53 protein-coding genes (2 of these 53 only partly in view) are annotated in these 57671 nt (G+C 40.4%); 51 read left to right on the top strand and 2 right to left on the bottom strand.

Annotated features, from left to right (window positions below; all coding sequences use genetic code 11):
• From GT641_RS05060 to GT641_RS05040, 5 genes are all read left to right on the top strand, one after another.
• On the top strand, positions 1 to 332 hold the end of the coding sequence (locus tag GT641_RS05060; protein ID WP_161116963.1) for a serine/threonine-protein kinase. It extends 862 nt beyond the left edge of the window; only the last 332 of its 1194 coding nucleotides appear in the window; its start codon lies off the left edge, out of view; it ends in the stop codon at positions 330 to 332.
• A gap of 157 nt (positions 333 to 489) precedes the next feature.
• Positions 490 to 870 (top strand): hypothetical protein, encoded by a 381-nt coding sequence (locus GT641_RS05055; RefSeq protein WP_008401935.1) that lies wholly within the window; start codon positions 490 to 492, stop codon positions 868 to 870.
• 390 nt (positions 871 to 1260) lie between these two features.
• A complete protein-coding gene (locus GT641_RS05050; RefSeq protein ID WP_161116962.1) occupies positions 1261 to 1986 on the top strand; it encodes an ATP-binding cassette domain-containing protein in 726 nt (241 codons plus the stop codon).
• An 18-nt stretch (positions 1987 to 2004) separates the two neighbouring features.
• Positions 2005 to 2922, top strand: a complete 918-nt coding sequence (locus tag GT641_RS05045) for a SufD family Fe-S cluster assembly protein (RefSeq protein WP_008401933.1) — start codon at positions 2005 to 2007, stop codon at positions 2920 to 2922.
• 105 nt (positions 2923 to 3027) lie between these two features.
• Positions 3028 to 3900, top strand: coding sequence for a phosphoribosylaminoimidazolesuccinocarboxamide synthase (locus GT641_RS05040; RefSeq protein WP_008401932.1), 873 nt, complete (start codon positions 3028 to 3030; stop codon positions 3898 to 3900).
• A 363-nt stretch (positions 3901 to 4263) separates the two neighbouring features.
• Here GT641_RS05040 and GT641_RS05035 read toward each other — a convergent pair whose 3' ends face one another.
• Positions 4264 to 5826, bottom strand: a complete 1563-nt coding sequence (locus tag GT641_RS05035; RefSeq protein WP_119963439.1) for a polysaccharide deacetylase family protein — start codon at positions 5824 to 5826, stop codon at positions 4264 to 4266.
• A 304-nt stretch (positions 5827 to 6130) separates the two neighbouring features.
• On the opposite strand from GT641_RS05035, the gene GT641_RS05030 reads away from it, so the two are divergent.
• The 23 genes from GT641_RS05030 (at position 6131) to GT641_RS04920 (ending at position 34025) form a co-directional block, all read left to right on the top strand.
• Positions 6131 to 7519, top strand: a complete 1389-nt coding sequence (locus GT641_RS05030) for an MATE family efflux transporter (protein WP_044945646.1) — start codon at positions 6131 to 6133, stop codon at positions 7517 to 7519.
• A 190-nt stretch (positions 7520 to 7709) separates the two neighbouring features.
• Positions 7710 to 9107: a sodium-dependent transporter gene (locus GT641_RS05025; protein ID WP_161116961.1), complete on the top strand. Its 1398-nt coding sequence runs from the start codon at positions 7710 to 7712 to the stop codon at positions 9105 to 9107.
• A 290-nt stretch (positions 9108 to 9397) separates the two neighbouring features.
• Positions 9398 to 10180, top strand: coding sequence for a ZIP family metal transporter (locus GT641_RS05020; protein ID WP_161116960.1), 783 nt, complete (start codon positions 9398 to 9400; stop codon positions 10178 to 10180).
• A 266-nt stretch (positions 10181 to 10446) separates the two neighbouring features.
• The gene (hydG, locus tag GT641_RS05015) at positions 10447 to 11868 is read left to right on the top strand and encodes a [FeFe] hydrogenase H-cluster radical SAM maturase HydG (RefSeq protein ID WP_161116959.1); all 1422 of its coding nucleotides are present in this window, start codon (positions 10447 to 10449) and stop codon (positions 11866 to 11868) included.
• Positions 11869 to 11958: 90 nt separating this feature from the next.
• On the top strand, positions 11959 to 13161 hold the full coding sequence (hydF, locus tag GT641_RS05010) for a [FeFe] hydrogenase H-cluster maturation GTPase HydF (RefSeq protein ID WP_161116958.1): 1203 nt from the start codon (positions 11959 to 11961) through the stop codon (positions 13159 to 13161).
• A 71-nt stretch (positions 13162 to 13232) separates the two neighbouring features.
• Positions 13233 to 15212, top strand: a complete 1980-nt coding sequence (locus tag GT641_RS05005) for an NAD(+) synthase (protein WP_165853058.1) — start codon at positions 13233 to 13235, stop codon at positions 15210 to 15212.
• A 163-nt stretch (positions 15213 to 15375) separates the two neighbouring features.
• The gene (locus GT641_RS05000; protein WP_161116957.1) at positions 15376 to 16386 is read left to right on the top strand and encodes an ATP-binding cassette domain-containing protein; all 1011 of its coding nucleotides are present in this window, start codon (positions 15376 to 15378) and stop codon (positions 16384 to 16386) included.
• A gap of 5 nt (positions 16387 to 16391) precedes the next feature.
• Positions 16392 to 17642 carry an ABC transporter permease gene (locus tag GT641_RS04995; RefSeq protein ID WP_161116956.1) on the top strand — a complete coding sequence of 417 codons (1251 nt, stop codon included), beginning with the start codon at positions 16392 to 16394 and terminating at the stop codon, positions 17640 to 17642.
• A 298-nt stretch (positions 17643 to 17940) separates the two neighbouring features.
• Complete coding sequence (locus GT641_RS04990; protein ID WP_161116955.1) at positions 17941 to 18666, top strand: CpsB/CapC family capsule biosynthesis tyrosine phosphatase; 726 nt, start codon at positions 17941 to 17943, stop codon at positions 18664 to 18666.
• A 183-nt stretch (positions 18667 to 18849) separates the two neighbouring features.
• Positions 18850 to 19863 (top strand): LCP family protein, encoded by a 1014-nt coding sequence (locus tag GT641_RS04985; protein WP_008401918.1) that lies wholly within the window; start codon positions 18850 to 18852, stop codon positions 19861 to 19863.
• A gap of 30 nt (positions 19864 to 19893) precedes the next feature.
• Complete coding sequence (locus tag GT641_RS04980) at positions 19894 to 20715, top strand: Wzz/FepE/Etk N-terminal domain-containing protein (RefSeq protein ID WP_008401917.1); 822 nt, start codon at positions 19894 to 19896, stop codon at positions 20713 to 20715.
• The gene (locus GT641_RS04975) at positions 20712 to 21443 is read left to right on the top strand and encodes a CpsD/CapB family tyrosine-protein kinase (RefSeq protein ID WP_008401916.1); all 732 of its coding nucleotides are present in this window, start codon (positions 20712 to 20714) and stop codon (positions 21441 to 21443) included. Before GT641_RS04980 ends, GT641_RS04975 begins: the two co-directional genes overlap by 4 nt.
• A 143-nt stretch (positions 21444 to 21586) precedes the next feature.
• Positions 21587 to 22210 carry a hypothetical protein gene (locus tag GT641_RS04970; protein WP_008401915.1) on the top strand — a complete coding sequence of 208 codons (624 nt, stop codon included), beginning with the start codon at positions 21587 to 21589 and terminating at the stop codon, positions 22208 to 22210.
• 150 nt (positions 22211 to 22360) lie between these two features.
• Positions 22361 to 23176: an HAD family hydrolase gene (locus GT641_RS04965; RefSeq protein ID WP_161116954.1), complete on the top strand. Its 816-nt coding sequence runs from the start codon at positions 22361 to 22363 to the stop codon at positions 23174 to 23176.
• Between the two features lie 20 nt (positions 23177 to 23196).
• The gene (gene feoB, locus GT641_RS04960; RefSeq protein WP_161116953.1) at positions 23197 to 25545 is read left to right on the top strand and encodes a ferrous iron transport protein B; all 2349 of its coding nucleotides are present in this window, start codon (positions 23197 to 23199) and stop codon (positions 25543 to 25545) included.
• Positions 25546 to 25730: 185 nt separating this feature from the next.
• On the top strand, positions 25731 to 27335 hold the full coding sequence (pckA, locus tag GT641_RS04955; protein WP_008401912.1) for a phosphoenolpyruvate carboxykinase (ATP): 1605 nt from the start codon (positions 25731 to 25733) through the stop codon (positions 27333 to 27335).
• Between the two features lie 191 nt (positions 27336 to 27526).
• A complete protein-coding gene (locus tag GT641_RS04950; RefSeq protein WP_192919800.1) occupies positions 27527 to 28288 on the top strand; it encodes a YoaK family protein in 762 nt (253 codons plus the stop codon).
• A 145-nt stretch (positions 28289 to 28433) separates the two neighbouring features.
• Positions 28434 to 28853, top strand: coding sequence for a hypothetical protein (locus GT641_RS04945; RefSeq protein ID WP_021944113.1), 420 nt, complete (start codon positions 28434 to 28436; stop codon positions 28851 to 28853).
• 36 nt (positions 28854 to 28889) lie between these two features.
• Positions 28890 to 29036, top strand: a complete 147-nt coding sequence (locus GT641_RS04940) for a hypothetical protein (RefSeq protein WP_008401909.1) — start codon at positions 28890 to 28892, stop codon at positions 29034 to 29036.
• A 274-nt stretch (positions 29037 to 29310) separates the two neighbouring features.
• Positions 29311 to 29484: a hypothetical protein gene (locus GT641_RS04935; protein ID WP_156782872.1), complete on the top strand. Its 174-nt coding sequence runs from the start codon at positions 29311 to 29313 to the stop codon at positions 29482 to 29484.
• A 119-nt stretch (positions 29485 to 29603) separates the two neighbouring features.
• A complete protein-coding gene (locus GT641_RS04930; RefSeq protein ID WP_008401907.1) occupies positions 29604 to 30335 on the top strand; it encodes an HAD family hydrolase in 732 nt (243 codons plus the stop codon).
• A 176-nt stretch (positions 30336 to 30511) separates the two neighbouring features.
• Positions 30512 to 32788 carry a formate C-acetyltransferase gene (pflB, locus tag GT641_RS04925; RefSeq protein ID WP_008401906.1) on the top strand — a complete coding sequence of 759 codons (2277 nt, stop codon included), beginning with the start codon at positions 30512 to 30514 and terminating at the stop codon, positions 32786 to 32788.
• A gap of 391 nt (positions 32789 to 33179) precedes the next feature.
• Entirely contained in the window at positions 33180 to 34025 is an 846-nt protein-coding gene (locus GT641_RS04920) for a radical SAM protein (protein WP_008401904.1), read from the top strand.
• A gap of 215 nt (positions 34026 to 34240) precedes the next feature.
• On the opposite strand, the gene GT641_RS04915 is transcribed toward GT641_RS04920, so the two are convergent.
• Positions 34241 to 34915: a Crp/Fnr family transcriptional regulator gene (locus GT641_RS04915; protein ID WP_119963428.1), complete on the bottom strand. Its 675-nt coding sequence runs from the start codon at positions 34913 to 34915 to the stop codon at positions 34241 to 34243.
• A gap of 210 nt (positions 34916 to 35125) precedes the next feature.
• Between GT641_RS04915 and GT641_RS04910 the strand changes: the two genes are divergently transcribed.
• From GT641_RS04910 to ychF, 23 genes are all read left to right on the top strand, one after another.
• A complete protein-coding gene (locus tag GT641_RS04910; RefSeq protein ID WP_161116952.1) occupies positions 35126 to 35920 on the top strand; it encodes a 4Fe-4S binding protein in 795 nt (264 codons plus the stop codon).
• Positions 35921 to 36121: 201 nt separating this feature from the next.
• A complete protein-coding gene (locus tag GT641_RS04905; RefSeq protein ID WP_008401900.1) occupies positions 36122 to 36718 on the top strand; it encodes a TetR/AcrR family transcriptional regulator in 597 nt (198 codons plus the stop codon).
• An 81-nt stretch (positions 36719 to 36799) separates the two neighbouring features.
• Positions 36800 to 37633 (top strand): class I SAM-dependent methyltransferase, encoded by an 834-nt coding sequence (locus GT641_RS04900; protein WP_243143694.1) that lies wholly within the window; start codon positions 36800 to 36802, stop codon positions 37631 to 37633.
• Between the two features lie 118 nt (positions 37634 to 37751).
• Positions 37752 to 40766: a diguanylate cyclase gene (locus GT641_RS04895; protein ID WP_161116951.1), complete on the top strand. Its 3015-nt coding sequence runs from the start codon at positions 37752 to 37754 to the stop codon at positions 40764 to 40766.
• Positions 40767 to 40839: 73 nt separating this feature from the next.
• The gene (locus GT641_RS04890; protein ID WP_161116950.1) at positions 40840 to 41214 is read left to right on the top strand and encodes a DUF4186 domain-containing protein; all 375 of its coding nucleotides are present in this window, start codon (positions 40840 to 40842) and stop codon (positions 41212 to 41214) included.
• 119 nt (positions 41215 to 41333) lie between these two features.
• Positions 41334 to 42380 (top strand): Fic family protein, encoded by a 1047-nt coding sequence (locus GT641_RS04885; protein ID WP_118484286.1) that lies wholly within the window; start codon positions 41334 to 41336, stop codon positions 42378 to 42380.
• A 450-nt stretch (positions 42381 to 42830) separates the two neighbouring features.
• Entirely contained in the window at positions 42831 to 43022 is a 192-nt protein-coding gene (locus tag GT641_RS12965) for a hypothetical protein (protein ID WP_192919804.1), read from the top strand.
• A gap of 207 nt (positions 43023 to 43229) precedes the next feature.
• Complete coding sequence (locus GT641_RS04880; protein ID WP_161116949.1) at positions 43230 to 44120, top strand: Fic family protein; 891 nt, start codon at positions 43230 to 43232, stop codon at positions 44118 to 44120.
• Between the two features lie 109 nt (positions 44121 to 44229).
• Positions 44230 to 45372, top strand: coding sequence for a DUF4366 domain-containing protein (locus GT641_RS04870; protein ID WP_347562844.1), 1143 nt, complete (start codon positions 44230 to 44232; stop codon positions 45370 to 45372).
• Positions 45372 to 45506: a hypothetical protein gene (locus GT641_RS13340; protein ID WP_347559490.1), complete on the top strand. Its 135-nt coding sequence runs from the start codon at positions 45372 to 45374 to the stop codon at positions 45504 to 45506. The genes GT641_RS04870 and GT641_RS13340 overlap by 1 nt, the downstream gene beginning before the upstream one ends.
• A 33-nt stretch (positions 45507 to 45539) precedes the next feature.
• Positions 45540 to 45866, top strand: coding sequence for a topoisomerase C-terminal repeat-containing protein (locus GT641_RS04865; RefSeq protein WP_347559489.1), 327 nt, complete (start codon positions 45540 to 45542; stop codon positions 45864 to 45866).
• Positions 45867 to 46002: 136 nt separating this feature from the next.
• A complete protein-coding gene (locus tag GT641_RS04860) occupies positions 46003 to 48537 on the top strand; it encodes a DEAD/DEAH box helicase (protein WP_161116948.1) in 2535 nt (844 codons plus the stop codon).
• 9 nt (positions 48538 to 48546) lie between these two features.
• Positions 48547 to 48762: an excisionase gene (locus GT641_RS04855; protein ID WP_118663383.1), complete on the top strand. Its 216-nt coding sequence runs from the start codon at positions 48547 to 48549 to the stop codon at positions 48760 to 48762.
• Positions 48762 to 50042 (top strand): site-specific integrase, encoded by a 1281-nt coding sequence (locus tag GT641_RS04850; RefSeq protein WP_161116947.1) that lies wholly within the window; start codon positions 48762 to 48764, stop codon positions 50040 to 50042. Before GT641_RS04855 ends, GT641_RS04850 begins: the two co-directional genes overlap by 1 nt.
• 109 nt (positions 50043 to 50151) lie before the next feature.
• Complete coding sequence (locus GT641_RS04845) at positions 50152 to 51069, top strand: hypothetical protein (RefSeq protein WP_118663379.1); 918 nt, start codon at positions 50152 to 50154, stop codon at positions 51067 to 51069.
• Between the two features lie 136 nt (positions 51070 to 51205).
• Positions 51206 to 51403 carry a hypothetical protein gene (locus GT641_RS04840; RefSeq protein ID WP_118663377.1) on the top strand — a complete coding sequence of 66 codons (198 nt, stop codon included), beginning with the start codon at positions 51206 to 51208 and terminating at the stop codon, positions 51401 to 51403.
• A gap of 60 nt (positions 51404 to 51463) precedes the next feature.
• Positions 51464 to 52138 (top strand): hypothetical protein, encoded by a 675-nt coding sequence (locus GT641_RS04835; RefSeq protein ID WP_161116946.1) that lies wholly within the window; start codon positions 51464 to 51466, stop codon positions 52136 to 52138.
• Between the two features lie 264 nt (positions 52139 to 52402).
• The gene (locus tag GT641_RS04830; RefSeq protein WP_161116945.1) at positions 52403 to 52885 is read left to right on the top strand and encodes a low molecular weight protein-tyrosine-phosphatase; all 483 of its coding nucleotides are present in this window, start codon (positions 52403 to 52405) and stop codon (positions 52883 to 52885) included.
• A 154-nt stretch (positions 52886 to 53039) separates the two neighbouring features.
• Entirely contained in the window at positions 53040 to 54719 is a 1680-nt protein-coding gene (locus GT641_RS04825; RefSeq protein WP_161116944.1) for a GGDEF domain-containing phosphodiesterase, read from the top strand.
• Positions 54691 to 55293, top strand: coding sequence for a prolyl-tRNA synthetase associated domain-containing protein (locus tag GT641_RS04820; protein WP_008401877.1), 603 nt, complete (start codon positions 54691 to 54693; stop codon positions 55291 to 55293). The genes GT641_RS04825 and GT641_RS04820 overlap by 29 nt, the downstream gene beginning before the upstream one ends.
• 107 nt (positions 55294 to 55400) lie before the next feature.
• Complete coding sequence (rlmD, locus tag GT641_RS04815) at positions 55401 to 56609, top strand: 23S rRNA (uracil(1939)-C(5))-methyltransferase RlmD (protein WP_161116943.1); 1209 nt, start codon at positions 55401 to 55403, stop codon at positions 56607 to 56609.
• A 19-nt stretch (positions 56610 to 56628) separates the two neighbouring features.
• Positions 56629 to 57330 carry a TraX family protein gene (locus tag GT641_RS04810; RefSeq protein WP_008401875.1) on the top strand — a complete coding sequence of 234 codons (702 nt, stop codon included), beginning with the start codon at positions 56629 to 56631 and terminating at the stop codon, positions 57328 to 57330.
• Positions 57331 to 57563: 233 nt separating this feature from the next.
• Positions 57564 to 57671 carry the 5' end (the start) of a redox-regulated ATPase YchF gene (gene ychF / locus GT641_RS04805; RefSeq protein WP_117807322.1) on the top strand. Its footprint extends 990 nt past the window's final position, so only the first 108 of its 1098 coding nucleotides appear in the window; it begins with the start codon at positions 57564 to 57566; its stop codon lies off the right edge, out of view.

Raw genomic sequence — 57671 nt, 5'->3', positions numbered from 1 at the left:
TGCCGCCGGGATTTCGGGAAGGGAAAGTCCTGAATATGGTTGTTGCAGCCATTTATTATATATTTTGGATATATTTCTGTCTGACAGTAGAAGTAAAAGATCATGGAGAACCGCTCTCCGGAACTTGGTTATATGTAAATCGCTTTGTATATTTTATGATGTTTATTATTACTCCGTTTTTTTGGAATAATTATCTGGATGTTTGGAATTATTTTCCGCTTGTACGTTCACCGAAGAAGATATGGAAGCTGGTTGGATTATTTTTATATACAGTGGCATGGTTTTTCTTAGTAATGTTTGTATTCGTTATAGTAGAAGATATATTCCGATAGTGTGCTGACAGCACACCAGCTCTTTCTGATAATTTTATAAGATAGAATATGCAGTGGTTGTAATTATATCAAAATACCCTGAATGATGACTGATGCCGGGGGATTTTAATATAATAGCAAGAACACTTATAACAGCAGAAAGAGGAGAGAATTTATTATGGAAAAGACAAAGCAACCTTTATCAACATTCAGACTTGTAGCAGGGATCATAACAATCGTGTTATCAGTCTTAGTAACATTTCAGTCCTGTGCGGCAGGATTATCAAATGCACTGGAAGAAAACGGGGAATCCGGAGGCTCTGCAGGTGTATTACTTGCAGTTTGTTTCCTTGTCGCAGGAATTGTTGGAATTGTAACCAGAAAGTCAACCGGAGCAGGCGGTGCATTCACAAGTGCAGGCTTCTACATAGTCGGCGGTCTGATCGGCCTTATATGTGCAGGTTCCTATGCCGATTTGGTAATCTGGGGCGTTATCTCCGTAGCATTCGGTGTTATATTCATAATCGCAGGCGTATTAACAAAGAAGAGAAATTCTTAATTTATATAAAACACCTATAAAAAATAAGTCCATCCGGTTGTGTGGGGGGTATGACTGTATTCACCCTATATGACTTACTGCGGTTTCTGTTCTCTGCACATGTCTGATCCGTAAATACTCCTGTGCCAACTCGCCTTCGGCTCAGACAGGCACTCGTATTTACTGACAATGTGCAGCTCACAACGAAATCCTCATAAATGTCATATAGGGTGAATACAGTCATACCCCCCACACAACCGGATGGACTTATTTTTAATTATAGGAAGAAAAACTACGCATACTTCCGCCGGAAACTGGAAAAAATACTAAAAGAATATTGGAATATAGGGGATTTTAGGATATACTATAAAACAGTGTGTTTAAAAAAATACAAACAGCGATGGAGGAACTATGTTAGAGTTAAAAAACATCTCATATATTGTAAATGAGGATGGAAAAGAGAAAGCAATATTAAAAGACATTAACCTTACAGTAGACGAACATTTCGTAGCAATTACCGGACCTAACGGTGGCGGTAAATCAACACTTGCAAAGATCATAGCAGGAATCATCAGACCGACGACAGGACAGATTCTTTTAGATGGCGAAGATATTTCAGAGCTGAATATAACAGAACGTGCAAAGAAAGGAATCAGCTATGCATTTCAGCAGCCGGTTCATTTTAAAGGGCTTACCGTAAAAGATCTGGTATCTATAGCATCCGGCAAAACGATGAATGTTTCACAGATCTGTGAGATCCTTTCCGAAGTCGGTTTATGTGCAAGAGATTATGTGAACCGTGAAGTAAATGCAAGTCTTTCCGGTGGTGAGTTAAAACGTATCGAGATCGCAATGATCATTGCAAGAGGTACGAAGCTGTCATTATTTGATGAGCCGGAGGCAGGCATCGATCTGTGGAGCTTCAACAGTCTGATCAAGGTATTTGAGAAGATGCGGGAGGAGATCAACGGAACGATCCTGATCATTTCCCACCAGGAGCGAATCCTTAATATAGCAGATAAGATTGTTGTGATCGCAAATGGTCATGTTGATGCAATCGGAAGCAGAGATGCGATCATGCCAAGACTGACCGGCGAATCAGCCACCTGCAAGGTGCTGGAAGAAAAACAGAAATAAGTTGTGAGGTAACAGAACATGGATTTAATTCAGAAGAGTTTATTGCAGCAGGTAGCAGGACTTCATGATGTACCGGAGGGCGCATTTAACATTCGTGTCAACGGACAGCTTGACAGTAGAAATACAACTGCAAATATAGATATTGTAACAAAAGAGGATAAACCGGGAATCGATATCATCATTAAACCGGGAACAAAAAATGAGAGTGTGCACATCCCTGTTCTTTTGAGTAAGAGCGGTCTGCAGGATATGGTATACAATGATTTCTATATCGGAGAGGACTGCGATGTTACGATCGTAGCCGGATGTGGTATTCATAATTGTGGTGTGGATACCTCCAAGCATGACGGTATCCATACATTTTATATCGGAAAAAATGCAAAGGTAAAATACATCGAACGTCACTATGGTGAGGGAGATGGAAATGGCGAGAATATCATGAATCCTGAAACCATCGTGCATTTAGAGGAAGGCGCATCGATGGAGATGGAGACAACCCAGATCAAGGGAATTGATTCGACCGTCAGAAAGACCAGCGGTGATCTGAAGGACAACGCATCCTTAGAGATCCGCGAGAAGATAATGACACATGGGAAGCAGTATGCAAAGACTGATTTTGATGTAGATTTAAACGGAAAAGGCTGCAGTGCAAATGTAGTATCCAGATCGGTTGCAAGAGATCAGTCCAGACAGGAATTCTATTCTACGATCAATGGCAATAATGAATGTAAGGGTCACAGTGAATGTGATGCGATCATTATGGATAGCGCAAGCGTATCGGCAAGTCCGAAGCTGACGGCAAATAACATTGATGCAAACCTGATCCATGAGGCAGCGATCGGCAAGATCGCAGGCGAGCAGCTGATCAAGCTGATGACACTTGGGCTGACAGAGGCAGAAGCGGAAGAGCAGATTATCAATGGATTTTTAAAATAAAAACGTTTACAATAAATCATATAACCTATTTGACATTAAAGGTAGATAGTGATAGTTTGTAAGAGTAAAAAATACAAATCATAAAATCATAGCGAGGTATCAAAAATGCAGGAAATGAAACCGATTAAAGAGGGTAAAGTACGTGAGATTTATGATAATGGTGACAGCCTTATCATGGTAGCAACAGACCGTATCAGTTGTTTTGATGTCATTTTAAAGAATATCGTTACAAAGAAGGGTACAGTCCTGACACAGATGTCCAAATTCTGGTTCGATATGACAGAAGATATTCTTCCAAACCATATGATCTCGGTTGACGTAAAGGATATGCCTGAATTTTTCCGGCAGGAGAAATTTGACGGAAACAGTATGATGTGCAAGAAGTTGGAAATGCTCCCTGTTGAGTGTATCGTTCGTGGTTATATCACAGGAAGTGGCTGGGCAAGCTACAAAGAAAACGGTACAGTATGTGGTATCAAGCTTCCGGAAGGATTAAAAGAATCCGATAAGCTTCCGGAACCGATCTACACACCTTCCACAAAGGCAGAGATCGGAGATCATGATGAGAATATCTCATACGAGCAGAGTGTTGAATATCTGGAAAAGAGATTTCCTGGCAAGGGCGAAGAATATGGCGCAAAGCTTCGTGACTATACAATCGCTTTATATAAGAAGTGTGCAGAATATGCATTATCAAGAGGTATCATCATAGCAGATACCAAGTTCGAGTTTGGTCTGGATGAGAATGGCAATATTGTTCTCGGTGATGAGATGCTCACACCGGACAGCTCCCGTTTCTGGCCTGCTGAAGGATATGAACCGGGACATGGTCAGCCATCCTTTGATAAGCAGTTTGCGCGTGACTGGTTAAAGGCAAATCCGGATAACAACTGGGAGCTTCCTGATGAGATCGTTCAGAAGACAATTGACAAATATCTTCAGGCATATGAGCTTCTCACAGGCAAGCCTTTAAAGTAATAAGCAATAGGAAAGTAATAGAATAGCACTTAATTTTATTAGGCGGTGTAGGTACGAAGTATTGTATTTATACCGCCTGAATTAATTTTCTGAATATTTGACAAAATGTCTGTAAAATCCGACAATTATGGGTTGACGCTTAAAAATTGGCATGCTATAGTCAGCTCATAAGAAATACGACAGATAAAAAATTACCAGGGGTTTTATGGTGATTATAATAAAAAGATGGAATCTTATTACAATGGGGTGGTAAGATTCCATCTTATTTTTTTGCGTTGTCAGGGAGATTCTCATTATAAGAAATCTCATTCTGTAAAGCGGAAATATGTCTGGGAGCTTGTTTCAGGACAAGGCTCATGTGTATTATCTGAATGAATTATATGTCTCTCCGGCTTTCATTGTTATACCGCGAAGCTCAGCCATTTCGCTGATGGTTACAAGCTGATAACCATTTTTGATCAGTCTCGGAATAAATGTCTTTGATGCAATAGCTGTTGATTCATGCAGATCATGAACTAAGATGACAGCACCGTCATAAGCCCCATCTACTACTCTTGTGATCGTTGTAGGAGTACTTCTTGTTTCCCAGTCTCTGGTATCGACCGACCACAGGATCATCGGAAGCCCAACATTCTTTCGTACAGTTTCGTTAATACAGCCACCGGGTGGACGCATCAGTGTAGGTGCTACACCGATCGCACGGACAATGGCGTCTGATCCTTTTTTGATCTCATCTTTGATGCCGGCTGCCGATAATTGGTTGAGCCATGCATGGTCATAAGTATGAGTACCGATCTCGCAGCCCAGGTTATATGCCCGTTTTACATAGGATGGATAAGCAGGAACACGGTTGCCGACCACGAAGAAGGTTGCAACGGCATCATATTTTTCCAGAGTATTCAGTACGATAGGAGTATAAGGAGATGGTCCATCGTCAAATGTCAGAGCTACCATTTTCTTATTTCCATCTACGGTACGGTAGATAGCACCATTTTTATCTGTGTAGTACAGACAGTTACCGATTCTGAATTTTCCGGTTTCAATCACTCCGGATGCATCGGCATAGTACCATTTGTTACCTGTCTTGAATTTTCCGGTTTGGATCACGCCTACTGCATTTGCATAGTAGGTAGAATTTCCAATCTTAAACAGTCCGGTTTTAAGGACACCTGAATTAGTTGCATAGTATGTGTTATGACCGATTTTGAATTTGCCGGTTCGTATTACGCCTTTATCAGTAGCATAGTATCGTTTGTTACCGACTTTGAATGCTCCGGTTTTGATCGCACCTTTTTCTGTTGCATAGTATAGTTTATTATTGATTTTGAACTTTCCGGTGTATACATGACCGTTTTTTTTGAAATAATACCAGTGCTTTTTTATCTTGTGTTTTCCGGTATAAGCAGCACCGCTTTTTCCGAAATACATACGGGAATTTTTCGGAGTGATCTTCCAACCGGTCTTGATAACACCGCTGGTTGTTCCGGTATAATATCGTTTGCCTGTTTTGTAATTCTTACAGAAGCCTTTCAGCATGCAGCCTTTATCTGAAAAGATATAAGTCTTTTTGTTTATTGTCTTTTTTCCGGTAACTGCGGTTCCGTTCTTTTTCAGATAATATTTATTACCTGCCTTTGTCGTGTACCAACCGTTTGTCACCATGACTCCGGTTGCAGGATTAAAGCAGTATGTATATTCCCCTATGTATTGTCTCCCCTTTAAGGATTTTCCATTTACATAATAGTGTGTACCGTCTGCTTCCTTCACAAATCCGTTTTTTACAACAGGAATTTCTTCTGCAGAATCCGGAGTGACAGGAGCTGCTTTGCTGACCGATGGATGACAGAAGAGAAGTGTAGCCGAGATAAGTAATAGCGACAGAATCAGAAATCTGAATCTGTGCCATTTTTGTAAATTGCATTTCATTCGTATTCCTCCTTTTTATTCAGATACGATAGGCCGTATCTGATGCGCAAGCAACATACTAACACAAATAATTTAGCGTTTCCATAGAAAAAGTCCTTAAATATCGGTAAAAAGTGCATAACATGTTTTTGTAATGTTCTTCTAACAGAATGGTAACAGAATATCAATAAAAAGCCTATTTTAGAAAACATAAGCAGATAAAGATAATGCTGATAAAGGCGCAAATACAGAAAAGATATAACTTGCATGTAAAATGTGAGATGAGTATAATGCATTATTGGATAAAAAAGAAAGCAGGAATATTGTGTTTAAACATAAGAAAAAACGGGATACAAGTACATATTTATTTTCAAATAAAGATCTGGTCAGATTATATGTGCCATTGATCATTGAACAGATGCTTGCGATGTTAGTCGGACTTGCGGATTCGATCATGGTATCTTCGGTAGGGGAATCGGCTGTTTCGGGTGTATCGCTGGTAGACAGTTGTTTTCAGTTGATCATCAACCTCTTTGCAGCACTTGCGACCGGGGGTGCGGTTACGGTCGGACAGTATCTGGGACAGAAGAATAAAGAAAAGGCGGGAGAGGCAGCTACACAGCTCATATGGTTTTCGTTGATCCTGTCGCTCGGAGTCATGACGCTAATGTATGCAGGCAAGGGACTGATCCTAAATCATGTGTTTGGTCAGATCGAAGCAGATGTATATGGTCATGCAGATACTTATATGATGATCGTAAACGCATCGATTCCGTTTCTGGCACTTTATAATGCCGGTGCGGCTATTTTCCGTTCCATCGGTAATTCTAATATATCCATGCGGGTATCTCTGATCATGAACGGGATCAATGTAGCGGGAAATGCCATTTTGATCTATGCATGCAAATGCGGAACGGAAGGCGTTGCGATTCCTACCCTGGTTTCCAGACTTGCGGCAGCGGTTATTATGATCATATTGCTGATTCCGAAGAAAAGTGCACAGGCGAAGCAGGACAGTACACGTATTTATATAAAGAAAAGTCTGCATTATCGGGCGAACTGGCATATGTTAAAAAGCATTCTGTTGGTAGGTATTCCAAACGGACTGGAAAACAGTATGTTCCAGCTTGGTAAGATCCTTGTGCTCAGCCTTGTCTCAACATTTGGCACATATGCGATCGCTGCAAATGCAGTCGGTAATGTAATTGCCGGATTCCAGTTGATGGCGGGTATGGCGGCATCCCTTGCCATGGTCACAGTAGTATCAAGATGCGTGGGAGCAGGAGATTACGAGCAGGCAAAATATTATACGATCAAAGTTCTGACCATGGCATATATATGTATCATAGTTACGGTATTGTTTACATTTGCGGTTCTTCCTCTGGTCATGAAAGCGTATGGACTATCTTACGAAGCGCAGTCTGCTGCCGAGAAGATCCTGATGCTTCATGGTATCGCGGCATCTACGATCTGGCCGGTAGCATTTACGCTTCCATGTACATTCCGTGCAGCCGGTGATGTTAAGTATAGTATGATCGTTTCCATTTGTACGATGTGGATCTGTCGTATCGTGTTCAGTTATGTGCTCGGCAAATATATGGGTATGGGTGTATTCGGTGTCTGGGTTGCTATGATCATGGATCAGTTCGTACGTGGCGTGCTGTTCATCCGGCGGTACCTGAGCGGCAGATGGATCGGCAAGAAGGTAATCTGACCGTATGCGGCATAATATGAGTAAGTTCGTAGAAAAAGTAGAATTTTTCAGATGACAGATGACTGCTTGGTATGCTATATTAGAAAAGTGTTTGTTCTATGAGAGAATTTGGAGAGGCTTCCATAGAATCTAAGAGGATAACAAATAAATTAGAAAGAGTCTGTGATATACAGACAGGGGTAAACAAAACATGGAAAAGAAACGTAATACTTTTTCCGGCTCGCTTGGATTTGTTCTGGCGGCCGCGGGAAGCGCAGTAGGACTTGGAAATATCTGGCGTTTCCCATATCTTGCAGCAAAGGATGGCGGTGGACTGTTCCTGGTTATATACTTGATCCTTGCACTGACATTTGGATATACACTTTTGGTGACAGAAGTATCAATCGGTCGGAAGACCAAGCAGAGTCCGCTTACCGCTTATAAGAAGCTGAATAAGAAATGGGGATTTCTGGGAATCATTGCCAGTCTGGTTCCGGTTATTATTTTCCCATATTACATAACGATCGGTGGCTGGGTTGTCAAATATTTCCTCGCATTTTTAACCGGTAAGGGTACAGAGGCAGCGCAGGACGGTTATTTTACAGGCTTTATTACATCAGATATCGAACCCGTCATTTTGATGTTGATATTTCTTGCTGTTACGGCATTTATCGTATTTCGTGGTGTTAATAAAGGAATTGAATCTTTTTCCAAGATCATCATGCCGTTACTGATCATTCTGGTTATAGGAATCGCAATCTTCTCCATAACGATCAAAAAGACCGGAGATGATGGGATTGTCAGAACCGGTGTAGAAGGTTTGAAATTATATCTGATTCCGAATCTGGACGGACTTACTGTGAAAAGCTTCTTTACGGTATTATTGGATGCAATGGGACAGTTATTCTTCAGTCTGTCTGTTGCCATGGGTATTATGATTGCTTATGGTTCTTATGTAAAAGATGATGCAGCTCTTAATAAATCAGTTGGACAGATTGAGATTTTTGATACGGTTGTAGCATTCCTTGCGGGTGTTATGATCATTCCTGCTGTATATGTATTCTCAGGAACAGAGGGAATGGCACAGGGTCCAAGTTTGATGTTCGTATCACTTCCGAAAGTATTTGCCCAGATGGGTAAGGTGGGAAATGTGATCGGTTGTCTGTTCTTCGCAATGGTATTATTTGCGGCATTTACCAGTGCAGTGTCTGTCATGGAAGCAATCGTGGCAAGTATCATGGATGAATTCCATACAAGCAGAACAAAGGCCGGTATTATTGAGTTGATCGTTGCGATCATTGTTGGAACGATCGTATGTCTTGGATATAACAAGCTGTACTTTGAAGTAAAGCTTCCAAACGGATCGATCGCACAGATCCTTGATATCATGGATTACATCAGTAATAACATTATGATGCCGATCGTAGCAATCGGAACCTGTATCCTGATCGGATGGATCTCCAAACCGCAGACGGTTATCGAAGAAGTGCAGAAGAACGGAGAAAAATTCAGCAGAAAAGGTATGTATGTGGTTATGGTGAAATTCATAACACCGATCCTGTTGTTTATCCTGTTCTTAAAGTCGATAGGTTTATTGACATTTATTTAAAGCTGTAAAATAAAATATAAATAATTTGTCAGCAATATTAAGTTTTCAAATGAATATTATCTAATATAGACCGATCGTCGGAAGCCGGATATTAAATCTTGCATCGACGGTCGGTTTTGCAATATGAAATATATTGAAGAATCTGTGGCAGACAGACCTCAAATGATAGAAAAATACAGATAAGAAAAAAACAGGTCATGGCATAAATAACAGTATTCCGCTATAATAAGGAAACAGAGGAGAGATGATTCATATAATAAATGGAAATAATTTATGGAGCGTGAATATATATGATATTAAGTTTAATTGTTGGTCTGGGACTGCCGCTTCTTGGAACGACGGCAGGAGCAGCCTGTGTATTTTTTATGAAGAAACAGATGAATCTGTTATTGCAGAAAGCATTGTCCGGATTTGCGGCGGGTGTTATGGTGGCTGCATCTATCTGGAGCCTGCTGATCCCGGCGATGGAGCAGTCGGAAGCAATGGGGAAGTTTGCATTTCTTCCGGCAACTATCGGTTTCTGGCTGGGAATTATATTTTTATTACTGATCGATACTCTGATGCCACATTTACATATTGACAGTAAGGAGGCAGAGGGGGTCAAGAGCAATTTCAAACGTACGACTATGATGGTATTTGCGATCATCATACATAATATTCCGGAAGGAATGGCAGTCGGTGTTGTCTATGCCGGATGGATCAGTGGCAACACGAACATTACGTTGACGGCGGCACTTGCATTATCCATCGGTATTGCGATCCAGAATCTTCCGGAGGGAGCGATCGTGTCAATGCCGCTTTGTTCGGAAGATTGCAGTAAACCGAAAGCATTTGGCTATGGATTCTTTTCCGGTATCGTAGAGCCGATCGCAGCGCTGCTTACGATCGCACTTTCTTCGATCATGGTGCCGGTGCTTCCGTATTTTCTGGGATTTGCGGCAGGAGCTATGCTATATGTTGTAGTTGAGGAATTGATACCGGAGATGGCAGAGGGTGAGCATACGAATCTTGGTACGATCATGTTTGCGGTAGGATTTTCATTGATGATGGTGCTTGATGTAGCACTTGGATAAGAGAACAGTCAGAACGTGAAAATGCAGGATATGGTTATTGTAAAAGGATAACTATATGCTGCATTTTTATGATTTGTATAACTATATAACTGCATTTTTATGGCAGTTGATATTTTCTGAGTGTTCCACTATACTATTATTAAGTATAGCTTGAAACATAACAAAGGTCTGCTCACGGATATATTGATTTTATAGAACGCACGAGGCAGACCGGATGATTGTACAGGAAGAAGAATTATATAGCAGAAGAAAAGAGGCAGATACAAGTGTATGATGTAAAATCATTAAAAGCAGAAGAATTTATTTCAGATGAAGAGATCAGAGAGACATTGACATATGCCGATGCGAATAAAGATAACGTACAGATCGTTGATGAGATCCTTGCAAAAGCCAGACTAAAAAAGGGCTTGACGCACAGAGAAGCGTCCGTGCTGCTGGCCTGTGAGATGCCGGATAAGATCTGGGAGATGTATGATCTGGCAAGGGAGATCAAGGAAGATTATTACGGGAATCGTATCGTGTTATTTGCGCCGCTGTATTTGTCCAATTATTGTGTGAATGGATGCGTTTACTGTCCATACCACAGCAAGAATAAACATATTGCAAGAAAGAAGCTGACACAGGAGGATATCGTAAGAGAGGTTACCGCACTTCAGGATATGGGACACAAGCGTCTGGCGATCGAAGCCGGTGAAGATCCTGTGAATAATCCGATCGAATATATTCTGGAATGTATTAATACAATCTACAGTATCAAACATAAGAACGGCGCAATCCGCCGTGTCAATGTCAATATAGCAGCGACAACAGTTGAGAATTATACGAAGTTAAAGGATGCAGGCATCGGAACCTATATCCTGTTTCAGGAGACTTATCATAAGGAAAGCTATCTGAAATTACATCCGACAGGTCCGAAGCATGATTACGATTACCACACCGAAGCCATGGATCGTGCCATGGAAGGCGGTATCGATGATGTAGGACTTGGTGTACTGTTCGGACTGGAAATGTACCGGTATGAATTTGCAGGTTTACTGATGCATGCAGAGCATCTGGAAGCGGTTCATGGGGTAGGTCCGCATACGATCAGTGTTCCGAGGATCAAACGTGCAGATGATATCGACCCGGATGTATTCGATAACGGAATCAGTGACGATACATTTGCAAAGATCTGCGCACTGATCCGTATCGCAGTACCATATACAGGAATGATCATATCTACCAGAGAGAGTCAGGCAGTTCGTGAGAAAGTGTTGCCGCTTGGTGTTTCACAGATCAGCGGAGGTTCAAGAACAAGTGTAGGTGGATATGATATCCCGGAGACATCAGAAGATATCACATCGGCACAGTTTGATGTCAGTGATACAAGAACGCTGGATCAGGTTGTGAATTGGCTGATGAAGATGGATTATATACCAAGTTTCTGTACAGCATGTTACAGAGCAGGAAGGACCGGAGACCGTTTTATGGCACTCTGTAAGAATATGCAGATCTTAAACTGCTGTCATCCAAATGCCCTTATGACGCTTAAGGAATATCTGGAAGACTATGCAAGTTCTGAGACGAAGCAGATCGGTCTGAAACTGATCGAACGTGAGCTTGCGCGGATTCCGAATGAGAAGGTCAGACAGATCACAGCGGATCATATACATGATATCGCAGAAGGTCAGAGAGACTTCCGTTTTTAACAGATGATCGAAATAAGAGCTCCATACAGATAAAAGAGATTGCAGATAAATGCTGAAGCAGACAGCGTATAACAACAGGGAGGGCAGCACATGGCAGGGTTAAATGAGACACCATCCGGAAATCGACTTCATATCGGAGTATTTGGAAAGACAAACAGTGGAAAATCATCCTTTATCAACCGGTTTTCCGGGCAGAATATATCAATTGTAGCAGATGTTGCAGGAACGACGACCGATCCTGTATATAAAGCGATGGAGGTCTATCCGCTCGGCCCTTGTACACTGATCGATACAGCAGGTTTTAATGATGAAACAGAACTGGGGGAGGAACGCTTAGAGAAGACAAAGCTTGCAGCGGAAAAAACAGATATAGCGATCATATTACTTACAGATACCGATATGGACGAGGAACTTCATTGGTATGAATATTTCAGAGAAAAGAAGACTTCTGTCATATGGGTAATCGGTAAGGCAGATATCCGGAATGATACAGAGAAGATAAATGAAAAGCTGTATCAACAGACGGGACAGCATGCAGTTATAGTCAGTGCCGCGACAGGAGCCGGTATGGATCAGGTAAGAAAAGAGCTTGTGCGGAACCTGCCGGAGCAATATGGTGCTTCTTCGATCCTCGGAGAGCTGGTAACAAAGAGAGATCTGGTTATGCTGGTTATGCCGCAGGATATTCAGGCACCGAAGGGCAGACTGATCCTGCCACAGGTGCAGACACTGAGAGAATTGTTAGATAAAAAATGTCTTGTTATGAGTGTGACAACAGATCAGTATGTTGAAGCTTTATCCCATCTGACGGAAGCACCGAAGCTTATCATAACGGATTCTCAGGTATTTGCCTATGTCTATGAGCATAAGCCGGAAAACTCCATGCTGACATCCTTTTCTGTGTTATTTGCCGCATATAAGGGAGATATCGAATATTATATAGAGGGGGCAAATGCGATAGGAAAGCTGAATGGGGAATCCCATGTGCTGATTGCAGAGTGCTGTACACATGCACCGTTAAAAGAAGATATCGGACGGAAAAAGATTCCTAAGATGCTGCGGAAACGGTATGGAGAAACCATGAAGATCGATATAGTCAGCGGAACGGACTTCCCGGATGATCTGACAGGATATGATCTTATCATACAGTGCGGAGGCTGTATGTTTAACCGCAAATATATTATGTCCAGAATCGACCATGCGAAGGAACAGCAGAAACCGATGACCAATTACGGAGTAACTATCGCATATCTGACGGGGATACTTGATAAGGTTGTCGTACCTCGATTCTAAAAGAGAAATAAAATAGCAAATAAAACAGATTAGTTATAAAAAATAAGATGATAAAATACAGGAGAATAACCATGAAGCATTTAGTAAGGATTGCGTCTGTATCACCAAGAGTTCACCTTGGCAATGTTACAAAGAATTGCGAGGAGATCGAAACAGTCTATAGAACATATGCAGAACAGGTCGATGTTATTGTTACACCGGAGTTGTCGCTGACCGGATATACCTGCGGTGATCTGTTTGTGAATCGTCGTCTGATCGACAGAGCAGAAGAAGGACTGTTACAACTGGCGGAAATGACTGCAGAATACGGTAAAAAGGGTGCAGCACTTGTTGTCGGTGTGCCATATGAAGTAGACGGAGAATTATTTAACTGTGGAGCTTTTTTATGGAACGGGACAGTACTTGCGCTTACACCGAAGGTATATCTGCCGAATTACGGCGAGTTTTACGAGAAGCGTTGGTTCAGTGGAAGACGTGTAGAGAACCGGACAGTTGAGATGGCTGACGGTTCGGAAACCTTATTTGGCAATTCCATTCTGCTCGAGATGACGGATCCGAATCAGCAGGAGGAACATGTTACATTTGGTATGGAGATCTGCGAGGATCTCTGGACACCGATCGCGCCGGGAAGACTGTTGGCACTTCAGGGAGCAGAGATCCTGCTCAATCTGTCGGCATCCAATGAAGTGATCGGAAAGGAACAGTACAGAAGAACACTGACAGGAAGTATGTCATCCTCCTGTATCTGTGGATATGTCTATACATCGGCTGGAGCCTATGAATCAACCTCAGATCTGGTATTTTCCGGCCACAATCTAATGTATGAAAACGGAAAATTATTAGGCGAGATCAAGCCGTTTGAAGATGGTATACTGATCCGTGATTTTAATATGACAAAGATTCGCCATGATCGTCTGGCAAACAAATCCTTTGCGGAGTGCAAACGGAATTTTGATGCTGGAGAATACATGACGGTAACCTGCGAAAAAGTATTTGCAGAGAAAAAAGAAGTATGCGCAAGGGTGTCTATGACCCCATTTGTTCCGTCAAAGAACAGACTTGAACGATGTCGGTCGATTTTTGCGATGCAGGTTGCCGGTCTGCAGAGAAGGATAGAAGCCACGCATGCGTCCTGTATCGTTGTGGGTGTGTCGGGTGGACTGGATTCTACGTTGGCACTTCTGGTATCGGCACAGGCAGTAAAGAACCTCGGACTGCCGCCGGAGACAGTAACCGGTATCACGATGCCGGGATTTGGAACAACGAAACGGACAAAGAGCAATTCAACTACGCTTATGGAGCTGCTTGGATGTGACATCCGGGAGATCAGTATCGTAGATTCTGTCCGTCAGCATTTTGCAGATATCGGACAGGATGAAGCAGTACATGATATTACATATGAGAACTGTCAGGCGAGAGAGCGGACACAGATCCTGATGGATGTAGCGAATAAAGAGGGCGGATTTGTGATCGGAACCGGTGATCTGTCAGAACTTGCACTTGGCTGGTGTACCTATAACGGAGACCACATGAGCATGTATGCGGTGAATACCAGCATCCCGAAGACTCTGGTCCGGACTCTGGTAGATGAAGTTGGACATGATATGGATCGAAATGGATTCCCGGGAATCAAGGATGTGATCGAGGATATCATTGATACGCCTGTAAGCCCTGAACTGCTTCCGCCGAATGCTGACGGAACGATCGCACAGAAGACAGAGGATACTGTCGGATCCTATATCCTGCATGATTTCTTCTTGTATTACACATTGCGTTATGGCATGGAGCCGGAAGAGGTCTATGACCTTTGTAAAGAAGCGGTAAGACAGAGTGTAGAAGCTTCGCAAGATGGGGAAACAGAAGCATATATATTTACAGATGAAGAGATAAAGAAATGGCAGAAGGTATTCTATACCAGATTCTTCCGTCAGCAGTTCAAGCGTAACTGTATGCCGGATGGCGTAAAGGTCGGTACGGTATCGGTAAGCCCAAGAGGGGATCTGAGACTGCCGTCCGAGATAGAATTTGAGGATTTCCTTACTTTTGAATAGAACCGGAATAGAGGCAAATATGAACCGTTACAAACGATAATTAAGATTATTAAAGATTGTTTCAGAGTTGAATTATGATATAGTAGATGGAAATTGCAACCTGAAACTGATCGTACATTCATAACAGGGATATGAATGTCGGTTCATAAAAAAGGAGAGAGATATGAAATTAGAATTACAGGGCATCAAAAAGAGCTTTGATGGCACAGAGATCCTGCATGGGATCAACTTCTCGGTAGAGGGTGGAAGCGCACTCGGACTGCTGGGAAGAAATGGTGCGGGCAAGACCACAACGATCCGGATCATCATGGATGTTTTCCATGCGGATGAGGGGCGGGTCTTATTAGATGGAGAACCCTTTGTCTATCAGCCGGAGCAGGTCGGATACCTGCCGGAGGAACGTGGCTTATACCCGAAACGTCTGATCAGTGAGCAGTTAGTATATCTGGCAAAGCTTCGTGGGATGAATAAGAAGCAGGCGGAAGAGAATATGAGGAAATGGCTGACCCGTCTGGATGTGATCCAGTACGAGAACCGGAAGCTGGATACGTTATCGAAAGGTAATCAGCAGAAGGTACAGCTTGCGGCAACATTGGTAGCAGATCCTGACATCGTGATCTTAGATGAGCCGTTTTCCGGTCTGGATCCCGTGAATTCACAGATCTTAAAGGATGTTATAAATGAACTGATCGCAGATGGAAAGATCGTTATCTTCTCCAGTCACCAGATGAGCTATGTGGAAGAATTCTGTGAAGATATCGTAGTGATCAATCATGGTGAAGTGGCACTGGCAGGGAACCTTGACAAGATTAAGGAAGAATACGGAGAAGGTCACAAAGCAGTTGCGGCTGTCGGAATGGAATCGGAAGAACTGGAACAAGTTCTTCGTGATAAGTTTGCAGATCAGGTACAGGTGATCAGTCATAACAAGCATCATGTTGTGATACAGATCCTGTCGGAACAGGATGAATGGCAGGTGCTCTCCCGTTTTAAAGAGCTGGGAATCAGGCTTAGAAGTTATGGTGTCTATGAGCCTTCCCTGAATGATATATTTGTATCGGCAGTCGGAGATGAGGAGACACCGGAAGAAATAAAAGAAAAAAATAATATCGGAACTTCTTTTTCTGAATTTGAACCAAAGCAGAAAAAGGGTCTGTTTGGAAAGAGAGGTTAAGATATATGAAAAAGATTGGTACAATATTAAAGTTTGAACTGGGTAATTATTTTGGCAGTAAATCCTATCTGATTTCAACGATCTTACTGGCACTTCTTTGTGTAGGCATCATGTTCGCACCGAGAATTAAGGAATCATTTACAAGTGGAAGCCCTTCATCTGATAAAGAGACAGATGCAGAGGACGAATCGGATCAGGAGAATGAATCCGTATATGCATATTATGATGCATCCGGTATTATGGATGAAGGTTTGCTGGCGCAGGTATATCCGGATGTTAAGCTGCAGAAATGTAAGGATGCAGCAGAAGTAGAGTCGCTGGTTAAAAGTGAAGATGCGGAACTTGGTTATGTAGTTTATAGTACGTCAGAATATACATATTATGTTTATAACAAAGGCGTGTTTGATGATTACACCGGTGCCTTTGACAGTTATCTGTCCATGCTTGCTAAGAAACAGTACAGTGAAGCACATGATCTGGATTTTGATGAACTTATGAGTCTTGATTATACAGATATCCAGGCAAAAGAAGTTATCCTCGGTAAGGACAGCACAAGCAATTACTGGTATTGTTATATTCTGGTTATCGTGATCTTCATGCTGATCGTTATGTATGGAATGTCGATTGCAACCGGTGTGGCAAATGAAAAGAGCAACCGCTCGATCGAGATTCTGGTAACGACAACGAACTCCAGAGATATCTTATTCGGAAAGGTATTTGCCGGAACAGTTGCTACGTTCTTTCAGGTAGGGCTTATCATGGCAGCCCTGCTGATCTCATATAACTTTAATAAGGAATACTGGGGCGGATTTATGGGGACCGTATTAAATATCCCATCTGATGTTCTGATCGCATTTGCGGTATTCGGCCTTGGTGGATTCCTGTTCTATGCATTTATGTATGGGGCACTGGGAGCACTGGTATCTAAGATCGAGGATCTGAACAAATCAGCCGGTACGGCACAGATGATCGTAATGATCGTATATTTCGTTGTACTTATGAACCTGACAAATGTCGATGGTCTGGTTATCAAGATTTGCTCTTATCTTCCAATCAGTTCTTACAGTGCAATGTTTGCAAGAGTTGCGATGGGAGATGTAGCAACATGGGAAGTTGTTATATCAGCAATAATTTTATATATATCGGTGATCGGTATGGGTGTTCTGGGAGGTAAGATCTTCCGTAATTCAACACTCCGATATGGTAATCCGATTAAGCTTTCCGGAGCTGTAAAGGAATTAAGACATAAAAAATAAACTCGGTAAAATGACGAAAAATAAATGGATGATAGGGGCTTTTAATATAAAAATGCAGAAATTATATTCGACATCTTTACATTAGAAGCCCACTGTGGCATAATCACTGTTGAGAAAAACGAACGCAGTTGGTACGTTTGTGGGGTGACAGGATATTATAAAAGGTTTGATAACCTAGATTCTATTGATACAGCAGGATGTTAACTGTATTATCTGTTGCCACTGTTTTATAAAAACAGTATCCCGTGTTATTTATTTTACGTGTTATTTATTTTAATAGAAAGGTCAGAGTCCCATAATGAAAGTGATAGATTTTCATTCTCATATTCTTCCCGGTATAGATGATGGAAGTAAGAATGTAGAGACATCGATAGAGATGCTTCGCCGAAGTAAGGCAGCGGGTGTTGACATCATGATCGCAACGCCACATTTTTATGCAGATTGTGACCGTATCGAACGATTTACAGAGAAAAGGCTCGGAGCATATCAGAAGATAGAAGATCAATTGGGTAAAGACACTCCACAGATCTTACTGGGGGCGGAGGTCGCCTTTTTTGAGGGAATGGATCAGGCCGAGAAGATAGATCGGTTGACAATTAACGGTTCGAGGATTATGTTATTAGAGATGCCTTTCCGAATGTGGAGACAGAAGGATATAGATCAGGTAAGAAATCTGATCGAGGAGAGAAAGTTTTCGCTGATCATTGCGCATCTGGAACGTTTTATGAAAACGGCAGGAAATAAAGAATACATAGAAGAACTGATGTCACTTCCGGTAACGATACAGATCAATGCAGAGAGCTTATCGGACTGGAAACAGTCACATACGTTGATAAAGATGTTCAAAAGAGGACAGGCACATATTTTAGGAAGTGATTGCCACGGAATTCATCATCGTCCGCCGAATCTGATGGAGGGACGACAGATCTTGGGAAAAAAAGCAGGCGAAGCCTGTATCAGACGCTTGGATGAATATGGAATGGATTTGCTGCAGCAGATCAAGAATGATAAAATGCAGGAATAACAGCCGAAGGATAAGATTTCAGGTGACAGAGTAATACGGAGGATATCGATTATGTCGAAAAAAGTTGCAATTATAATAAGTGTAGTTTTATTTATGATACTTATTGCATTGATTATATGTGAAAAAGCATTTCCGACAGGTGGATCTGATCTGATAAGCAGTCTGTTTTAAGGGTGGTTTGAGATGTCACGAGTGATTCACAGCAGACAGGAAAAAAGAAAATTATATAAAAAACTGATGATTACCATAGTGGCTGTTGCAGCATTCTGTATCGTATTGGCGATGGTATTTCGTGTAATTGACAGACAGAAGCTTCGGGCACAGCAGGCATATGAAACGGAGCTTGGAGTGGTCACGCTAAATGGTAAGAAATATGTTCCGAAGAAGAATATAGAGACATACCTGTTTATGGGTATAGATTCATATGATAAAGTAGAAAAGGTGACGGATTATGACGGAGGACATCAGAATGATGTACTGATCCTTATGGTTCGTGATATCAGTGCGGGAACATTTAAGACAATGGCGATTAATCGTAATACGATCACAAATGTAAAATCGCTTGATCTGGATAATTCTTATCTCGGAGAAACGGAGATGCAGATTGCATTGGCGCATTCCAGTGGCGACGGACTGGAAGCCAGTTGTGAGAATACGGTAGATGCTGTATCCGAATATCTGCACGGACAGGAAATTGATGGATATGCAGCGGTCAATATGGGTGCTATCGGTACGATCAATCATATGGCCGGTGGAGTAACGGTTACGATCGAAGATGATTTTTCCGAGATCGATCCGGATCTTAAGCAAGGTGAAACAATCTGTCTGACTGATAAACAGGCGGAAGAATTTATTCATGACAGATGGGGCGTTGCTGATGAGACAAATGAGAATCGTATGCATAGACAAGCTGTATATATGACTGAATTAAAAAGGCTCATCAAAGAAAAGTGTCAGCAGAGCAGTACCTATCCGCTAGACCTGTATGAGTCCGTTCAGGACTATATGGTTACCAGCATCAATAAAAGTAAATTTAGCAAGCTTGCGCTTCTGGTTGCAAAGGAAAAGGATGAGGGAGAAGTTTCCGTTGATGGTACAGTTGGAACGGATGAACTTGGATATGCCACATTTGAGCCGAACGAACAGAGCCTGGAAGCGGCAATAGCAGAATTGTTTTACGAAGAATACGAAGAATAAAAAGTAGTTTTACTTTTTACGGAGGAGAATATGAGTACAGAGAACAAGAGAGTATCGGAATCGGATACAGCAAAAGAAGAAAAAAACAACTATATCAGAGTTGTTCAGGCGGAAGAAGACGATAAAGAGATCGATCTGGTCGATCTTGGATATGCATTGATGGATAAGCTCCATTTTATCGTTCTCTCATTTCTGCTCGGAGCAGTTTTGTTAAATGCATGTGCTTATTTTCTGATCAAACCGACATATCAGTCTACAGCAAAGTTGTATGTTGTATCAGCGTCAGAGGATTCTGTTGTTAATCTGTCTGATTTGAATATTGGTACATCTCTTACAAAAGACTACGAAGACCTGATGCTCAGTTATCCGTTATTAGAGCAGGTAATTGCAAAGCTGGATCTTAGTTATGATTATGAACAGCTTGCAGATATGATCACATTAGAGAACCCAACGGATACCCGTGTATTGAAGATTACAGTTACCAGTACAGATCCTGAAGAAGCAATGAACATTGCAAATACACTTGCGGAAATTTCGGTTAAGTATCTGCCTGAGACTATGAGTACCAATGCACCTAATATTGCACAGGTTGCACGAATACCGGATGAGAAAGCAGGACCGAGTTACCTGAAATTCACATTGATCGGAGCTTTGCTCGGAGCATTCCTATATTGTCTGGTTATCATTATCAGATATCTGTTAGATGATACGATCCATACCGCTTCAGATATGGAGAAGTATTTTGGAATCGTTCCGCTGACCTCCATTCCTGAGAGTGATCAGTTCAATCAGGGAGATTCAGCAACAGATAAAGATAAGGCAAAATCCGGTCTGAAAGGAAGAAGCAAATGAAAAAACTCAGTATAGATTTTAATGAAATGCCATATGCAATAGAAGAAGCAATGAACCGACTTAGAATTAATATCAAATTCTGTGGGAAGAATACTAAGAAGCTTCTGATCACAAGCAGTCTTCCGAATGAGGGAAAGAGCACAATCTCCATCAATCTCTGGAAGATGATGGCAGAGGCAGGATTCCCGACCGTATTCCTGGATGTGGATCTCAGAAAGTCTGTGATCAAAGGAAGACACAATATGAAGTCTGAGTCGGAGATCAAGGATCTCGGTTATTACCTGTCGGGACAGGCCGAGTATGAAGATGTTGTATATGAGACAAATATTCCGAATGCATATATTGTTCCGTGCTGCAACCTGTTAGAGAATCCATCTGCACTATTAGAGGATGCCCGGTTTGCGGAGCTTTTAGATAAGCTGGCAGAACAATACAGATATGTTATTATAGATTCACCGCCTCTTGGAAGTGTGGCAGATGCAGCACAGGTTGCATCCCTTTGTGATGGAGCCGTTTTGGTCGTCAGAAGCGGCGAGACATCAAGAAATGTGATTCGCCAGTCCATGCAGCAGTTAGAGCAGGTGAATTGCAGATTATTGGGTGTTATACTAAACCGTGTTGAGGCATCGGGAAGAGCATATAAGAGTTATTACGGAAAGTATGGCAAGGATTATGGCTATGGCTACGGTTATGGCGAAAAAAAATATTCCGGTAAAAAGGAAAAATAAAATGAAAAGCTTGGGTGAATCAACTGGTACGTGGCATACAGTTGTTTTATCATATATGTGTTTGATTCCAACAAAGGATAGTATTTATCAACAATGGGAGAAAACACCTTTATCCAAAATGTGGTAGGAAGGAGAGATAAAACATGAAGAATTTAAAGAAACTGATCGCTATTATCATGGTGATCGCTCTGATGATTCCTTGTACAGCAATGGCTGCAACAGAGTCTCCTAGTAAGGCTTCTTTAAAGGGCAATACAACAATTGTTCTTTCAAAGAAATCCTTTACATTTAATAATAAGTCACAGAAGCCTAGTGTTAAAACAGTGACTTATAAGAACGCAGATGGCAAGACTGTAACATTAAAGGAAGGTACTGATTATACAGTTTCTTTCTCTAAGAAGAGTACAAAGAACGCAGGTACTTATAAAGTAACTATTAAAGGTACAGGTAAGTACAGCGGATCTGTAACATCTTCTTATACAATCAAGAAAGCAAAGCAGAAGAATGTAAAGGTTACAAACAAGTATAAGGCAACAAAGGCTAAGACTTTCAAGAAGAAAGGCAAATCATACACATTCAAAGCAACAGGTGTAAAGGGAAAGGCTAAAGTTACTTATACAGCAAGCAGCAAGAAGATCAAGGTTAAGAATGGCAAGATTACATTATCAAAGGGTATCAAGAAAGGTACTTATAAGGTAACAGTTAAGGTTGCTAAGACTAAGAACTACTCAGCTTATACAAAGACAGTAACAATCAAGGTTAAATAATTTATTTAATCAAAAAAATGCTATAGCATGGGACATCCGGGCCACGAGGGTGTCCTTTTTTTGTTGTTTTGATTTACAATCGGACTGAAATGTTGTATATATAGAGGGACTTATAGATAAAAATTATCAATAAGACGACAGGAGATATACATGAGTAAATACAAAGTAATTGCATTCGATATGGATGGAACATTGCTGAATTCACGGAAACAGATATCAGAACATACTTTGGAAGCAATCAATCGCGCATTTGATGCAGGAAAGGAAGTGATCCTTTCGACCGGAAGATGTGTGGCAGAGCTTCGGGAATATTTTAAGCGGATTCCGAGGCTGCGTTATGTTGTCTGCTCCAGCGGCGCGATCCTGTATGATGTAAAAGAGGAAAAGATCCTGTATTCGAATTCAATCTCTATTGAACTGGCAGAAAAGATTCTGACAGAAAGTAAAAAAGAAGATCTTATGGTGCATCTGCTTGCAATCGAATCCATAGTGCAGAAAAAGGACATACCCCAGATGGAACGCTTTGGGATGGGCGTCTATCGGCCAATGTATGAGAAGGTTACAACACAGGTCGATGATATCTATGAATATTATAAGGAACATCCATTTGAGGTCCCGAAGCTGAATCTGTATCATGCGACAACAGAAGGCAGGGAGAAAACCAGAAAGAGACTTGCCGGACTGGATCTTGTTCTTGCGGATGCAGAGAAGACCGCTTTGGAATGTTCGGCGACAGGAGTTACCAAAGGAACCGGGCTGCTCCGGCTGTGTGAGCACCTGGGTGTTGAACTTGAAGAGACGATCGCGGTCGGTGATGCAGACAACGATCTGAATATATTGGAAACTGCAGGATTAGCGATTGCGGTCGGAAATGCAAATGAACATGTAAAAGCAGTTGCTGCGGTTGTTGTCAATGACTGTGACCATGATGGATGTGCAGAAGCAATTGATAAATATTTATTATAAAGAGTTAAGAGGCGATACAAATGACGATCAAAGATTTGAAAGAGGGACAGTCCGCAACCATCTGTACAGTTGGCGGTGATGGAGCACTGAGACAGCATTTCCTTGACATGGGCGTGATACCCGGTATTGAGGTTAAACTGATCAAATATGCACCAATGGGCGATCCTCTTGAAATTCGTATTCATGATTATGAACTGACGCTCCGACTGGCGGATGCTGAGCAGATCGAGGTATCAGATAAAAAATCAGATGAAGACGAACATAGGAAAGATAACAAAAAGGATAAAGCTTTAGTAGAGCATCCGGGACTTGGCGAAGGCGGAAAATATCATGTGAAAGCAGATGAACATCCGCTGCCGAAGGATGAGATCCTGACCTTTGCTCTGGTTGGTAATCAGAACTGTGGCAAGACGACATTATTTAACCAGTTGACAGGCTCGAATCAGCATGTAGGTAATTTCCCCGGAGTAACGGTTGATCGGAAAGAGGGAATGATCAAAGGATATCCGGACACAAGAGTAACCGACCTTCCGGGTGTATATTCTCTCTCGCCGTACAGCAGCGAAGAAATTGTAACCAGACAGTTTGTATTCGATGAAAAACCAAAGGGCATAATCAATATCGTGGATGCAACCAATATTGAGAGAAATCTCTATCTGACGATGCAACTGATGGAGCTTGATATACCGATGGTGCTGGCACTGAATATGATGGATGAAGTTCGTGAGAACGGAGGATCAATCCGTATTAACCAGCTGGAAAGTATGCTTGGAATTCCGGTTATTCCAATCTCTGCGATCAAGAATCAGGGTGTAGATGAATTGATCGAACATGCAGTTCATGTCGCCAGATATCAGGAGAGACCGGGCAGACAGGATTTCTGTGATCCGGAAGATCATGGTGGTTCGGTGCACCGGTGCCTGCATGGAATCATGCATCTGATCGAAGACCATGCAGAGAATGCGGGAATCCCGGTTCGTTTTGCTGCGGCGAAGGTGGCAGAAGGGGATGCAGAGATGGAAAAATCTCTGCATCTTGAACAGAATGAGACAGAGATGATAGAACACATTGTAAGCCAGATGGAAGAAGAACGTGGAATTGATCGTGCAGCAGCAATTGCAGACATGCGGTTCGATTTTATACAGCGGATCTGCAGACAAACGGTTGTCAAACCGGCAGAGAGTAAGGAGCGTATCAGAAGCCGGAGGATCGATGCGGTTCTTACGGGAAAGTATACCGCGATACCGACCTTTATATTGATCATGGGAGCGGTCTTCTTTCTGACCTTTAATGTGATCGGAGCGGTACTTCAGAATCTGCTGGAGAAAGGGATTGATTATCTGACAGCGCAGATGGATCAGCTTCTGACTGCATGGTCGGTGAACCCGGTGCTTCATTCACTTGTGATCGATGGTATCTTTAAGGGAGTTGGAAGTGTGCTGAGTTTTCTTCCGATCATAGTGGTGCTGTTCTTATTTCTTTCGTTATTGGAAGACAGTGGATATATGGCTCGTGTTGCTTTCGTCATGGACAAACCACTCAGAAAGATTGGGTTATCCGGAAGAAGTATTGTGCCGATGCTGGTTGGCTTCGGCTGTACGGTTCCCGGTATTATGGCGAGCCGTACCCTTCCGTCGGAGCGTGATCGTAAGATGACGATCCTGTTGACCCCGTTTATGAGCTGTTCTGCAAAGCTTCCGATCTATGCATTCTTTGCGGCAGCGTTTTTCCCAAAGTATAAAGCACTTGTTATGGTCGGGTTGTATGTTGTGGGAATACTGATAGGAATCCTTGTGGCGCTTATTATCAGAAAGACATTATTCAAGGGTGAGGCAGTTCCGTTTGTTATGGAGCTTCCAAACTACAGAATGCCGGCATTGAAAAATGTATTGCAGTTATTATGGGAAAAGGCAAAGGATTTCTTACAGCGGGCATTTACGGTTATCTTTGTGGCAACGATCGTGATCTGGTTCTTACAGAGCTTTGATCTGCACTTTAACCTGACGGCAGATTCACAGAACAGTATCCTTGCAGTTGTCGCAGGATTGATCGCACCGGTATTTGCACCGCTTGGTTTCGGAGACTGGCGGATATCGACGGCACTGATATCCGGATTTATGGCCAAGGAGAGTGTAGTATCAACATTGTCTGTGCTGACCGGAAGCATGGATGTTATCCATAAGATCCTGACACCGGCATCCGCTCTGTCATTGTTGATATTCTGTCTGCTGTATACTCCATGTGTAGCAGCCGTTTCTTCCGTAAAACGGGAACTTGGAAGCAAATGGGCACTGGTAGTTGTGGTCGGACAGTGTGTTGTTGCATGGATCATGGCGGCACTTGTCTATGCAATCTGTCTGTGTTTCTAAAACAAATATAAATTATAAAATACAGGCGTGATGATTATAAAAAAAATGTAAAAAAGTCATATCCGGTAAAGATTTTCTTTACTTTTTGATTAGGGATGGCTATAATACAAATTGACTGTGGAAGTTGGTAGTACAAACTAACCTCCATAGAATAATACTTAGAAAGAAAAGAGGATTTGTGTACAATGAAAAATATTGATTTAAGCAAGTATGGCATTACCGGAACTACAGAGATCGTTTACAACCCTTCATATGAAACACTTTTCGAGGAAGAGACTAAATCTACTCTTGAAGGATATGAAAAAGGACAGGAAACAGAGCTTGGCGCTGTTAATGTAATGACAGGTATTTATACAGGACGTTCACCTAAAGATAAGTATATTGTTGTTGATGAGAATTCAAAGGGCACTGTATGGTGGACAACAGATGGTTACAAGAACGATAATCATCCAATGACAGAAGAGACATGGGCATCCGTTAAGGATATTGCAAAGAAGGAACTTTCAAATAAGAAATTATTTGTAGTTGATGCTTTCTGTGGAGCAAACGCTGATACTCGTATGGCTATCCGTTTTATCGTAGAAGTAGCTTGGCAGGCACATTTCGTAACAAATATGTTCATCAAGCCAACTGCTGAAGAACTTGAGAACTTCGAGCCGGATTTCGTTGTTTACAACGCATCAAAGGCTAAAGTAGAAAACTATAAAGAACTTGGTCTTAACTCAGAGACATGTGTAGCATTCAACATCACAAGCCATGAGCAGGTTATCATCAATACATGGTACGGCGGAGAGATGAAGAAGGGTATGTTCTCAATGATGAACTACTACCTTCCACTTAAGGGAATGGCAGCTATGCACTGTTCAGCAAACACAGATATGAACGGTGAGAACACAGCTATCTTCTTCGGCCTTTCAGGAACAGGTAAGACAACACTTTCAACAGATCCTAAGCGTCTCCTGATCGGTGATGATGAGCACGGCTGGGATGACAACGGCGTATTCAACTTCGAAGGTGGCTGCTACGCAAAGGTTATCGACCTTGATAAGGATTCAGAGCCAGATATCTATAATGCGATCAGAAGAGATGCTCTTCTTGAGAACGTAACAGTAGATGCAAATGGTAAGATCGACTTCACAGATAAGAGCGTTACAGAGAATACTCGTGTATCTTATCCAATCGATCATATTAAGAACATCGTTCGTCCTATTTCATCAGCTCCTGCAGCAAAGAATGTTATCTTCCTTTCAGCAGATGCATTCGGAGTACTTCCTCCGGTATCTATTCTGACACCAGAGCAGACACAGTACTACTTCCTGTCAGGCTTCACAGCTAAGCTTGCCGGTACAGAGCGTGGAATCACAGAGCCGACACCTACATTCTCAGCATGTTTCGGACAGGCATTCCTTGAGTTACATCCTACAAAGTATGCTGAAGAGCTTGTTAAGAAGATGGAGAAGAGCGGAGCTAAGGCTTATCTTGTAAATACAGGATGGAACGGAACAGGCAAGCGTATCTCAATCAAGGATACAAGAGGTATCATCGATGCTATCCTTAGCGGTGCTATCCTTTCAGCTCCTACAAAGAAGATCCCTTACTTCAACTTTGAAGTACCTACAGAGCTTCCGGGTGTTGATCCGGCAATTCTTGATCCTCGTGACACATATGCAGATGCTTCTGCATGGGAGACAAAGGCATTAGATCTTGCTGACAGATTCATCAAGAACTTTGCTAAGTACGAGAGCAACGAAGCCGGTAAGGCATTAGTTGCAGCAGGTCCTCAGAAATAATATCTGAATGATCAGAATACAATATATGTTCGTGAGATACACCTGAGACATTATAACGTCAGGATATACTTCGGACAAAGAAGAACCGGGTGTGGGTTTCACATCCGGTTTTTCTTTGAAGCAGGGCATATCGTTCTTGCTAACTATATTGTGTCTGATATTATTTGAAGAAGAACGGAGAGTTGATTGAGATGAAAGTTGGGCAGAACAGACAGGCGGAACGGCAGATGTCGGAAGCGTTTATTACCAGTGTGTTTCTGGCGTTATCCGGTGGATTTCAGGATGCCTATACATATTTTACAAGAGATGAAGTGTTTTCGAATGCGCAGACAGGAAATGTAGTGCTGATGAGTCAGCATTTTATGATGGGTGAATGGCAGGCAGGACTTCGATATCTGTATCCGTTGTTTGCATTTGCATTTGGGGTGTTCTTTGCAGAACAGGTACAGGGACGGTTCAAATACGCAAAGAAGCTTCATTGGAGACAATCCATTTTGTTGATGGAGATTTTAATTTTGTTTTTTGTTGGATTTTTAACAGAAGGATGGAACATGCTGGCAACGGTATTAGTATCTTTTTCCTGTGCAATGCAGGTTCAGACATTCCGGAAAGTCAACGGACATTCTTATGCGAGTACGATGTGTATCGGAAATCTCAGAAGTGGTACAGCAGCCTTATCTGTATATTTAAGAGAAAAGAAGCCGGAGCAGTTAGAAATGTCACTGTATTATTTCGGTGTGATCCTGTTCTTTGCGGTCGGAGCCGGAATCGGAGGTGTTTTGTCGGTACATCTGGGCTTCCATGCTATCTGGGTATCCAGCGGATTGCTTCTTATCAGTTTCCTTCTGATGTTTAAGGATCGTCTTGAAAAAGATGTGCATGAGCTGGAGGGTGATCTGGAAGAAGATATTCAGAAACTTGGAACACAGCTCCGCGAAGAAATTAAGAAATAGATAAGAATAAAATAAAGAATATTCATTTTGTTATATTTATGAGATAATGAACGCAGAATTATTCGTTCTCAAGTGTGTTGATTATGTGGCATGCAGTAAGTATAGGATATGCAGAAAGAAATCTACAGAAAGTGAGGTGGCAACTATGCTTCAACAACAGAAGAAACAAATATGTGTGATATATTGTATCATATTGATATTAGCTGCCACCGTTTTTGGCATAGGTGATATAGAAAGTTCCAGAATGGAGCGGGGGCTTGAACAGAATAAATCTGTGCTTCGTGAAGTCCGGACGACATCAATTAATGAAATAGGAATACTTCCGACAGGAAGCGTTCTTCGTACAGTGTTTGAAACGCAGAGCCTGAAATCATTTCAATCAGAGAAAACAGTTGATCTGTGGATCCTGGTTTTACCGTTTCTGTTTACCTTATCCGGGTTCGTTTGTGATACCAGAAAATGGTGGGTGAAGATCGGCACACTGGTGCATGCATCTCAATGGTATCGAAGGCTTGAGTATATACATAAAAAGGACGGAAAGAAACTCCTGACTTCTTACATTTGAAAACCGAATATGTAAGAAGAAAAGGAGAATAATAAAATGGGTATGGATATATTTGCTATTGTTTTTGGCGTTGTTGCAATCGGTCTCGGAGGATTCTTTTTCATTAATGAGACATTTATTAAAAAAGAATCGGATAGCGATAAGATATCTGCAGATGCAGAGAAGAACAGCAGAGAATCATAAGCAGTATACTATTATATGGGATATTATAAGAAACAATAGCTGAGACAAAAAGCTGTCGGAATTGGTCATTTATTAACCGGTTTTGCCTGATATAATGCAGGTGAAAAGGAAGATATATGATGGATTCCGGCAGCTTTTTTCACGTATGCAGTATTTGTCGTAATTAACGCATTCCTGATATAAAATACTGGATTTTCTGTTTACAGTATGTTAAAATATTTGACATATATACTTAAAATCGACAAAAAATCTTGTTCGACTGGTATCAAATTCGTTGATATTTATACCGATCATCATTATTCCGCTTGCGGTCATGCTGCTGGTGAATCTGATCCATACGATCTCTTATGCAAAGAAGATTGCAAAAGAGGAAGAAGAGGCAGCCGTTCGGGAAATAGCAGAGCAGATAAAGAAAAAAGCTGTTAAGGATGAGCAGCAAAAGAATTAAGTAGCAAAAGAATTAAGCAGCAAAAAAATTAAGCAGATTATCAGTATAAGATATATATTTAAACCTGAAATAATAATAGTAAGCAGATGTAGAATGCACGGAAACAGAGGTATGAAGTTATGAAATATAAAAATTATGTATTTGATCTGTATGGAACTTTAGTCGATATTCATACAGATGAAGAAGCTCCGGCGGTATGGGAGCGATTGGCATATTTTTATAATTATTATGGAGCGGATTATACCGGAGAAGAGCTAAGAATTGCATACGATGCAATCATAAACGAGATGGAAGGTGTACTGCAGGGAGACAAACATGAGATGTATCCGGAGATACAGATTGAGAATGTATTTCGTAAATTGTTCCTCCGGAAAAATACAAAGCCGGATCATATGTTGGCAATCTACGCCGGTCAGTTTTTCCGTGTGCTGACAACGGAATACATAAGGCTGTATGATGGAGTCGGAGAATTACTTGATGAATTAAAACAGCGGGGGGCATGCTTATATTTGTTATCCAATGCACAACGGATCTTTACAGAATATGAGATGCGAGCGCTTCATATTTACGATTGTTTTGACTCCGTATATATATCTTCGGACTATTCCTGCAAGAAACCGGATGAGAAGTTTTACCGTATTATGATCAGGGATCAGGGACTGAATCCGAAAGAGACACTCATGATAGGAAATGATCCGAAATGTGATATCGAGGGTGCGGCTGCTGTGGGTTTTGACACCTGTTATATACATTCCAATATTTCACCGAAGGGGGTGGATTTTGAGACGATTAAAAGTACATTTCTGCTTCCGGAGACGAATTTGAAAAAATTAAAGCAGATTATATTGTAAACATTCAAAACAGTCAAAACATTTCTGTGTATTTTATGTAAAAACAGTCGAATGTACGAAAAGAAATACAATAAAAATGATAAGGATTGTTGAATTATAAAAAAAGATTCTGTATAATACCCTTAGAGTGTATTATATATTCACATAATATAAAATTGAAAGGAGAAAAAATTATTATGTTACAGAACCAGGAATGGGATTCATTCACAGGTAGACTCTGGAAAGAAGAATGCAATGTCAGAGACTTCATCCAGAACAACTACACAATGTACAACGGAGATGAGAGCTTCCTTGCCGGACCAACAGATGCTACTAACAAGCTCTGGGACAAGCTTCAGGCTCTTCAGAAAGCAGAAAGAGATAACGGCGGTGTATTAAAGGAGGATGCTGATGTTGTATCAAGCATCACAGCATACGGCCCTGGATATATTGATCCTGAGACAAAGGACCTTGAGCAGGTTGTTGGTCTTCAGACAGATGAACCACTTAAGAGAGCATTCATGCCTTATGGTGGTATTAAGATGGCTGAGGAAGCTCTGGAAATGTATGGTTACAAGCCAAACGAGAACTTCCACAAGATCTTCACAGATTATCACAAGACACATAACCAGGCAGTATTTGATGCCTATACACCAGAGATGAAAGCTGCACGTCATACACATATCGTAACAGGTCTTCCTGATACTTATGGACGTGGACGTATCGTAGGTGACTACAGAAGAGTTGCTCTTTACGGTATCGATCAGCTGATCGCTTGGAAAGAGGAAGATAAGGCTAACTGTGGCGATGGTAACATGTTTGATGATGTTATCCGTCAGAGAGAAGAACTTGCAGAACAGATCAGACGTCTGCAGGAGATGAAGGTTATGGCTCAGTCATATGGTTATGATATTTCTAAGCCAGCTTCAAACGCTAAGGAAGCTATCCAGTGGTTATACTTCGGATATCTTTCAGCTATCAAGACACAGAATGGTGCTGCTATGTCAGTTGGACGTGTATCAACATTCCTTGATATTTATATTGAGAGAGATATTAAGGCCGGAAAGCTTACAGAGGCTGAGGCTCAGGAGCTTATCGATCATTTCACAATGAAACTTCGTATGGTTAAGTTCGCAAGAATTAAGTCATACAACGAACTGTTCTCAGGTGACCCTGTATGGGCTACACTTGAAGTTGGTGGTATCGGTGTTGACGGACGTTCAATGGTTACAAAGAACGACTACAGATTCCTTCATACTCTTGAGAACATGGGACCAGCTCCAGAACCAAACCTTACAGTTCTTTATTCTTCAGCTCTTCAGGATGCATTCAAGAAGTATGCTGCTAAGATCTCAGTAAGAACAAGCTCAATCCAGTACGAGAATGATGATGTTATGAAGCCTATCTGGGGTGATGACTATTCAATCTGCTGCTGTGTATCAGCTACACAGACAGGTAAAGAGATGCAGTTCTTCGGAGCTCGTGCAAACCTTGCTAAGTGTCTCCTTTACGCTATCAACGGTGGTAAAGATGAGAAGTTCTTAGATAAGAAGACAGGCAAGCCAATGCAGGTTGGTCCTGAGTACGCTCCGATTACTTCAGAGTATCTTGACTATGATGAAGTTCTTGCTAAGTACAAGAAGATGCTTGACTGGTTAGCAGGACTTTATGTAAATATCCTGAACCTGATTCAGTACATGCATGATAAGTATTACTATGAGTCAGCAGAGATGGCACTTATCGATACAGATGTACGTCGTACATTTGCAACAGGTATTGCCGGATTCTCACACGTAATCGACTCACTGTCAGCTATCAAGTATGCTAAGGTTAAGGTTATTCGTAACGCAGAAACAGGTCTTGCAGAAGACTTTGAGATCGAGGGAGAATTCCCTAAATATGGTAATGATGATGACAGAGCTGATAACATCGGTGTATGGCTTCTTCATGAGTTCCTTACAGACATCAAGAAGAGACACACATATCGTAATTCAGAGCCTACAACATCTATCCTGACAATTACATCAAACGTAGTATATGGTAAGTACACAGGTAACCTTCCGGATGGAAGACGTGCTTGGACACCATTCGCACCAGGTGCTAACCCAAGTTACGGTGCAGAGACATCAGGACTTCTTGCTTCACTGAACTCAGTAGCTAAGATTCCTTATGAGTGGTCATTAGATGGTATCTCAAATACTCAGACAATGAACCCATCAGCACTCGGACATGACGAGGAAGAAAGAGCTGAGAAGCTTGTAAGCGCTATGGACGGATACTTCGATCAGGGTGCTCACCACTTAAATGTAAACGTATTCGGTAAGGATAAGCTCCTTGATGCAATGGAGAATCCGGATAAGCCAGAGTACGCTAACTTCACAATCCGTGTATCAGGATATGCTGTTAAGTTTATCTCACTTACACGTGAGCAGCAGCTCGACGTTATCAACAGAACATTCCATGACTCACTGTAAATCTTACACAGTCTGAATGTTTTAACAGATAAGTAAAAGATTGGAGTCCCGGGGAGTCTATCTCCGGGACTTTTTTACAGCATAAGGCAGACGGATTTTTATCCGTATATCATGTGCTTCGCACATTCTATGCATTTCGCAAAATCAGCATCCTTGCGAGCAAATAATTTTGCGTTCATTATATCATGTGCTTCGCACATTCTATGCATTTCGCAAAATCAGCATTCTTGCGAGCAAATAATTTTGCGTTCATTATATCATGTATGAAAATTGTGTATCAGAGAGAAAATAGAAAGAGGCTATGAAGCTGTGAGTGGTGGAAACAGATGCATAGTCGTGGTTGTTTAATGTGTATTTGTGTAAAATAATAGAAAGAACTTAGAGGTGGAACATGCCGGAAAAGAAACAGATTTTAGGATATATTCATTCAACAGAAAGCTTTGGAGCAGTCGATGGTCCGGGAATTCGATTTGTTGTATTTTTACAGGGATGCAAGATGAGATGTAAATATTGTCATAACCCTGAGACATGGAATCTTGTAACAGATTACAGCAGACTGTATGCTGACGATGTCAGCGATGATGAAAGAGAAGCACTTGAGAAAAAAATTGAAGAGAATACAAAACTGCTCAAAGATAAAGGTGTTAAGATCGAGGCCAGAACCCCGGAAGATCTGTTAAAGCAGGCACTTCGTTATAAGCCATACTGGAAAGGTCAGGGTGGTATCACTGTAAGCGGTGGTGAAGCATTACTTCAGATGGATTTCCTGATCGAATTTTTCAAGCTGGCAAAGGCGCAGGGTATCCATACTACGATCGATACGGCCGGAAATCCATTTACCAGAGAAGAACCGTTCTTCTCAAAGTTCAATGAACTGATGAGCCTTACAGATCTTTTTCTACTTGATATCAAACAGATCCATGATGATAAGCATCGTGAATTAACAGGATTCTCAAATCAGAATATTCTGGAGCTTGCACAGTATCTGTCCGATCAGGGCAAGCATATGTGGATCAGACATGTACTTGTTCCGGGAATTACGACAGATGAGGATGATCTGAAGAAGACAAAAGAATTTATAGATACTCTTAAAACAGTGGATAAGGTAGAGGTACTTCCATATCATAAGCTGGGTATTCAGGAGTGGGAGAGACTTGGAATTCCTTATAAATTAGAGGGAATCGATCCTCCAACAGAGGAGCAGCAGAAGCTGGCAAAGAGCATTCTTGAAAAATAGAGAATGAACAAAAACATCACACGGACGGTATATATATTTTATGAAGCAGACCTGTCCGAATGTCGGTCCTTAGCGATCCGCTATTAAGCGGGAGCTTAGTACCGTTACATGAGGATAGAACGAAAGTGTTCTGCGCAATAAAGATATATATACCGTCCGTGTGATGTTTTATGTCACGAACTTATATAATAAGAATGCTCTTTGCAAGCATGTTTTTAGAGTAGGCGGAAGGTCGACTTTTGAGTATCGATGATTCCGCCTTTTTTTAGTTTGCTGATTTCAGCGGACATGGCGGAGCGTTCTACACCGAGATAGTCTGCGAGTGCCTGACGATTGAAAGGAATAGTGAAGGTATCCGAATGATTCTGTTTTGCCTGGTCGGAGAGGTATGCCATTAATTTATCACGGGTTGTTTTCTCTGACATATAGCGTATTTTTTGGTTTAACGCAAGGTTTTTTCGGGCAATTTCGTGCAGCAGATTTCGGATCAGAGTGTTGTGAAAATCACAGGAATTCGAACAGGAGGTCAGAAGGTGGTGGCAGTCCAGAAGCAGAATATCACTGTCAGTCATGGCAAAGACGCTGATCGGTACAGTAGAAAGACCTGCGCAGGAGAAGGCTTCTGCAAACAGATCACCGGGTTGTAGATCTGTCATGACGCTTCGGTGCCCATAATAATCTTCCCGGATCACCTGCGCTGTTCCGGTAAGAATGATTCCGATAAAGCGTGCCGGATCGCCCTCTACGAATATGGGATTCCCTTTTTTTACATGAATATGGTTTCCGTCCAGACATGTAAGCATAGCCGGCAGATCCTGTTCATCGATGCCGGTAAACAGGCGGCAGGCTGACAGGGTATCAATATAGGATGTAAGATCGTGTTTGTTCATAAAATTTCCATTTCCTTAAATGTTGTTTTGTTGGAAATCCAACATACATTTTGAAATAAGTATATTAGAATAAGCACATAAAATCAAGAACCTGATTGACAGTTAAGTGATGAAAGTAAGCTGCGATGTATAATGTCGATCAAAGAAGCGACAGATATAACAGCAAATATCATAGAATGATCAGGTATCGGGTATTCAGGAGGAAAAACGATGATTCGCAGGATTATAGAAATTAATGAAGAAAAGTGTAACGGCTGTGGGGCATGTGCATCGGCATGCCATGAGGGCGCAATCGGGATGGTGAATGGAAAGGCAAAGCTGCTTCGTGATGATTATTGTGACGGACTGGGAGACTGTCTTCCTACCTGTCCGACCGGAGCCATTACATTTGTTGAACGTGAAGCAGCGGACTATGATGAGGCAGCGGTATTGGCGGCAAAAGCTGAGAAGGCAGTAAATGGAGCAGGCAGTCCGTCAGGAGAACCACTACCATGTGGTTGTCCGGGTACGGCTATGAAGACATTTAGCAGAGACCGGTATGACAAAAAGACAAGAACTGTTGAAGCAGGGAGTAAGACTGTGCAAAATGGTGAAGTATCACCTGAGCTTGTACAGCAGTTAGCATCGATGATGGGACAGCAGGAGTCAGAGCTGCGCCAGTGGCCGGTACAGATCAAGCTTGTTCCGGTGACAGCCCCTTGGTTTGATGGAGCAAAGCTGCTTGTTGCGGCGGATTGTACAGCGTATGCATATGCAAATTTCCATCGGGATTTTATTAAGGAACATATCACTTTGGTTGGCTGTCCGAAGCTTGACATGATAGATTATTCTGCAAAGCTGACAGAGATCATCCGGAATAATAATATCCGGAGCGTTACGGTTGTGAGAATGGAGGTCCCGTGTTGTGGTGGTATTGAGATGGCTGTAAAAAATGCTCTTCAGAACAGCGGCAAATTCCTTCCGTGGAATGTGGTTACAATTTCAACAGATGGAAAGATTATGTAAGTAAAATAAATGTATATTGTATTACTGTTGTTCCTGTAAGATCACGTGGGATAGAAGACACAGATTTTGCAGGAATATATGTCAGGTGATAGAAAAATAAAAGAGAAGAAGGCTTCGGGTGTCAGAAATTATAAGGTAAAGAGCGTGACCGGAAAATAATACTTGACATTTTGGTTAGAAACGTCTAACATAACATGTGTTATGATGAATGATCAGGAAAACACAATAGAGAAAATCAAACAGACAGCATTAGACGAATTCTTCATACATGGCTATAATAAAGCAAGTCTTCGAATGATCTGCAGCCGGGCAGGAGTTACAACCGGTGCAATGTATTTTTATTTTAAGAATAAAGAAGCGTTGTTCCGGGAGATTTTTGAACCACTGGTTGTGCAGTATGAAGAATTGCTTGTCAGATATATGGAGTTAGAGCTTGCAGAGCCGGAGATTGGTACGCAGTTAGATGTTCAGATGATGCGATTTATTCTGGAACACCGAAAAGAAGCGGTGGTCATTCTGGAGAAGACGCAAGGAAGCTGTTATGAAATGTATCGTTCCAAGGTAGAAGAACTGATGGAGCAGTCGATATATACATTTTATAAGAGCCGGATGGAATGTGAGCCGGATGAGAAGCTTGTAAAGATACTGGCCAAGATCCGTTTGGATGGATGTCTGGAGATTATTAAAGGAAATTATAGTATGGAAGATAGTTTGTATCTGGTTGAGAAGATTGGGATCTACTCGATGGGTGGAACAGATAAATTAATACAGAATCTAAGAGAGCCTCACAGCATGTGATATGTAGCTGTGGGGTTCTTTTTTTACAACATAACAAAAAATAACATTTGTTATGTAAATGCAGAAAAGGAGAATAAAACAATGAGTGAAGGAAAAGCAATGCAGACAGAAAATCAGAATAAGACAAAGGTCAGTGTACAGGGTGTACCGGAGACAATGCTGCAGACTTTATTTGCAAGAGCAGCAGAATCCAGAAAAGAAAATCACAATATCTATGATGAGAAAGCAATCGAGATCGTATCCCGGTTAGATTATGATTTCTCAAAGGCGGAATCCGATAAACTGATGAGCAGCGGTGTAATTGCAAGAACGATCGTACTGGATCGTCTGGTAAATGATTATCTGACCAAGCATCCGGATGCCATTGTTGTAAATATTGCCTGTGGACTGGATACCCGGTGTTACCGGATGAAGGGAAAGTATCAACGTTGGTACAATATTGATCTTCCGGAGACCATGGATATTCGAAGTCGTTTCCTTGAGGAGAATGGCCCTGTTTACCAGATCGCTAAGTCTGCAACAGATCCATCGTATACGTTGGATATCGAGTATCATGGAGAACCGGTTTTGGTGGTCATAGAAGGGCTTACGATGTATTTAACGGAGCAGGATGTGCGTAAGATGTTTGAGATTATTGATCAGACATTTACACAGGCAAAGGTTCTGGTTGAGGTAATGGCACCATTTGTTGTGAAGCATATGAAAGAGAAGTCCATAGAGGGAAGCCGGGCGAAATTCATCTGGGGTGTGAAAAGCGGAAAAGCATTTCAGAGTGTGGCGCATTCTTTCCTGAGTGAAAAAGATATCAGTCTGGTAGAGGGGATGAAGGAATTCGTTCCTGTATATAAGGTGCTTGGAAAGATTCCGGCTGTAAGGAATTTTTCAAACAAGATTCTGGTACTGAATAAACGATAAGAGTTGAATTTAACGGATTTGGTAAATTGCCGGCGTTTGTGATACGCATAGGTGTTGCCATACTGCCTCAAAAATAGTAAGATAAACTCAGATTTTGTCTGAATATTGGAGGTTTACTATGAATGAGACAGTCATGATCAATGCATATATAGTCATATCAATTATTATTGCTGCTACAGATATATTATTAGCGGTAAAATCTTTTAAAAAGAATAAAACAACAGGTAGATTTCTGGGGTTTGCCTGTGTGGGTGCGGCTATTGTAGATATTAGTTATCTGATCAGTATCATAAGTGATTCCTATATGTGTATGGCGGCTATGTCGAGTATATATTTTATAAGTATAGATTTTATGCTTGTCTCTCTTTTAATTTTCATGGTTTATTTCACAAAAGGAAAGTTTTCCGGATATGGGAAATGGATGGTAGCATTCTGCTTTTTATATTGTATATATGAATTGATCGTGTTTGCAGTTAATCCATTTATGGAAATTGCAATTGAATATAAACCACGGGATACGCTGATTGCAAAGTATAGCTATCAGATGAAGCCCTTGTATGAGCTCCATCTGATATTTTCGTATGTAATGGTGTTATTGGTGGTAGGTTTATTGATTCGGAAGATTTGCAAGATTCCGCATGAATATCGTTGGCAGTATTTAAGTGTTATCATAGGAATTCTTATTATTGTAGGGTCAAATGCGATCTTTTTATTTTTACCGGGCGAATCTGTAGTGAATTTACTGGACTATTCGATCGGAGGATACAGTGTAGTATCATTTATTATTTATTGGAGCTGCTTTGATTATTCCACACATGGGATGTTGAATAAATTGAAGACAAGTATATTTGAAAATATAGGGCAGGGCATCGTTTTGTTTGATGATGACGAGCACCTGATTCTGCATAATGAAAGAGCTGATTTTTTCCTGGGAGAAGAACTGTTGACCGGATGTAAAGATCTTCAGAGTTTTCTGGATGTATATGGATTGTCGTTTGATCCGGAATCAGATGACGACAGCTTTTCCCTGCAATGCTATGTTAAGTTGGAAACGGAAGAAAAAACATTGCGGTGTGATGTAAAGAAGCTTGAAAATAAAAACGGCCATAAGATTGGTCAGATGTTTGTATTTACAGATATCGCACTTGAGACGGATATGCTTACAGGATTTCAGAAATGGGAAAATTTCAAACAGCTTGCATTGGAAAAAAATGATCATTTTACGTTCCCGGTAGGAATTGCTGTATGTGATATTAACAGTTTGTCTGTTATCAACAGCACACTTGGAAAAAAAGCAGGGGATCAGAAGATCCGGTTGTTGTCGGAAAATATGAGAACCTGTTTTCCTGAAAGGGCATATTATGTCAGAGGAACCGAGGCACATCTTATAGCACTGTGTAGCCGAAGCAGTGAAGATGAGATGGCAGTATGTGCCGGAAAACTTAAGGAGAAGTTCGACGGAAGTATTCAGTACGCAGTCAGTGTAGTAGAAGATGAGACACACAGTATAGTGGAAAGCATTCGAAATACAACTAAAGCTATGCGTACAAAGAAATTAGTAGACAGCAAATCCATTCATTCGGATATGCTGGCATCTCTGATACGGGCACTTGAGGAATGTGACAGTGATACGGAGCATCATGTTCGCCGTACACAGATTATGGGTGCAGAGCTTGGTAAACGTATAGAGTTATCCGATATACAGCAAAGCCGCTTGTCCCTTCTCTGTCTGCTTCATGATATCGGAAAGATCGGTGTTCCGATGGAGATATTGAACAAACCGGGAAAACTTACCGATGAAGAATGGAAGATCATGCGTTCACATGTTGAAAAGGGCTACGATATTGCAAACAGTAATGTAGAATTGAAGCAGATCGCAGAGGAAATCAGACATCATCATGAAAGATGGGATGGAAAGGGCTATCCGGACGGACTGAGCAGGGAGAGTATACCTGTACTGTCACGTGTAATTGCTGTTGTTGATGCATTTGATGCGATGGTAAGTGACCGTCCATATAGAAATGGAATGCCTGTATCCGATGCACTTGAAGAATTAAAAAAATGCGCCGGAACACAATTTGATCCGTTTATTGTTTCCGAGTTTATTCAAATGATATCAGAGAATTATTCTGATACCGTAAAGGGAGTTCATAAGTTCAGGCAGGAGAAGGAAAAGCCTCAACACAAACAAGTGGCAAAACCGGAGGATAACAGTACACTTCAGGAAGCATTCTGTGTACATACAGTGCAATGCAGCAGATATTTGCTGGATGGTTCATGGAATATTTTGTCTGTGGATGATAATTTCGAGAAGCTGACAGGTTATTCCGGTGAGGATGTAGAAAAAAATTCCATGAATCAGATGGATCTGATCCCTGAAGCTGATCGGACAGAATATTTGTGCCGGACAAATGCCAATCTGGCTAAGAGTACATATGTATTGCAGGAACACAGACTCCATCGAAAGGATGGAAAGGATATTTATGTCTTTTGCTATGGACGTGTCTTTTACGATTCGGCAGTTAAACAGGATCGTGCAGAGATTATTATTTCAGACGTATCGAGTACTTATTCCATGAAGATCCTGACAGATGCAGAGCAGAATAAGGCGGAAGTCAGATTGCGGAATTGGGAGAATACATATCGCACAGATTCCCTGACGGGCCTTTTGAACCATGCGGCTTTTCGGAATGATATGGAGATGAAGCTGTTATCAGGTGATTTTAATGCAATGATGATCATGATAGATGTTGATAGATTTAAGCAATATAATGATACCTATGGTCATCATAATGGTGATAAATATCTGATCTTAGTCGCCCAGACATTGCTTGCGTCTTTACGAAATGAAGATTTTGCCAGTCGTATGGGTGGGGACGAATTTGCGGTAATGATGTTCTTCAATAAGAGTGTGCCGGAGAAGGCGATCAAAGAACATGCCCAGCAGATATTTGACAAAGTAAATCTGACAGTAAAATCTGCAGAGGGAGGTACCGGCATCTCTATGGGCGCAGTCATCGCTAAGTCAGAAGCAACCTTTAACCGGTTATATGAGGAAGCAGATAATGCATTATACGAGGCGAAGGAAAGCGGAAGAGGCAGACTGGTCGTGAAGGAGCATGGGGAAAAATAATATAGTATTTATGTTTATAGATGGCATTCTAACAGGAAGTGTTAGGATGCCATAAGAAGTTTGGAGAATTTTGATGACAAAAGAGGAATGGTATAAGCAGCTATTTGAGAGACTTGGTAATTCCAAGTTCCGAAGCAGCTTTCATTTAAAGCAGAAGGATATTGATTACATAAATGAAAAAGGACTGGATACTATAAGACAGCATGCGCAGGACTTTATTGCAAAGCGGGAAGCTCCGGCGGTTATTCCAAACGATGGAAAACAGACGCCGATGAAAGGGCATCCGGTATTTATCGCACAGCATGCAACTGCAACCTGCTGCAGGGAGTGCATCCGAAAATGGCATAAGATACAGCCGGGCAGGGAATTAAGCCAGATACAGCAGGAGTACCTTGTGGATGTGATCATGACCTGGATTCAGAGAGAGATGGAGAGGAATAAGGATTAGATAGGTAAAAATAATATTTCTTTAATTGGGATAGAATACTATGAGATAATTTGCTTAATTTGTTGACTATTCCCTTAATTAACACTATTATTTAAGGAAAAGAAAGGAGAAGTAAGGGAATGCGAAACTTCAATTATTCTGCAATTAAATATCAGAAATGGGATTCAGAGATTTTAGGGTTAATTGCTGCTATTTATAAAGAAGCTGGAAAACAGGAGATGTATTTGAAGCAGCGTCCAGAGGAACTTGATAAACTTGTAGAGATTGCAAAAATACAAAGTACCGAGGCATCTAATGCTATTGAAGGCATTGTTACGACGAGTACCAGAATTCGTCAGCTTGTTGAAGAAAAGACAACACCTAAGAACCGGGATGAGCAGGAAATTGCGGGTTATCGTGATGTGCTGAATGTTATTCATGATAGCTTTGATGCGATTCCTATTACAAAAAATTATATTTTGCAACTGCACAAGATGTTATATAGCCATATGAACAATCCGCTTGCAGGGCAAACAAAGAATGTACAGAATTATATTAGTGCTACTTATCCGGATGGACATGTCGAAGTGCTGTTTACACCACTTGCTCCATTTGAAACACAGGAGGCACTCGACAGAATCTGTGAGGAATACAATCGTGTCATAGGAAATATGGAATTGGAGCCACTTATTGCCATTTCTGTTTTTATACATGATTTTCTATGCATTCATCCTTTCAATGACGGAAATGGAAGAATGAGCCGTCTGCTCACTACATTACTGCTGTATCGGAGTGGATTCTATGTTGGAAAGTATGTCTCATTGGAAGCAAAGATTGCCAAGAATAAAGACCTGTACTATGAGGCTCTTGCTGCGGCTCAGCCGGGCTGGCATGATGGAACAGAAGATGTAGTGCCATTTATCAAATATTTACTTGGAACCATCCTTGCTGCCTATAAAGATTTTGAAGACAGAATGGCGTTGGTTGAAATAAAACTACCTGCACTTGAAATGGTACGGAGAGCAAGTCATAATAAAATTGGACGTTTCAATAAGCAGGATATACGGGAGCTATGCCCTACCCTCAGTGACAGTTCTATTGAAGGTGCACTGCGAAAATTGGTTGCATCAGGAGAATTGAGGAAAGAAGGAAAAGGAAAAAATACCTGCTATTTTGGGGTGAGGTAGGTGGTTGATTTTTTGTAAATATGAATTGGGGTAAGGGGTGGATTCATAACAGGATTTTGTCTGAATACTGTTTGGGTGGTGTTTAAAAAAGGCGGATATAAAAAAGTATTACACTTTTTGGAATGCCTGTTGGACTACGATTCCTCAAACATAGTGATATTACAATAAATCTGAAGCAAATTTCAATGAAAACACATCTGAGGTAATCTTTATAGGCTAACAGATTCTAAACCAAAATCGGTTGAAATTCTTATATGTATTATAAGGATAATTTGGCTGTGAATGTACTTTTAAAATTGAATATTGACGGTTATAGTGGTATAATTCCCTTGTCACAAATGAAAGGGGAAGTTTTAATATGCCTAAAGTAAGTATTATAGAAAAAGAATTTTTGAAATCGAGGGTTTTCAAGTAGATATTGCGAAAGGTGGAAAAAATGTAAGAGGTGATATGCAATTACCCAAACAGTATGAAGCGGAGCGCATGACAAAAAATTCAATGACAGTAGGAGATTGGAAAAGTAAGTTTAAAACTCAATATCCTGGTTATGATGTTGTTGTTTATAAAAATAATGGAGAAAAAGCAAGTGGTCAGACAAAGCTTGCAACAGTAAGAGATACTTATCTAGATGACCAAAACTAAAATATAAGTACCAACCGTCAAATTCGATGGTTGGTATTTTTTTAGAGTTTTCTACGTCGGCAAAAACAACAGGAAAATGAGTGCAAAAACATGGATTTATTGCCGATAATGTGGTATACTAACCATAGTAAACGTGATTTTTGAAATCATGATAATAAAAGGCTCACAGAATATGCTTTTTATCGTGTGAAAGGAGGAGGGCGGCGGATGCGATATCTTTCAGTTGCTGAAATGGCAAAAAAATGGGATGTATCTGAACGTAGTGTAAGAAATTATTGTGCCCATGGTCGTGTGCCGGGAGCATTTCTTACCGGAAAGACATGGAATATTCCGGAAAATGCAGAAAAGCCGGAGCGTACTAACAAGAAGAAAGAAAAACCAACGACCTTACTGGATGTTTTGCAGGATGAGAAGGCGAATAAATATGCTGGAGGCATTTATCATAAGACACAGATTGATTTAACATATAATTCAAACCATATGGAAGGCAGTCGGTTGACCCACGATCAGACCCGATATATCTTCGAGACGAATACCATTGGTATAGAAAAAGAAGTGCTTAATGTAGATGATGTGATTGAAACAGCAAACCATTTCCGGTGTATTGATATTATTATTGATCATGCAAAATTGGCATTGACGGAAAAGTTTATTAAGGAGCTGCATCTGATTCTGAAAAATGGAACCAGTGATTCCAGAAAGGATTGGTTTGCTGTCGGTGATTACAAGAAACTGCCAAATGAAGTCGGCGGTATGGAAACCGCACTTCCGGAAGAAGTTGCAGACAGGATGAAGAAATTGCTGTCAGAGTACAATAACAAGGAAGAAAAGATCTTTGACGATATTCTGGATTTTCATGTGAAGTTTGAACGTATCCATCCATTTCAGGATGGAAATGGTCGTGTGGGACGTTTGATTATGTTCAAGGAATGCCTGAAATACAATATTGTTCCATTTATTATCGAGGATAATTTGAAAATGTTTTATTATCGAGGATTGAAAGAATGGGACAATGAAAAAGGGTATCTGACTGATACTTGCCTGACAGCACAAGATAGATATAAAGCATACCTGGATTATTTTAGAATTGCATATTAAAAGTGAAAATACTGCGGCACAATATCGTGCGACAGTTCCTGTGAATGCGGATATGCTACTTCTTTATTATGATATTTCTTTGATTTTATTCCTTTCTGGGAAGATATGCTTGAACGAGACATTGAGCAGGCACCGGTTCGGATGTCATAAAGCTTCTTCTGGAGCTTGGAACAGGATTTGCATTCCGGGGCAAAACAAGGAGAAATACAACAATGATAAAAGCCGTGCAATTAAATGTTTTGATACTATAAAGCCCACATTAAATGCTGCAGTCAGTGATGGACTTTTGAGTGTGCAGGTGCATGATACGGATTCCGGAGCAAAGGCAGTATATGTCAACGGATATGAATTTACAGACCTTACAAACAGAACTTTGAATATCCGCTTGCAGCAATTCGATGCGGGGTATGAGTATTTTACCATTTCTGCCATGGACAATGCCGGAAATATGTCGGAGGTTTATAAGACGAAAAATCCATATTATAAGGACCCGGCAGATGAGAGTGATGAAAATCCGGCAGAACAGCTTCCGGTCAATGCAGAAGCTACCAAGCCGGGAAGTGCCACAGGAACCGTAACAGAACATACAAAGACAGACAGTAATGGGAATACCACTTCACAGACCAGTTCTGCGGAGCAGAAAAAGCAGGCAATGGCGGAAGCGGATGCTTCGGAGAAAGCAAAGAATGAGGATAAGGACAGTAAGCAGTCCGAGCAGGGTAAGGAATTTTACACCATTCAGACAGCATCGGACAAGGTGTTTTATCTGATTGTCGACAGGGATGGTGAGGAAGAAATGGTCTATTTCCTGACAGAGATTACGGAAAATGACTTGTTGAATGCCACATCGGATAACAGTGAAACCTTACCGAAAAATTCTGCCGCATTAGAGTCTGCAATCCCGACTTCTGAAAGTGCATTGCCGAATAATAATACAGATCAGGAAAATAAGCAGGAGGGAGCTGCAGAAGATACAGAGGGAACAGAAGAAGATACAGAAAGTACAGAGGAGCTGGAAGAAAAGGACGTGCCAGAGCAGGAAAGTCCTATGATTTCTTATGTTTTGATGGGCGTTCTTGCTGTGGCATTCATCGGAGGTGCGTATTATTTTAAGGTAGTGCGTAAGAAGAAAGAGGACTTCATCGAGGATGAAGATGAGGACGAAGAAGATAACGAAGAATATGAGAATGAGGATGAGGAATCAGAGGAAAGCCCGGATGATGATTTCTTTGAAGAACAGGAGGGAGAATAATGCAGTTAGTGATTGCAGAGAAGCCAAGTGTCGCACAGTCAATTGCCAAGGTGCTTGCCCTTGTGGCAAAGGGAGAGTATTCCATGGAAGAGTTTATGGATGGCATTGCGGATATGGTAACAGACCTTGTGTAGACTTATCACAGCATTAGTGACGAACAGAAATCCATGTTTGGAGGGAAACAGAACGGACAGGAAGCCCTTGGAAAATGCCCGAAATGTGGCGGGGATGTAGTAAAAGGAAAATATGGAGCTTACTGCAAAAATAAATGTGGTATGAATGTTGGGAAGGCTATGGGAACAGTCCTTTCCGATACGCAGATCAAGAGTATGCTGGAGGGGAAAAAGACTTTCGTTAAAGGATTAAAGGGAAAGAAAGGAAGTTATGATGCCTACCTTATCCCGGAGGGAATAGAGGATTATTCCTATACCAAAGATGGAAAGGAAATCAAAGGCTCACAGTATAAGGTCAAACTGGAATTTCTGAAAAAGTAAAATGAGAATTATATTTGCTTTAAGATTTTCAGAAAAATAGAGAAGAACATACAATTCAATTTTGGTGGAATTATGGTATAATAAGTAAGAAGAATATATTATGTTCTTCATAAAAATATGAAGGGGGATGGCAAAAATGATTGATTTCAAGAAAAAACTTAATTCTGCCAAAATAGAAAGAAAAACAGAGCCTTGTGAATTATATTCTACATTAGATAGAAAAAGTGTTGCCGGTCCGTTACGCCCTGCTCAAGAGTGTATTTTAAGTGAATGGTATACAAACCATCGTGATGATAGAGATTTAGTTATAAAATTGCATACAGGAGAGGGTAAAACATTAATAGGTTTGTTATTATTACAATCTATGATTAATTCTAAAAATGGACCATGTTTATATATTTGTCCAAATGTATACTTAACTGCTCAGGTATGTGCAGAAGCAGAAAAATTTGGTATACCATATTGTGGGATAGGGAACGATAATCAAATCCCAGATGAATTTGTATGTGGTGAAAAAATTCTTATAACTCATGCATATAAGGTTTTTAATGGAAAATCAATTTTTGGAATAGGTAATAATTTTATTGATGTTGACACAGTAATATTAGATGATTCACATGCATGTATTGATGTAATAAAAGATTCTCAGACTATCAGTATAAAAAAAAGTGATTCGGACTATGTCTATCAAAAAATAGTATCATTATTTTCAGATGAATTGGTAGACCAAGGAGAGGGAAGCTTTTTAGATATAAAAAATGGTGATTATGATACATTTATGCCTATTCCATATTGGAGTTGGTATGATAAAAAAACAGAGATGCTAAAAATACTGTCAGAAGCAAATGATATACCATCAATACAGTTTGTATGGCCTTTAATGAGAGATAGAATTACAGATTACAGTTGCTATATTTCCGGAAATGAAATTGAAATAGTTCCTTACAACGCTAGCGTTGATGTATTCGGGTCATTTTCAAAGGCAAAACATAGGGTTTTGATGTCTGCAACAACACAGGATGATGCTTTTTTTGTTAAAGGGCTTTCATTTAGTACAAGTGCTGTAAAATGTCCATTGATGTTCAAGAAACAAAAATGGTCTGGAGAGAAAATGGTAATAATCCCATCATTGATAGATGAGAATTGTGATAGAGATTTGGTGGTAACGGATTTTGCAAGAATGGAAAATAAAAAATTCGGTATGGTATCACTGGTTCCTAACACTAGAAAAGCGAAACAGTATAGTAATTTGGGAGCTATTTGTGCGGATAAAAATAGTATCTTTAATGTAATAGAATCCCTCAAAAAGAGAGAATTTAAAAGGCTTGTTGTTATTAATAATAGATATGATGGAATAGATTTGCCAGATGAAAGTTGCAGAGTATTGATAATGGATTCTATGCCATATTTTAATAGTTTATCTGATAAATATGAAAAGAAGTGTCGGCCAAATAGTGAAATAATTAACAAAAAAATAGCGCAAAAAATTGAGCAAGGTTTGGGCAGAGGGGTTAGAGGAGAAAAGGACTATTGTGCTATTTTAATAATTGGTTCAGATCTTGTAAAATTTATGAGAAGTGTTACAACAAAAAAATATTTCTCATTGCAGACGCAAAAACAAATAGATATTGGACTTGAGATTGTTAAAATGGCGAGTGAAGATTCGAATCAAACCGAATCCACTATGAAGCCAATTATTTCATTGATAAAACAGATGTTGTCTAGAGATGAAGGATGGAAAGAGTATTATAATGACGAAATGCAATCGATTGAAGAAGAAGAAAATGAGTCTAGTATATATGATCAATTATTAGAAGAGTCTATTATAGAGAAAATGTATAGTGTAGAAGAGTATGAAAAGGCTTCTTCTGCAATGCAAAAATTTATTGATAAATATGTAGTGGACCCATTAGAAAAAGGATGGTATTTGCAGCAACTTGCTCGTTATTATTATCCGATTAGGAAGGAGGAATCTATTAAAATTCAAAAAGCAGCGTTTCGATCAAATCCTCAATTATTGAAACCTAAAACAGGAGTTGAATATACCAAGGTATCATTTATTAATGAGAATAGAATTAATAGGATTTCTCAATATTTGAAACGGTATAAGAGCTATAATGAATTAATGCTGGCAGTTAATGAAATATTGGATAATTTATCATTCGGAATTGAAGCTGATAAATTTGAATCTGCGCTCAAGCAAATTGGTGATTTACTGGGATTTGTGAGTCAGCGTCCAGATACAGAAATTCGTAAAGGACCAGATAATTTATGGTGTGGAACTAACGATGAATATGTTTTTTTTGAATGTAAAAGTGAAGTAGAGGAAACTAGGCAAGAAATAAGTAAACATGAAGCTGGACAAATGAATAATCATTGTGCATGGTTTGAGACAGAATATGGTGATAATGTATTAGTAAATAGATATTTATTGATTCCAACAAAAGATTTGTCGTATTATGGTGATTTTACGCATGAAGTTAGAATCATTAGGAGAGGAAAGCTGAAAAATTTTAAGGAGTCTATAAAAAGGTTTATTAAAGAATTAAAACCATATAACTTATATGATATTTCAGATGAAAAACTTCAAAATTTAATTGATTTACATCACCTAAATTTGAAAGATATAAGGGAGTTATATTCAGAAGAATACTATCATAGAACAAAATAATATTGTTGCATACAAAATTATTATTTAAGTTTAGCAGAAAAAGATATTTTAAATCCTTCTGAGGCAATTGAATATTTTGTTTTGAGCCGGAGAAAATTTTATGATTTATTGAGTAATACGGATGGAGAAGATTTTCTGGCATACTACGGAGAACGCAAGCTGATTCTTCGTGTAGCCTTTGAAAGGTATCTGCGTAACTATCCAGAACTAAGGAGGCGGGTATAATGGCAAAGGCAGGAAGAGGACAGACAAGGCGAGACTCCAAGCGTAGAGTATTAAGACCGGGAGAGAGTGTAAGAGCAGATGGAAAATATCAATATAAATATCATATTGATGGAAAACCACATTTTGTATATAGTTGGAAACTGGAGCCTACGGACAAACTTCCAAAGGGCAAAAAGCCATGCCTTTCCCTTCGTGAGTTGGAAAAACAGGTAAACACAGATTTAGATTTGCTTATAAATATCGTGGACGGACAGATGACAGTCTGTGAATTGGTAGACCGATATTTGAAAACAAAGACCGGAGTAAGGCAAAGCACGAAGCAGGGATATGTTACAGTGCAGAGATTACTTGCAAAGGAAGCGTTTGGCAAAAAGACAATCCGAAGTGTGAAAACTTCAGATGCAAAGCTGTTTCTTATCAAATTGCAGCAGGAAGATGGGAAAAGCTACATTTCCATTCATACCATCCGTGGAGTGTTGCGACCAGCCTTTCAGATGGCGGTGGATGATGACATTCTGGTAAAGAATCCATTCGGATTTCAGCTTGCCGGAGTATTGGTAAATGATGCAGTCACAAGAGAGGCAATTACAAAAGACCAGATGAGAAAGTTTCTGAAGTTTGTGCATGACGATGTGGTGTACTGCAAATACTATGAAGTAGTGTACATACTCTTTCATACGGGAATGCGAATATCAGAATTTTGTGGACTGACGCTGAAGAATATTGATCTTGAGAACAGAACTGTGAATATCGACCATCAGTTGCAGAGAACATCGGATATGCGATATATCATAGAAACCACAAAAACGGATGCAGGAACAAGAGTATTGCCGATTGCAGAGGATGTGGCACAGATGTTTCAGGCAATCATCGAGGATAGAAATGCACCGAAAGTGGAGAAAGCTATAGACGGCTATAGCGGATTCCTATTTTATGATGATAATGGAATGCCACTTGTGGCAATGCACTGGCAGCATCGATTCAATCATATGGTTGGAAGGTACAATGATATCTACCGGGTGCAGATGCCAAACATTACTCCCCATGTATGCAGGCACACCTACTGTTCCAACATGGCAAAATCGGGAATGAATCCCAAGACACTACAATACCTCATGGGGCATTCGGATATATCGGTCACAATGAATGTGCACACGCATATCGGATTCGATGATGCTGAGGAAGAACTGAAACGAATGGAAGAGTTTAGGAAAGCACAGGCGGAGGTTGAGCAGAAGAAGGAGAAACCGATGTCACAGAAAATGTTCAAGGTAATTTAATATGGAGGATAGGTAACGCTCTGGCTTGGCTGGGGCTTTTTTTCTGTGGAAAAAGATAAAATTTGACGATATAATTGAGGCATAGTATTGAGAGGCGGTGATATTATTTATGTTTGAGGTTGAATACTGCAATAATCCAGAGTTGGGAGATATTCATTCGACTGATATAAAGTATGATTATACATTTGATGTGGAGTTTAATGCAAAACTGAAAGATTTAGATAAATTCCTCTTCTTAGTAGACATGCATACCATTATTAATTCTTGTGGAGATGATTTATTATCGATTACTATTGATGACTTTGATGAATTTTGGAAAATAAACAAACAACTTTTAAATTTTGTGAATGCAATATATGGTTACAAAGAGTATGTGAATAGTTATGAACCATCATTGAAGCCAATTACTGAAAAGTATTACAATATGAAAAAATGGTATAGATTTATATGTGATTTTAGAAATTATATTATTCATCAATCGATTATAATTAAAGATTACAGACCTTCTGATGGAGATGTTTTCATAAATATTGAAGAGGTTGCAGGACTACTAAGTGAGTATGATTATCCTAAGGACTGGCAGAGACGAAATGCAGAAGAATTTACAGAATGGATAAAGACTTTTAAAGGAGATTCTTTAGAAATAAAAGATAATCATTTTTTAAGTATGAAGAATGTAACTTCCTTGGTCATAAAGGAAATGAGTCAAATGAAGGACGATGTTTTAATGTTCGCATATAAGAAAAGTATAAAACCTTCGCTAGTGTGGTTGCTTGAACAGATTCCAAAGGTAGATGGAATCTTTCAGTATGCATTTATAGTGGATAAAGCAAATATGCCAGAATCCATCTGTGAGCCAAACTATGCATTGGAAGACTTTGTTAGAAGAATGATTAAGACTTTAGGAGATGACTCTATTATATGTAAGGAACTGCTAAATCTACTTGACAGAGAAGGATATTCGCTGTTCTATAATGGAAATTGTGGGATAAAGGATTTTATTAAAAATGCAAGAATAAGTAAATAGCTTATTGTTGAAGTCTAGAGTATATGCTATATTTAAAAATGAGAGTTGTGAATAATTGGTCTTGACTACTGGATTTTGGTTATAAGAGCCAAACAATGTGTTTGGCACCAAGGTTTATAGAAAGGTGGTCATTATTATGACAAATGAAAACACAAAAATTGTTGTATCACAGCAGGAAATTGATTTAAGGGATGAAGCTAAGAAGCAGTTTCGCATTGCAACAGTTGATTCACTGAATTGCGTGAGAAAACCTGCAAAAGATTTCACAAATTGTGCAATCGATTATCTTGTTAATCATTTTATCAGCTGGCTGGACAGCAAACTCTCAGCATAGATAGTTTTGCAATAGCAAAATAATATATGCTACTGACGCTCTGTTACAGCAGGGCGTCTTTTGATATACATTGAAGGGGAAAGAACTATGTTGAAATGGATAAAAAAACATAAAGTGTTTATGTGCATATGTTTTGTATTTATTGTTATTGGAGTTCCGTTTATTATTCACTGTTTATTTAAATTACATCCAACAGAAAAGTTTTCTTTTTTTGTTGCAGAGTGGAGCGCAGGAGAATTGTTGCAATATTATGGTGGCGTTCTTGCGTTTGCTGGTACTGTGATATTAGGGGCATTATCGTTGCATCAAAATGAGATTATTAAGCAAGAATCGGATAAAAGAATTGCAATGCAGGAAAAAAGAGAACATGATAGTAATATGCCTCGTTTTCGAGTAAAATTTTTATATTGCAGTGGAGGGCACAGTAATATGAAAGTAAAAATTGAAAATATATCTGATAATGTGGCGAATGATATTCTTGTATATAGAATCTGCATTGTTAAAAATAAAGATAAAATTTGGAAATGTTCAACTGCTACAAGATATAATGTAATAAAAGCAAATGATGAACTTGAGGTAGAATTGAAAACTGAAGAAATTCGAGAAGATAAATATACCATTCAATTTGACTTTAAATGTAATGACAAATATGGAGAGGAGCATAAGTATCATGCATATGCGTTTTGTGAGAATAATAGTTCAACACCATATTTTAGCTTGGAAGAAATTTCTTAGCGAAAATCTTTAGTAATAATCCATTCCATTTTACTACCAATTTTACTACTAACAGGTAGTAACAACTTGCAGGGTTCTGCTCTGATTTGCCACATTCCGTCATTTCAGAGCACATCACCATAATCCCGGAAACCCTTGCAAAATACGCGAAGCAACGAGCGAAGTGTCCCGATATGCTTGCATAATCGGGCATTTTGCGACTGCCGCGACCGAGACGATAGTCGAGGTAGGGCATTTCGGGGCAAAACAAGGAGAAACAAAACAATGATAAAAATACTTTTCGTTTGCCACGGCAACATCTGCCGTTCCCCCATGGCAGAATTCATATTAAAAGATATAGTAACAAAACGTGGCATTGCCGATCAGTTTGAGATCGCATCGGCAGCCACCAGCACAGAAGAGATTTGGAATGGTGTTGGGAATCCGGTGTATCCGTCGGCAAGAGGAGAACTTGCCAGACATGGGATAAGCTGCAAAGGTAAAAGAGCCGTGCAGCTTACAGCCTCAGATTATGATCATTACGATTATCTGATCGGTATGGATTCTATGAATATGAGGAATATTGAACGAATGACCGGACACAGACGTGGGGATAAGATCTATAAGATGCTGGAGTTCGCCGGGCGGGATGCGGATGTCAGAGATCCGTGGTACAGTGGAAATTTTCGGGAGACTTATGAAGATGTTGTAGAAGGCTGTCAGGCGTTTCTTGACTGGTTGACAATTAACAAGAAATTAAGTAATTGATTAACCCAAATTTCACTTGATTTCCGAATAATTAAGTTGGATGCAAACTTTCTTTTTGCTAAAGAACATGTTAATATATATATAATAGCGAGTTCCTGTGGGAACAGAACATGTAAAATTAGGTAAGTATTCATTGTTGGGAGAAGATATTATTATGGCATTTGAATCATGGAGAGAGATTAACAGAATAAGGAAAAATCACCGCGACGCCATATATTTTTACGCGAATCTGCAAGATCGGTTTTACACGATTGAGGAAAATGATATTCTGCCTGATGAGTTGAATCCGGATGATAAAAATTTACTAAAAGCATTTTGCGACTGCACATGTATAGAAGAAACAGAGAAGAATAAAATGTGCAATTTGTATAGACAGATTGAGCAGGGAACAAAAGAGCCGATCAAGATGGATGATTTGGAGACATGGGTGCATCTTGAGACCAGATCAGGGAAGAAAGCTCTGATGGCAGTCCTTTGTTACCTTGAGAAAGATGAAAAAGGATTGATTCGGGAGTATGTGGGCATGATACGGATCATGCGCAAACAGGAATTAGAGAATCGGGAGATTGTGACATCGTTTAGCAATGATAAGAATCCGGCATTCTTTCTCAAGAAGATTGCGCGTTTTCAGGCAGAGCATCCGGAGCGGGAGTATGCATATATTCAGTTTGATGTCCGTAGATTTAAGTATATCAATGAGAAGTATGGCAGTGATACAGGAGATAATATTCTTCGGTATATATATGACACGCTGGATGTGATGTGTGATAAGGAACATCTGCATTGTAGATTGTCAGCGGATGTATTCCAGATCGTGACCTATTATAATTCCAGAGAAGAAATCATGGAATTTATTGATAAACTTGATGAAAAGATTCGGAGATATGGTGATATCAAGTTGAGCATTACATATGGAGTGAATATCGTACCGGGCAGCTCAACGGCATATCGCAAGCATGGAGATGAAGCAGGACTTGCTCGTGCAGAGGGTAAGCGGACGATTTTGAATAAGGTTGTATTCTATGAGGATACGCTGATGAATCATGTGAAACAGACGGGAGCGATCGAGGAAGTTGAGGAGGAGGCTCTGAGACGGGAAGAATTTCAGGTTTATCTTCAGCCAAAGTACCAGTATGACAGAAGCCATGCGAAGATCGTCGGAGCAGAGGCGCTTGTGCGCTGGATTGATGCAAATGGAAAATGCAAGTCGCCGATGGAATTTATTCCGGTATTTGAGGCAAATGGATTTATATACAAATTAGACTGTTTCATGTGGGAGATGGTATGTAAAGTTATCAGAAGATGGATGGATACCGGAAGACAACCACTTCCAATCTCGGTGAATGTGTCGAGAACCTATCTTCAGAAAGAAGATGTTGCAGGATATATCAAGAATCTGATCGACAAATATCAGATTCCGATGGAGCTGTTCCAGTTAGAGATCACGGAGACAACGGAGAATGCAGAATCATTGTCTTATATCAATAGTTTGAAACAGGCGGGATTTACATTGTTAATGGATGATTTCGGATCAGGTTATTCTTCCCTTTGTATGTTGAAGAATACACCATTTGACGTATTGAAGATGGATTGGCAGTTTTTGGATGAATGTTTGGACAGTAAACAGGGTAAGACGATCATTTCTCATGTGATATCCATGTCAAATGATTTGGGCTTAAGTATTATAGCAGAAGGCGTAGAGAATCGAGGAACGGCAGATTTCCTTTATGATAATGGATGTAGCGTATCTCAGGGATTTTATTTTTCCAAGCCTGTTTCGATTCCGGAGTTTGAGCATATGTTGGATGAACAGCAGACAGAGCAGCAGAGGTAGATATAAGGAACGGGAGGACAAAGTACTGTTGGAACTTTTGGATGGAAGACCGGAGAATACGGAAGGAAGACTGGAGAAGGAGATTCGGGTATATGATTTTCTTGACCATCTTGGAATAGAATATAAGAGAGTCGACCATGAACCGGCATTTACGATGGAAGTATGTGAGGAGATTGATAAGATGTTGCAGGCGACAATCTGTAAGAATCTTTTCCTGTGCAATCGTCAGAAGACACAGTTTTATCTGTTGATGATGCCGGGAGACAAGCCGTTTAAAACGAAGGAGATCACTTCACAGATTGGGAGCGCAAGACTGTCATTTGCATCGGCTGAGGACATGGAGAAATATCTGGATATCGAACCGGGGGCTGTCAGTGTCATGGGGCTGATGAATGATACGGAGCATCATGTACGGCTGCTGGTGGATGAAGACATATTAAAAGGCGAGTATCTTGGCTGCCACCCATGTGTGAATACATCCAGTCTGCGGATGCGTACGGCAGATGTATTCGGATCATATCTGGATGCGGTCGGACACGATATGACAAAAGTCGTCCTGACAGGTGAAGCATAGAGCAAAGAAAAAACCAGGCCATGAGTCATATACATTCAGGGAAAAGTTGTTGACCATGTGTTTGGTTTTTGCTATGTTTAGACGAGAGATTTGAAAGGAAATAAAATATGAAAGAAAATATAAAGGGACAGCCGGGAAATAGAAAATCGGATGGCAGAAAAGGCCAGTCCCCAAATAAGAAATCCAACCCCGTGGCATACGAATATACAGACGAAGAATACCGGAGATTACTCGTAAAGAAGCAGACAGAGATGGAAAAGCTGCTTTCAGGATTTGCACCGGTCGATCCAATCGTGGGAATGGAAAATCCGTATTATTACAGGAACAAAGTATGTGCGGAATTCAGAAAACTGAAGAATGGTACGATCATCTCCGGCCGATATCAGGAGGGTACTCATAATGTCATAGAGACAAAAGGCTGCAAGATCGAAGATCAGCGGGCAGATGCGATCATTCAGGATATCACAGAGCTGTTCCGGTCATTTAAAATGATGATCTATAATGAAGACAGCGGATATGGACTGATCCGTCATGTGCTGATCCGAACAGCACATCAGACCGGACAGATCATGGTGATCATTGTGACGGCATCTCCGGTATTTCCGTCGAAGAAGAATTTTGCAAATGCACTTTTGAAGCTTCATCCGGAGATCACAACGATCGTTCAGAATATAAATATAAAGGATACGAATATGGTGTTAGGTGACCGAAATCAGGTCATCTATGGCAAAGGCTATATAGAAGATGTTCTCTGTGGCAAACGGTTTCGTCTGTCGCCGGGAAGCTTTTACCAGATCAATTCTGTTCAGACGGAGAAATTATATAACAAGGCGATCAAATATGCGGATCTGAAAAAGAAAGAGACGGTGATAGATGCATACTGCGGAATTGGAACGATCGGTATCATTGCAAGCGACCGGGCAAAACGAGTGATTGGTGTGGAACTGAATGCAGAAGCAATCCATGATGCGAAGATTAACAGCCGGATGAACAAGATAGAAAATATCGAGTTCTATGCAAATGATGCAGGCAGGTTTATGGTAGAACTGGCAGACGCAGATGAGCATATTGATGTTGTGTTTATGGATCCGCCTCGTTCAGGAAGCACAGAAGAATTTCTTTCTTCTGTTGTGACTCTGTCTCCGCGTAAGGTGGTTTATATTTCCTGTGGACCGGATACCCTTGCGAGAGATCTGAAGTATCTGACCACACATGGCTATCAGGTGTTGAAAATCACACCATTTGATCTCTTCCCATTTACTGAGCATACAGAGGTTGTTACGCTATTGACGAGAGACAGAGTTATTTTTAAGTAGGAGAGGAACGTTATTAAAGATGAAAGAAAAGATAAAATTATTATCCGGTGCACAACTGAAATATATAGCATTTGCTTCAATGTTGATCGATCATGTTAATAAAACATTTTTCATATATTTTAACAGTAAGGCTTTAATAGTTATGAGCGAACTGTTTGATATATTAGGCAGGATCGCATTTCCTATCTTTATTTCCCTGTTGGTGGAGGGATATTTTAAAACGAGAAATCGATGGAGATATTTGGGAACACTCCTGGTATTTGGAATTATATCAGAGGTTCCGTTTGATATGTGTACATCTAATGTATTTTTTGAACCAAACTGGAATAATATCATGTTTACGCTTGCGCTGGTGTTGGCGATGATCTGGATTATTGATGCCCTGAAAAAGAAGATGCAGACACTGCCCAAGTTCTTGTGGTATCTTGTATCTTTTATAATTGTAGCAGTAACTTGTCTGATAGCCATGAATCTGAGTCTGGATTATGATTCCCATGCGGTGTTGATCGGTTATTTTCTGTATCTTTTTCATGACAGACCGATTATTGCTATTCCGTTTAATTTTGCATCGATGTATAAGGAACCATGGGCACTTCTGGGTTTTGGCCTGATGCTTACTTATAATGGAAAGCGTGGAAAGCAGAATAAGCTTGTGAACTATTTGTTTTATCCGGTGCATCTTCTGATATTGGGAATTCTGAGAATGTGTCTTGGAATTTGACAGTAATTTGACGGCAACCGGCTGATAATCATTGAATTTTATGCCCCAATGTAGTATAATCATCGTGCTATTTTGGGGCTTTTTTGCGCCATTATACAGGTAAAGAACAAGAATACAGAGAAAAATTACCTTGTGGCATCAACTTTGAACGGCCATCTGACATAACGTAATATGGCTGAATGGTATGAGTTGTATGACCTTATAAATCAAGGTTTTAAGGAGGAATTATAACCATGAAGCTCGGCATAGTTGGACTTCCCAATGTTGGAAAAAGTACATTATTTAACTCTCTGACAAAAGCAGGTGCAGAATCAGCAAACTATCCATTCTGTACCATCGAC

It is taken from the genome of Clostridium sp. BIOML-A1 (assembly GCF_009874105.1).
Taxonomy (GTDB): domain Bacteria; phylum Bacillota; class Clostridia; order Lachnospirales; family Lachnospiraceae; genus Coprococcus.
The sequence above is the reverse complement of the archived record's forward strand: the minus strand, read 5'-3'. Positions and strand labels throughout refer to the sequence as shown.

Bases quoted from the DNA above. Each gene is read 5' to 3' on its own strand.
- GT641_RS05055 (WP_008401935.1), top strand. From the start codon at position 490: ATGGAAAAGACAAAGCAACCTTTATCAACATTCAGACTTGTAGCAGGG.
- GT641_RS05050 (WP_161116962.1), top strand. From the start codon at position 1,261: ATGTTAGAGTTAAAAAACATCTCATATATTGTAAATGAGGATGGAAAA.
- GT641_RS05045 (WP_008401933.1), top strand. From the start codon at position 2,005: ATGGATTTAATTCAGAAGAGTTTATTGCAGCAGGTAGCAGGACTTCAT.
- GT641_RS05040 (WP_008401932.1), top strand. From the start codon at position 3,028: ATGCAGGAAATGAAACCGATTAAAGAGGGTAAAGTACGTGAGATTTAT.
- GT641_RS05035 (WP_119963439.1), bottom strand. From the start codon at position 5,826: ATGAAATGCAATTTACAAAAATGGCACAGATTCAGATTTCTGATTCTG.
- GT641_RS05025 (WP_161116961.1), top strand. From the start codon at position 7,710: ATGGAAAAGAAACGTAATACTTTTTCCGGCTCGCTTGGATTTGTTCTG.
- GT641_RS05020 (WP_161116960.1), top strand. From the start codon at position 9,398: ATGATATTAAGTTTAATTGTTGGTCTGGGACTGCCGCTTCTTGGAACG.
- hydF (WP_161116958.1), top strand. From the start codon at position 11,959: ATGGCAGGGTTAAATGAGACACCATCCGGAAATCGACTTCATATCGGA.
- GT641_RS05005 (WP_165853058.1), top strand. From the start codon at position 13,233: ATGAAGCATTTAGTAAGGATTGCGTCTGTATCACCAAGAGTTCACCTT.
- GT641_RS05000 (WP_161116957.1), top strand. From the start codon at position 15,376: ATGAAATTAGAATTACAGGGCATCAAAAAGAGCTTTGATGGCACAGAG.
- GT641_RS04995 (WP_161116956.1), top strand. From the start codon at position 16,392: ATGAAAAAGATTGGTACAATATTAAAGTTTGAACTGGGTAATTATTTT.
- GT641_RS04990 (WP_161116955.1), top strand. From the start codon at position 17,941: ATGAAAGTGATAGATTTTCATTCTCATATTCTTCCCGGTATAGATGAT.
- GT641_RS04985 (WP_008401918.1), top strand. From the start codon at position 18,850: ATGTCACGAGTGATTCACAGCAGACAGGAAAAAAGAAAATTATATAAA.
- GT641_RS04980 (WP_008401917.1), top strand. From the start codon at position 19,894: ATGAGTACAGAGAACAAGAGAGTATCGGAATCGGATACAGCAAAAGAA.
- GT641_RS04975 (WP_008401916.1), top strand. From the start codon at position 20,712: ATGAAAAAACTCAGTATAGATTTTAATGAAATGCCATATGCAATAGAA.
- GT641_RS04970 (WP_008401915.1), top strand. From the start codon at position 21,587: ATGAAGAATTTAAAGAAACTGATCGCTATTATCATGGTGATCGCTCTG.
- GT641_RS04965 (WP_161116954.1), top strand. From the start codon at position 22,361: ATGAGTAAATACAAAGTAATTGCATTCGATATGGATGGAACATTGCTG.
- feoB (WP_161116953.1), top strand. From the start codon at position 23,197: ATGACGATCAAAGATTTGAAAGAGGGACAGTCCGCAACCATCTGTACA.
- pckA (WP_008401912.1), top strand. From the start codon at position 25,731: ATGAAAAATATTGATTTAAGCAAGTATGGCATTACCGGAACTACAGAG.
- GT641_RS04950 (WP_192919800.1), top strand. From the start codon at position 27,527: ATGAAAGTTGGGCAGAACAGACAGGCGGAACGGCAGATGTCGGAAGCG.
- GT641_RS04945 (WP_021944113.1), top strand. From the start codon at position 28,434: ATGCTTCAACAACAGAAGAAACAAATATGTGTGATATATTGTATCATA.
- GT641_RS04940 (WP_008401909.1), top strand. From the start codon at position 28,890: ATGGGTATGGATATATTTGCTATTGTTTTTGGCGTTGTTGCAATCGGT.
- GT641_RS04930 (WP_008401907.1), top strand. From the start codon at position 29,604: ATGAAATATAAAAATTATGTATTTGATCTGTATGGAACTTTAGTCGAT.
- pflB (WP_008401906.1), top strand. From the start codon at position 30,512: ATGTTACAGAACCAGGAATGGGATTCATTCACAGGTAGACTCTGGAAA.
- GT641_RS04920 (WP_008401904.1), top strand. From the start codon at position 33,180: ATGCCGGAAAAGAAACAGATTTTAGGATATATTCATTCAACAGAAAGC.
- GT641_RS04915 (WP_119963428.1), bottom strand. From the start codon at position 34,915: ATGAACAAACACGATCTTACATCCTATATTGATACCCTGTCAGCCTGC.
- GT641_RS04910 (WP_161116952.1), top strand. From the start codon at position 35,126: ATGATTCGCAGGATTATAGAAATTAATGAAGAAAAGTGTAACGGCTGT.
- GT641_RS04905 (WP_008401900.1), top strand. From the start codon at position 36,122: ATGATGAATGATCAGGAAAACACAATAGAGAAAATCAAACAGACAGCA.
- GT641_RS04900 (WP_243143694.1), top strand. From the start codon at position 36,800: ATGAGTGAAGGAAAAGCAATGCAGACAGAAAATCAGAATAAGACAAAG.
- GT641_RS04895 (WP_161116951.1), top strand. From the start codon at position 37,752: ATGAATGAGACAGTCATGATCAATGCATATATAGTCATATCAATTATT.
- GT641_RS04890 (WP_161116950.1), top strand. From the start codon at position 40,840: ATGACAAAAGAGGAATGGTATAAGCAGCTATTTGAGAGACTTGGTAAT.
- GT641_RS04885 (WP_118484286.1), top strand. From the start codon at position 41,334: ATGCGAAACTTCAATTATTCTGCAATTAAATATCAGAAATGGGATTCA.
- GT641_RS12965 (WP_192919804.1), top strand. From the start codon at position 42,831: ATGCAATTACCCAAACAGTATGAAGCGGAGCGCATGACAAAAAATTCA.
- GT641_RS04880 (WP_161116949.1), top strand. From the start codon at position 43,230: ATGCGATATCTTTCAGTTGCTGAAATGGCAAAAAAATGGGATGTATCT.
- GT641_RS13340 (WP_347559490.1), top strand. From the start codon at position 45,372: ATGCAGTTAGTGATTGCAGAGAAGCCAAGTGTCGCACAGTCAATTGCC.
- GT641_RS04865 (WP_347559489.1), top strand. From the start codon at position 45,540: ATGTTTGGAGGGAAACAGAACGGACAGGAAGCCCTTGGAAAATGCCCG.
- GT641_RS04860 (WP_161116948.1), top strand. From the start codon at position 46,003: ATGATTGATTTCAAGAAAAAACTTAATTCTGCCAAAATAGAAAGAAAA.
- GT641_RS04850 (WP_161116947.1), top strand. From the start codon at position 48,762: ATGGCAAAGGCAGGAAGAGGACAGACAAGGCGAGACTCCAAGCGTAGA.
- GT641_RS04845 (WP_118663379.1), top strand. From the start codon at position 50,152: ATGTTTGAGGTTGAATACTGCAATAATCCAGAGTTGGGAGATATTCAT.
- GT641_RS04840 (WP_118663377.1), top strand. From the start codon at position 51,206: ATGACAAATGAAAACACAAAAATTGTTGTATCACAGCAGGAAATTGAT.
- GT641_RS04830 (WP_161116945.1), top strand. From the start codon at position 52,403: ATGATAAAAATACTTTTCGTTTGCCACGGCAACATCTGCCGTTCCCCC.
- GT641_RS04825 (WP_161116944.1), top strand. From the start codon at position 53,040: ATGGCATTTGAATCATGGAGAGAGATTAACAGAATAAGGAAAAATCAC.
- GT641_RS04820 (WP_008401877.1), top strand. From the start codon at position 54,691: ATGAACAGCAGACAGAGCAGCAGAGGTAGATATAAGGAACGGGAGGAC.
- rlmD (WP_161116943.1), top strand. From the start codon at position 55,401: ATGAAAGAAAATATAAAGGGACAGCCGGGAAATAGAAAATCGGATGGC.
- GT641_RS04810 (WP_008401875.1), top strand. From the start codon at position 56,629: ATGAAAGAAAAGATAAAATTATTATCCGGTGCACAACTGAAATATATA.